The sequence below is a fragment of the Pseudoxanthomonas putridarboris genome (genome assembly GCF_038321125.1).
GTDB classification, from domain to species: Bacteria; Pseudomonadota; Gammaproteobacteria; order Xanthomonadales; family Xanthomonadaceae; genus Pseudoxanthomonas_A; species Pseudoxanthomonas_A putridarboris.
In genome coordinates this window covers 1-54,566 of record NZ_JBBWWT010000006.1, presented here as the reverse complement: position 1 = coordinate 54,566, position 54,566 = coordinate 1, and the positions used below count along the sequence as shown (strand labels likewise).

Annotated in this window: 61 protein-coding genes, 2 tRNA genes and 1 pseudogene (1 of these 64 running past the window's edge); 28 read left to right on the top strand and 36 right to left on the bottom strand. The window is 68.0% G+C overall.

The annotated features are described in order from the left end of the window. From AAD027_RS13495 to AAD027_RS13485, 3 genes are all read right to left on the bottom strand, one after another. Positions 1–1,249, bottom strand: the start of a protein-coding gene (locus AAD027_RS13495) for a TonB-dependent receptor (RefSeq protein WP_341726546.1). It extends 1,265 nt beyond the left edge of the window; the window shows 1,249 of its 2,514 coding nt (coding positions 1–1,249); the start codon lies at positions 1,247–1,249; its stop codon lies beyond the left edge, outside the window. A 68-nt stretch (positions 1,250–1,317) separates the two neighbouring features. Then, on the bottom strand, positions 1,318–4,326 hold the full coding sequence (gene pgmB / locus AAD027_RS13490; protein WP_341726545.1) for a beta-phosphoglucomutase: 3,009 nt from the start codon (positions 4,324–4,326) through the stop codon (positions 1,318–1,320). Positions 4,327–4,594: 268 nt separating this feature from the next. Then, complete coding sequence (locus tag AAD027_RS13485; protein WP_341726544.1) at positions 4,595–5,554, bottom strand: LacI family DNA-binding transcriptional regulator; 960 nt, start codon at positions 5,552–5,554, stop codon at positions 4,595–4,597. A gap of 162 nt (positions 5,555–5,716) precedes the next feature. On the opposite strand from AAD027_RS13485, the gene AAD027_RS13480 reads away from it, so the two are divergent. From AAD027_RS13480 to AAD027_RS13470, 3 genes are all read left to right on the top strand, one after another. Beyond that, on the top strand, positions 5,717–5,935 hold the full coding sequence (locus tag AAD027_RS13480) for a hypothetical protein (RefSeq protein WP_341726543.1): 219 nt from the start codon (positions 5,717–5,719) through the stop codon (positions 5,933–5,935). Between the two features lie 421 nt (positions 5,936–6,356). After that, positions 6,357–7,400, top strand: a complete 1,044-nt coding sequence (locus AAD027_RS13475; RefSeq protein ID WP_341726542.1) for a glycerophosphodiester phosphodiesterase family protein — start codon at positions 6,357–6,359, stop codon at positions 7,398–7,400. Next, positions 7,397–8,866 (top strand): sulfatase family protein, encoded by a 1,470-nt coding sequence (locus tag AAD027_RS13470; protein ID WP_341726541.1) that lies wholly within the window; start codon positions 7,397–7,399, stop codon positions 8,864–8,866. The genes AAD027_RS13475 and AAD027_RS13470 overlap by 4 nt, the downstream gene beginning before the upstream one ends. 74 nt (positions 8,867–8,940) lie before the next feature. On the opposite strand, the gene AAD027_RS13465 is transcribed toward AAD027_RS13470, so the two are convergent. Beyond that, positions 8,941–9,390 carry a DUF1801 domain-containing protein gene (locus AAD027_RS13465; protein ID WP_341726540.1) on the bottom strand — a complete coding sequence of 150 codons (450 nt, stop codon included), beginning with the start codon at positions 9,388–9,390 and terminating at the stop codon, positions 8,941–8,943. 32 nt (positions 9,391–9,422) lie between these two features. Further along, positions 9,423–9,644 (bottom strand): hypothetical protein, encoded by a 222-nt coding sequence (locus AAD027_RS13460; protein WP_341726539.1) that lies wholly within the window; start codon positions 9,642–9,644, stop codon positions 9,423–9,425. 142 nt (positions 9,645–9,786) lie between these two features. Here AAD027_RS13460 and AAD027_RS13455 point away from each other — a divergent pair, with 142 nt between their 5' ends. Continuing rightward, the gene (locus AAD027_RS13455; protein ID WP_341726538.1) at positions 9,787–10,416 is read left to right on the top strand and encodes an OmpW/AlkL family protein; all 630 of its coding nucleotides are present in this window, start codon (positions 9,787–9,789) and stop codon (positions 10,414–10,416) included. Between the two features lie 55 nt (positions 10,417–10,471). On the opposite strand, the gene AAD027_RS13450 is transcribed toward AAD027_RS13455, so the two are convergent. Then, complete coding sequence (locus AAD027_RS13450; RefSeq protein ID WP_341726537.1) at positions 10,472–11,020, bottom strand: DUF1453 domain-containing protein; 549 nt, start codon at positions 11,018–11,020, stop codon at positions 10,472–10,474. Between the two features lie 58 nt (positions 11,021–11,078). Beyond that, on the bottom strand, positions 11,079–11,960 hold the full coding sequence (locus AAD027_RS13445) for a DMT family transporter (RefSeq protein ID WP_341726536.1): 882 nt from the start codon (positions 11,958–11,960) through the stop codon (positions 11,079–11,081). 77 nt (positions 11,961–12,037) lie between these two features. On the opposite strand from AAD027_RS13445, the gene AAD027_RS13440 reads away from it, so the two are divergent. The 3 genes from AAD027_RS13440 to AAD027_RS13430 all read left to right on the top strand — a co-directional run bounded on the left by AAD027_RS13440 (position 12,038) and on the right by AAD027_RS13430 (position 13,942). Next, complete coding sequence (locus AAD027_RS13440; protein ID WP_341726535.1) at positions 12,038–12,520, top strand: YajQ family cyclic di-GMP-binding protein; 483 nt, start codon at positions 12,038–12,040, stop codon at positions 12,518–12,520. After that, a complete protein-coding gene (locus AAD027_RS13435; protein WP_341726534.1) occupies positions 12,513–13,076 on the top strand; it encodes a DUF1415 domain-containing protein in 564 nt (187 codons plus the stop codon). Before AAD027_RS13440 ends, AAD027_RS13435 begins: the two co-directional genes overlap by 8 nt. A 65-nt stretch (positions 13,077–13,141) precedes the next feature. Further along, positions 13,142–13,942, top strand: coding sequence for an SDR family oxidoreductase (locus AAD027_RS13430; protein ID WP_341726533.1), 801 nt, complete (start codon positions 13,142–13,144; stop codon positions 13,940–13,942). A gap of 127 nt (positions 13,943–14,069) precedes the next feature. On the opposite strand, the gene AAD027_RS13425 is transcribed toward AAD027_RS13430, so the two are convergent. The 3 genes from AAD027_RS13425 to AAD027_RS13415 all read right to left on the bottom strand — a co-directional run bounded on the left by AAD027_RS13425 (position 14,070) and on the right by AAD027_RS13415 (position 16,419). After that, positions 14,070–14,546: an REP-associated tyrosine transposase gene (locus tag AAD027_RS13425; RefSeq protein WP_341726532.1), complete on the bottom strand. Its 477-nt coding sequence runs from the start codon at positions 14,544–14,546 to the stop codon at positions 14,070–14,072. 144 nt (positions 14,547–14,690) lie between these two features. Further along, positions 14,691–15,395, bottom strand: coding sequence for a pseudouridine synthase (locus tag AAD027_RS13420; protein ID WP_341726531.1), 705 nt, complete (start codon positions 15,393–15,395; stop codon positions 14,691–14,693). A 4-nt stretch (positions 15,396–15,399) separates the two neighbouring features. Next, positions 15,400–16,419 carry a class I SAM-dependent methyltransferase gene (locus AAD027_RS13415; protein WP_341726684.1) on the bottom strand — a complete coding sequence of 340 codons (1,020 nt, stop codon included), beginning with the start codon at positions 16,417–16,419 and terminating at the stop codon, positions 15,400–15,402. A gap of 63 nt (positions 16,420–16,482) precedes the next feature. On the opposite strand from AAD027_RS13415, the gene AAD027_RS13410 reads away from it, so the two are divergent. The 5 genes from AAD027_RS13410 to AAD027_RS13390 all read left to right on the top strand — a co-directional run bounded on the left by AAD027_RS13410 (position 16,483) and on the right by AAD027_RS13390 (position 20,296). Beyond that, complete coding sequence (locus AAD027_RS13410; protein ID WP_341726530.1) at positions 16,483–16,782, top strand: hypothetical protein; 300 nt, start codon at positions 16,483–16,485, stop codon at positions 16,780–16,782. A 430-nt stretch (positions 16,783–17,212) separates the two neighbouring features. Beyond that, positions 17,213–17,282: transfer RNA gene (locus tag AAD027_RS13405), tRNA-OTHER, on the top strand. A 3-nt stretch (positions 17,283–17,285) separates the two neighbouring features. Next, positions 17,286–17,352, top strand: a tRNA-Cys gene (locus tag AAD027_RS13400). Between the two features lie 402 nt (positions 17,353–17,754). Further along, positions 17,755–18,876: a slipin family protein gene (locus AAD027_RS13395; protein ID WP_341726529.1), complete on the top strand. Its 1,122-nt coding sequence runs from the start codon at positions 17,755–17,757 to the stop codon at positions 18,874–18,876. A gap of 202 nt (positions 18,877–19,078) precedes the next feature. Continuing rightward, complete coding sequence (locus tag AAD027_RS13390; RefSeq protein ID WP_341726528.1) at positions 19,079–20,296, top strand: RtcB family protein; 1,218 nt, start codon at positions 19,079–19,081, stop codon at positions 20,294–20,296. Positions 20,297–20,332: 36 nt separating this feature from the next. On the opposite strand, the gene AAD027_RS13385 is transcribed toward AAD027_RS13390, so the two are convergent. The 6 genes from AAD027_RS13385 to AAD027_RS13360 form a co-directional block, all read right to left on the bottom strand. Then, on the bottom strand, positions 20,333–21,319 hold the full coding sequence (locus tag AAD027_RS13385) for a saccharopine dehydrogenase family protein (RefSeq protein WP_341726527.1): 987 nt from the start codon (positions 21,317–21,319) through the stop codon (positions 20,333–20,335). Between the two features lie 2 nt (positions 21,320–21,321). Beyond that, positions 21,322–22,221, bottom strand: a complete 900-nt coding sequence (locus tag AAD027_RS13380; protein WP_341726526.1) for an alpha/beta fold hydrolase — start codon at positions 22,219–22,221, stop codon at positions 21,322–21,324. Further along, positions 22,221–22,358 carry a hypothetical protein gene (locus tag AAD027_RS13375; protein WP_341726525.1) on the bottom strand — a complete coding sequence of 46 codons (138 nt, stop codon included), beginning with the start codon at positions 22,356–22,358 and terminating at the stop codon, positions 22,221–22,223. Before AAD027_RS13375 ends, AAD027_RS13380 begins: the two co-directional genes overlap by 1 nt. 95 nt (positions 22,359–22,453) lie before the next feature. Beyond that, on the bottom strand, positions 22,454–23,290 hold the full coding sequence (locus AAD027_RS13370; RefSeq protein ID WP_341726524.1) for a helix-turn-helix transcriptional regulator: 837 nt from the start codon (positions 23,288–23,290) through the stop codon (positions 22,454–22,456). A gap of 246 nt (positions 23,291–23,536) precedes the next feature. Beyond that, entirely contained in the window at positions 23,537–26,038 is a 2,502-nt protein-coding gene (locus tag AAD027_RS13365) for an ABC transporter permease (protein WP_341726523.1), read from the bottom strand. Beyond that, entirely contained in the window at positions 26,035–26,766 is a 732-nt protein-coding gene (locus AAD027_RS13360) for an ABC transporter ATP-binding protein (RefSeq protein WP_341726522.1), read from the bottom strand. Before AAD027_RS13360 ends, AAD027_RS13365 begins: the two co-directional genes overlap by 4 nt. Positions 26,767–26,881: 115 nt before the next feature. Between AAD027_RS13360 and AAD027_RS13355 the strand changes: the two genes are divergently transcribed. The 3 genes from AAD027_RS13355 to AAD027_RS13345 all read left to right on the top strand — a co-directional run bounded on the left by AAD027_RS13355 (position 26,882) and on the right by AAD027_RS13345 (position 28,439). Further along, entirely contained in the window at positions 26,882–27,499 is a 618-nt protein-coding gene (locus AAD027_RS13355) for an arylesterase (protein ID WP_425605466.1), read from the top strand. Between the two features lie 137 nt (positions 27,500–27,636). Then, positions 27,637–27,849 (top strand): hypothetical protein, encoded by a 213-nt coding sequence (locus tag AAD027_RS13350; RefSeq protein WP_341726520.1) that lies wholly within the window; start codon positions 27,637–27,639, stop codon positions 27,847–27,849. A gap of 92 nt (positions 27,850–27,941) precedes the next feature. Then, complete coding sequence (locus tag AAD027_RS13345) at positions 27,942–28,439, top strand: DUF1579 domain-containing protein (protein WP_341726519.1); 498 nt, start codon at positions 27,942–27,944, stop codon at positions 28,437–28,439. A 175-nt stretch (positions 28,440–28,614) separates the two neighbouring features. Here the strand turns inward: AAD027_RS13345 and AAD027_RS13340 are convergent, their stop codons facing one another. From AAD027_RS13340 to AAD027_RS13325, 4 genes are all read right to left on the bottom strand, one after another. Continuing rightward, positions 28,615–29,271 carry a DsbA family oxidoreductase gene (locus AAD027_RS13340; protein WP_341726518.1) on the bottom strand — a complete coding sequence of 219 codons (657 nt, stop codon included), beginning with the start codon at positions 29,269–29,271 and terminating at the stop codon, positions 28,615–28,617. A 67-nt stretch (positions 29,272–29,338) separates the two neighbouring features. Continuing rightward, positions 29,339–30,619, bottom strand: coding sequence for a Xaa-Pro dipeptidase (locus AAD027_RS13335; RefSeq protein WP_341726517.1), 1,281 nt, complete (start codon positions 30,617–30,619; stop codon positions 29,339–29,341). 139 nt (positions 30,620–30,758) lie between these two features. Further along, positions 30,759–31,793 carry an aldo/keto reductase gene (locus tag AAD027_RS13330; protein WP_341726516.1) on the bottom strand — a complete coding sequence of 345 codons (1,035 nt, stop codon included), beginning with the start codon at positions 31,791–31,793 and terminating at the stop codon, positions 30,759–30,761. A 121-nt stretch (positions 31,794–31,914) separates the two neighbouring features. Further along, a complete protein-coding gene (locus AAD027_RS13325; RefSeq protein ID WP_341726515.1) occupies positions 31,915–32,649 on the bottom strand; it encodes an SDR family oxidoreductase in 735 nt (244 codons plus the stop codon). Between the two features lie 210 nt (positions 32,650–32,859). On the opposite strand from AAD027_RS13325, the gene AAD027_RS13320 reads away from it, so the two are divergent. The 7 genes from AAD027_RS13320 (at position 32,860) to AAD027_RS13290 (ending at position 37,769) form a co-directional block, all read left to right on the top strand. After that, positions 32,860–33,765, top strand: a complete 906-nt coding sequence (locus AAD027_RS13320; RefSeq protein ID WP_341726514.1) for an AraC family transcriptional regulator — start codon at positions 32,860–32,862, stop codon at positions 33,763–33,765. 125 nt (positions 33,766–33,890) lie between these two features. After that, complete coding sequence (locus AAD027_RS13315; RefSeq protein ID WP_341726513.1) at positions 33,891–34,463, top strand: DUF3016 domain-containing protein; 573 nt, start codon at positions 33,891–33,893, stop codon at positions 34,461–34,463. A gap of 146 nt (positions 34,464–34,609) precedes the next feature. After that, on the top strand, positions 34,610–35,077 hold the full coding sequence (msrB, locus tag AAD027_RS13310) for a peptide-methionine (R)-S-oxide reductase MsrB (RefSeq protein WP_341726512.1): 468 nt from the start codon (positions 34,610–34,612) through the stop codon (positions 35,075–35,077). 93 nt (positions 35,078–35,170) lie between these two features. Then, positions 35,171–36,226, top strand: a complete 1,056-nt coding sequence (locus tag AAD027_RS13305) for a CorA family divalent cation transporter (protein WP_341726511.1) — start codon at positions 35,171–35,173, stop codon at positions 36,224–36,226. A 64-nt stretch (positions 36,227–36,290) separates the two neighbouring features. Next, positions 36,291–37,064, top strand: a complete 774-nt coding sequence (locus tag AAD027_RS13300) for a HipA family kinase (protein ID WP_341726510.1) — start codon at positions 36,291–36,293, stop codon at positions 37,062–37,064. After that, on the top strand, positions 37,051–37,458 hold the full coding sequence (locus tag AAD027_RS13295; protein ID WP_341726509.1) for a DUF3037 domain-containing protein: 408 nt from the start codon (positions 37,051–37,053) through the stop codon (positions 37,456–37,458). The genes AAD027_RS13300 and AAD027_RS13295 overlap by 14 nt, the downstream gene beginning before the upstream one ends. After that, positions 37,455–37,769: a DUF4031 domain-containing protein gene (locus AAD027_RS13290; protein WP_341726508.1), complete on the top strand. Its 315-nt coding sequence runs from the start codon at positions 37,455–37,457 to the stop codon at positions 37,767–37,769. Before AAD027_RS13295 ends, AAD027_RS13290 begins: the two co-directional genes overlap by 4 nt. 30 nt (positions 37,770–37,799) lie before the next feature. On the opposite strand, the gene AAD027_RS13285 is transcribed toward AAD027_RS13290, so the two are convergent. Together AAD027_RS13285 and AAD027_RS13280 are read right to left on the bottom strand one after the other, a co-directional pair. Then, on the bottom strand, positions 37,800–39,671 hold the full coding sequence (locus AAD027_RS13285; RefSeq protein WP_341726507.1) for a M56 family metallopeptidase: 1,872 nt from the start codon (positions 39,669–39,671) through the stop codon (positions 37,800–37,802). Between the two features lies 1 nt (position 39,672). After that, positions 39,673–40,068, bottom strand: a complete 396-nt coding sequence (locus AAD027_RS13280; RefSeq protein ID WP_341726506.1) for a BlaI/MecI/CopY family transcriptional regulator — start codon at positions 40,066–40,068, stop codon at positions 39,673–39,675. Positions 40,069–40,352: 284 nt separating this feature from the next. Between AAD027_RS13280 and motA the strand changes: the two genes are divergently transcribed. Further along, on the top strand, positions 40,353–41,207 hold the full coding sequence (motA, locus tag AAD027_RS13275) for a flagellar motor stator protein MotA (RefSeq protein ID WP_341726505.1): 855 nt from the start codon (positions 40,353–40,355) through the stop codon (positions 41,205–41,207). 9 nt (positions 41,208–41,216) lie between these two features. Further along, the gene (gene motB / locus AAD027_RS13270; protein ID WP_341726504.1) at positions 41,217–42,218 is read left to right on the top strand and encodes a flagellar motor protein MotB; all 1,002 of its coding nucleotides are present in this window, start codon (positions 41,217–41,219) and stop codon (positions 42,216–42,218) included. Between the two features lie 84 nt (positions 42,219–42,302). Here motB and AAD027_RS13265 read toward each other — a convergent pair whose 3' ends face one another. The 8 genes and pseudogenes from AAD027_RS13265 to AAD027_RS13230 all read right to left on the bottom strand — a co-directional run bounded on the left by AAD027_RS13265 (position 42,303) and on the right by AAD027_RS13230 (position 46,885). Next, positions 42,303–42,719 (bottom strand): VOC family protein, encoded by a 417-nt coding sequence (locus tag AAD027_RS13265; RefSeq protein WP_341726503.1) that lies wholly within the window; start codon positions 42,717–42,719, stop codon positions 42,303–42,305. 119 nt (positions 42,720–42,838) lie between these two features. Beyond that, a pseudogene (locus AAD027_RS13260) lies at positions 42,839–43,212 on the bottom strand (GNAT family N-acetyltransferase); the annotation flags it as partial. A gap of 130 nt (positions 43,213–43,342) precedes the next feature. Beyond that, a complete protein-coding gene (locus AAD027_RS13255) occupies positions 43,343–43,615 on the bottom strand; it encodes a hypothetical protein (RefSeq protein WP_341726502.1) in 273 nt (90 codons plus the stop codon). Positions 43,616–43,687: 72 nt separating this feature from the next. Then, positions 43,688–44,083, bottom strand: a complete 396-nt coding sequence (locus AAD027_RS13250; RefSeq protein ID WP_341726501.1) for a hypothetical protein — start codon at positions 44,081–44,083, stop codon at positions 43,688–43,690. Positions 44,084–44,575: 492 nt separating this feature from the next. Next, positions 44,576–44,788, bottom strand: a complete 213-nt coding sequence (locus tag AAD027_RS13245) for a hypothetical protein (RefSeq protein WP_341726500.1) — start codon at positions 44,786–44,788, stop codon at positions 44,576–44,578. A gap of 154 nt (positions 44,789–44,942) precedes the next feature. After that, positions 44,943–45,275 carry a nucleotidyltransferase family protein gene (locus AAD027_RS13240; protein WP_341726499.1) on the bottom strand — a complete coding sequence of 111 codons (333 nt, stop codon included), beginning with the start codon at positions 45,273–45,275 and terminating at the stop codon, positions 44,943–44,945. Between the two features lie 354 nt (positions 45,276–45,629). Then, entirely contained in the window at positions 45,630–46,376 is a 747-nt protein-coding gene (locus tag AAD027_RS13235) for an anti-sigma factor family protein (RefSeq protein ID WP_341726498.1), read from the bottom strand. Continuing rightward, positions 46,373–46,885: an RNA polymerase sigma factor gene (locus tag AAD027_RS13230; RefSeq protein ID WP_341726497.1), complete on the bottom strand. Its 513-nt coding sequence runs from the start codon at positions 46,883–46,885 to the stop codon at positions 46,373–46,375. Before AAD027_RS13230 ends, AAD027_RS13235 begins: the two co-directional genes overlap by 4 nt. A 165-nt stretch (positions 46,886–47,050) precedes the next feature. Here AAD027_RS13230 and AAD027_RS13225 point away from each other — a divergent pair, with 165 nt between their 5' ends. After that, entirely contained in the window at positions 47,051–48,181 is a 1,131-nt protein-coding gene (locus AAD027_RS13225) for a catalase family peroxidase (RefSeq protein WP_341726496.1), read from the top strand. Beyond that, a complete protein-coding gene (locus AAD027_RS13220) occupies positions 48,178–48,741 on the top strand; it encodes a cytochrome b (protein WP_341726495.1) in 564 nt (187 codons plus the stop codon). Before AAD027_RS13225 ends, AAD027_RS13220 begins: the two co-directional genes overlap by 4 nt. A gap of 69 nt (positions 48,742–48,810) precedes the next feature. Here AAD027_RS13220 and AAD027_RS13215 read toward each other — a convergent pair whose 3' ends face one another. Further along, entirely contained in the window at positions 48,811–49,365 is a 555-nt protein-coding gene (locus tag AAD027_RS13215; protein WP_341726494.1) for a DUF6630 family protein, read from the bottom strand. Positions 49,366–49,586: 221 nt separating this feature from the next. Between AAD027_RS13215 and AAD027_RS13210 the strand changes: the two genes are divergently transcribed. Further along, a complete protein-coding gene (locus tag AAD027_RS13210; RefSeq protein WP_341726493.1) occupies positions 49,587–49,832 on the top strand; it encodes a DUF3297 family protein in 246 nt (81 codons plus the stop codon). 93 nt (positions 49,833–49,925) lie between these two features. Further along, a complete protein-coding gene (locus AAD027_RS13205) occupies positions 49,926–50,300 on the top strand; it encodes a YciI family protein (protein ID WP_341726492.1) in 375 nt (124 codons plus the stop codon). Between the two features lie 2 nt (positions 50,301–50,302). Here the strand turns inward: AAD027_RS13205 and AAD027_RS13200 are convergent, their stop codons facing one another. The 5 genes from AAD027_RS13200 to AAD027_RS13180 form a co-directional block, all read right to left on the bottom strand. Beyond that, positions 50,303–52,222 carry an alpha/beta hydrolase family protein gene (locus AAD027_RS13200; protein ID WP_341726491.1) on the bottom strand — a complete coding sequence of 640 codons (1,920 nt, stop codon included), beginning with the start codon at positions 52,220–52,222 and terminating at the stop codon, positions 50,303–50,305. A 115-nt stretch (positions 52,223–52,337) separates the two neighbouring features. Further along, entirely contained in the window at positions 52,338–52,745 is a 408-nt protein-coding gene (locus tag AAD027_RS13195) for a VOC family protein (protein ID WP_341726490.1), read from the bottom strand. A 24-nt stretch (positions 52,746–52,769) separates the two neighbouring features. Continuing rightward, a complete protein-coding gene (locus tag AAD027_RS13190; RefSeq protein WP_341726489.1) occupies positions 52,770–53,198 on the bottom strand; it encodes a YciI family protein in 429 nt (142 codons plus the stop codon). A gap of 177 nt (positions 53,199–53,375) precedes the next feature. After that, entirely contained in the window at positions 53,376–54,410 is a 1,035-nt protein-coding gene (locus tag AAD027_RS13185; RefSeq protein WP_341726488.1) for a hypothetical protein, read from the bottom strand. Between the two features lie 63 nt (positions 54,411–54,473). Further along, a partial coding sequence (locus AAD027_RS13180; RefSeq protein WP_341726185.1) for an IS3 family transposase occupies positions 54,474–54,566 on the bottom strand: 93 nt, incomplete at its 5' end.

The following is a 54,566-nucleotide window of genomic DNA, read 5'->3' as shown; positions in this document are numbered from 1 at the left end:
GCTTGTGGATGTGCCACCAGCCCTGCTGGATCACGCTCTGGTCCAGCGGCACCGCGCCGCCGCCGACGTAGTTGGCGGTCGCCGAACCGGCCGGCAACTGGAACCCGCCCGGCGTGCCGCTGGTGTAGAGCATGTCCTGCAGCGTCGCCGGGTTGTTGCCGGAGAACAGCGCGCTGGTGTCCATGTCCCCTTCGGTGTACAGGAAACGGTCGCTGATCGACCAGCCGCTGTCGAAGGCGTAGTCGAAGTTTCCGCCGACGAAGACCACGTCGGCGCCGCGGCCGTCCGCCAGGTCCGCGTCCTTGCCGCCGTTCGGATAGCTCGGCAGGTGCACGCGCCGGATCGCGTTGCTGTAGTAGGTGTCCTTCAGCGGATCGAACCCGGGATAGGCGCTGAAGCTGTCCCTGCCGCGCTGGATGACCGGGATCGGCGTGATGAACTGGTTCTTGTCGTTGAGGTAGCGCGCGTACAGCGTCAGGTTGCCGCGGTCGAAATCGTGCGCCAGCGTGGCGGTCAGCTGGCCGCCCTTGTCGGCCTTGAACTGCGGGTCGCGCACGCCGTCGGACTCGCGCCAGAAACCGCCGATGCTGCCGTACCAGCCCTCGGCCACCTTGAAGCCGGCGAAGCCGTCCAGCCGCCACAGCCCTTCGTTGCCGTAGGTCAGGCCGACGCTGCCGCTGGGCTCCTCGGTGCCGGTCTTGAGGAAGAAGTTGGCGCTGGCGCCCATCTGGCCGTCGGCGAACACCACGGACGGACCGCCCTGCAGGATTTCCACCGCTTCGACGGTGTCGTCCAGGCGGAACATCGAGGTGGTCTCGAAGAACGACAGCGTGGGCATGCCGTACAGCGGCGAGCCCATCAGCAGGGTGGAGAAGTACGGCGCATCGCCGCCGCCGGGGAAGCCGGCGATCTCGATGTTGGCGCCGGTCTGGCCGCCGGTCGATTCCGGCCACATGCCGGGCGAGATCTTCAGCAGGTCGGCCGTGCTCTTGGGATTGGCCTGTTTGATCTGCTCGGCGTTGGCGGTGACGATGTTGAAGCTGGCCTCCAGCTTGCGCACGCCGCCGGCGGCGGTACCGGACACCACGACGGTGTCCAGCGTGGAGGGCTCGGTTTGGCGCTCGGCCGGTGCGGTCTGCGCCGGCGGCTGCGCGGGCGCGTCCTGCGCCGCCGCGATGGCGGGGGCCAACGCGGTGGCGATGGCTGCGGACAGGGCATAACGGATCAATCGTGGTTTACGGTATTGCATGGTCTCCCTCCACTTGCATGTTGTGTTGTCTGCGGACTGTCCGCCGCGGCTTCTGTGGCCGCGTGCGGTCAAGGCGAAACGAAGTCCCTCAGGATGAAATCGGCGATGCGCGGGACCACCGCATCGGCGTGGCGCAGCGTGCGTGCATCGCCGATGCCGACCGCCGCCATGCCGGCGGCATGGATGGCGTCGATGCCGGCGGCGGCGTCTTCCACGCCGATGCACAGGTGGGCCGGCACGCCCAGCGCGGCCGCCACGTCCAGGAAAATCCCCGGGTCCGGTTTGGCGCGCACGATGCGGCCGGCGTCGGCGATGTAGTCGAAGCGGTCGGCGATGCCCAGCTTCTGCAGCAGCGTCGGCGCGTTGCGGCTGGCCGAGGCCAGCCCCAGCTTCAGGCCGGCCGCGCGCGCGGCATCCAGCACCCCGGTCACGCCGGCGAACAGGTCCTGCGGGCCGAAGCGTTCGATCTCCTGCACGTAGTAGCCGTTCTTGGTGTCGGCCAGCGCGCGCTTCTCCTCCGCGCCGTAGGCGCGCGTGGCGCGCTCCAGGATGATCTCCAGCGAGGCCATGCGGTCCACGCCCTTCAGGCGTTCGTTGACCTGCTGGTCGAACGGCACGCCGATCTCGTCGGCCAGCCGCTTCCATGCGCGGTAGTGCGTGTGCGCGGTGTCGGTCAGCACGCCGTCCAGGTCGAAGATCAGCGCGCGGCAGGCGCGCGGGAAGGCCGCCTTCGGTACGTCCGGCGCCTGCCGTGCGCGCACCTGCGTTTCACCGTGGCGCAACGCCACCTCGGCGCCGTCGTGCAAAAAGGTCAGTGCGTCGCCCTCGTCCAGCCGGTAACGGGCGCCGTGCGCGTCCACGTCCACGCGCAGGGCGCAACCGCGCCAGCGGAGATTGAAGCCGTAGCCCCGCCATTTCGCCGGCAGCGTCGGCGCGAAATGCAGCCGGCCGCCATGCACGCGCAGACCGCCGAAGCCCTGCGCCAGTCCCAGCCAGCTGCCGGCCATCGCCGCCATGTGCACGCCGTGGTCGGTGTTGCCGTGCAGGTCGTCCAGGTCCACCCGCAGGCTGGCGTCGAAGTAGCGCCAGGCCTTCTCGTCCTGCCCGACCTCGCTGGCGAGGATGCCGTACACCGGCGCCGACAGCGTGGAATCGTGCGTGGTCACCGCTTCGTAGTAATCGAAGTCGCGGCGCTTGGCGCCAAGGTCGACGCCGTCCCCGGCCAGCACCAGCGCCATCGCCACGTCGGCCTGCTTGCATATCTGGTGCCGGTACAGCGTGACCGGGTGGTAGTCGAGCAGCAGCGGACGGTGCGGTCCTTCCCGCTTCGGGAAGGGCCAGCGCGGCTTGTCGAGGAAACCGTCGTCCTGCGGGTGGATGCCCAGCGCTTCGTCGTACGGCAGGTACATCGCTTCGGCCGCGCGCTTCCACAGCGCGACCTCGTCATCGTCCAGGCCGATGCGCGCGGCCAGCGCCTGCAGGGCCTGCGGACGTTCCGCGCGCAGCCGTTCCCACGCCGCCGCCGCGCGCAGCAGGTGCCGCTGCGCCATGCGGTTGGTGTACCAGTTGTTGTTGACCAGCGCGGTGTACTCGTCCGGGCCGGTCACCTCGTGGATGCAGAACGCGCCGCCGCGGTGCGGATCGAAATGGCCGGCCTGCGGCCAGATGCGCGCGGTCTCGAAAAGAATCTCGGCGCCAGCCTCGCTGAGGAAGTCGAGATCGTCGCTGGCGTCGAGATAGAGGCCGATGCCGTGGGCGATGTCGGCGTTGATGTGGTACGCGGCCGAGCCGGTGGGGTAATGCGCGGAGCACTCGCCGCCGGCGATGGTGCGCCACGGGTAGAGCGCGCCGCGCGGATGGTTCATCGCCCGCGCCTGCGCGCGCGCGGCGTCCAGCGTGCGGTAACGGAACATCAGCATGGCGCGCGCCACGTCCGGCGCGGTGAACGCCATCACCGGCAGCACGAAGGCCTCGGTATCCCAGAAGCAATGCCCTTCGTAGCCTTCGCCGGTGATGCCCTTGGCGGCGGTGCCGTTGACGCCGTCGCGGCCGGCCGACTGCAGCAGGTGGAACAGGTTGAAGCGCAGTGCCAGCTCCGCGTCCGGATCGCCGTCCACCGAGATCCCGGCACGCTGCCAGAACGCCCGCATGGCGTCGGCCTGCGTCGCGGCGATGGCGGCGAAGCCCTGCCCGGCCGCGCGCGCCAGCACGGCCTGCACTTCGGCGTCGTGGTCGCCGCCCTCGGCATAGGCGACGAATTTCTCCAGCACCACCGACTGCCCGGGCCGCAGCGTGGCGCGATAGCGCTGCTCCACGCGTCCCGCCTGCGACGAAGCGCCGGCGAATGCCAGCCCATCGCCGGCCAGCCGATGCTTCTGCGCGCACGTCAGCGCGATGTCGCTGTGGTGCGTGCGCTGCGAGAGTTGCGCCGACGGTTCGCCCGCCTGCTCGCCGTATACCCGCATGTCTTCGCCGCCGGTCACGCCGATGCGCGGATCGTCGCCCTGCGCCACGGCCTGGCGGCCGGTCTCGATGGACGAGGCCAACGTCAACGGCCCGGTGTAGTCGATGGAGGCGACGCGGAACCGGATGGCCAGCAGCGCGCGCTCGGCCAGCGGCACGACGCGCTGCGCCCGGATCTCCAGCGTGTGGCCCTGCGCGGTCTTCAGCCGCAGAAGGCGATCGAGCGAGCCATTGGCGAGATCCAGCGTGCGCTCGAACTCCTGCCATTCGCTGCGGTCCAGCCGCAGCGGTTCATCGCCCAGCAGCAGGCGGATGTGCTTGCCTTCGGCCACCGGCACGCGCGTGTCGGTGCTGCGCGGAAAACCGGTGAAGCGTTCGTGGTAATGGATCGGGTTCTGCTCGAACACGCTGGACAGGAAGCTGCCGTCGCTGGGACTGTCGCCTTCCTCCAGCCCGCCGCGCACGCCCAGCGTGCCGTTGGCCAGCGCGAACAGGGTCTCGTCGCGCGCCGCGCGGTCGGGGTCGAAGCCGTGCTGGGTCAGCCGCCACGGGTCCACCTCCGGCGCCGCGCCCACCGATTCGACAAGCTGTTCCGTTACCTGTTCCCGATCCACCGATGTCCCCGTATCGATCCTGTTCCCGCACCCGGGCAGGCACGGCGGGACGGACGCTAGGAGCCGTTGTTATCGATGTCAAGTTATCGATGTCAATTCGCCATGAATGTGACTCCCACCCTCTTGCGCGACCTTCAAGGCGGCGCGGAGGTAGCGAAGAAAATCATTCCGGATCAACGGCTTGCCGGGCGGGAGCGGCAGCCTGCAGGCGACCGGACACGGGCCGGCGCCTGCCTCTCATCCGCTGCATCGCAGCAGTGGTTTGCGCTCAGGTGGCGCGCAGTACCAGGTGGGTGGGCAGGGTCTCGGACGTGGCGGGCTCGCCCTCGATCAGCGCCCGCACCTTGCGCGCCAGCAGCACGCCGGCATCGATGAAGTTCTGGTGCACCGAGCTGAGCGGTGGCACGTAGGTCGCGCCCAGCGGGGTGTCGTCGTAGCCGATCACCGAGATGTCCTCCGGCACGCGGCGGCCGCGCTCGATCAGCGCGCGGATCGCGCCGATCGCCAGCAGGTCGCTGGCGGCGAACAAGGCATCGACCTGCGGGTGCTTCTGCAACAGCGCATGCACGGCCTCGGCCCCGGCGCCGACGGTGAAGCTGGACACCATGGGCGTGAGTGGGGCGATGCCGTGCCGGGACAGCGCCTGGCTGAAGCCTTCCAGGCGTTCGGCGAACTCGCCGTGGGCGGGATCGCCCAGGAAGACGGGACGACTGCGGCCCAGCGCGATGAAGCGTTCGGCCGCCAGCGCGCCGCCACGGCGGTTGTCGCTGCCCACCACCACCTGCGTTTCGTGCCGGCTGACCGCGCCCCACACCACCATCGGACGGCCCCAGTTCTGCACTTCGTGCATGGCGTCCTCGTGCGCGCCCTGGCCCAGCAGGATCACGCCGTCGGCCGCCTGTACGTTGGGCAGCGCACCGCCCTGCAGGGACGTCAGCAGCACGCTGTAGCCGGTGGAGGTGAGCTCCTGGGTGATGCCGCCCAGCAGGTCCAGCGGATACGGGCCGGACATCTGCCGTTCGACCGTAGGCTTCATCTCCACCACCACCGCCACGGTCATGCTGCGGCGAAGGCGCAGGTTGCGCGCGCTGACGTTGAAGGCGTAGCCGTGCTGCTGCGCCACCTGCTTGATCCGGGCCGCTGTGTCGGGGTTCACCAGCGGACTGCCGGCAAGCGCGCGCGAAATGGTGATCGCGGAAACGCCGGCGATGCGGGCGAGATCCGCCATGGTGAGTCCCGCCCCGGACGATTGCTTGCCTTTTGTCGTCTGCTTCCGCGATGGCATCTTGGCGTGGGACATCGGCTCCGGGGTACGACCGCATCTTAGCGCAACGCCTATCCACCCGGATTCGGCTGCGTTCTGGCGCGGGCACCCGGATGTTCCCGCACCATGGCGACGTGGTCGAACGTGCGGCGGACGAAGCGCGGCAGCCGCTGGAAGAACTTCACGATGGCGCCGCGGGCGGCCTGCGATTCCAGTGGTTCCGGATCGCAAAGGAAGGCATGCGCTCTGGCCTTCGTGGACACGCGGCTCGACAAGCACTCCCGCTTCGACCGGCAGCACGTGGCGGCGCATGGGCGCGCTCACCGGGAAGTCACGTGCCATTGATCGGCGCATCCGCGGCACACACCAGTCCGGCCACGCCGGCAAGCACGCCATCGCAGAACCGCCGGCCCGTCACGACCGGCCCGTGCTTGCGAAGACCTTCGACGCGGCTGCGCCTCCCGCGCAGGAAGCTTGCTGCGATGCAATGCGGGCCATGTCGTTTCCCTGCGCCGACGTGACGAAGGGAACCATCCGCCGGGAAAGCCGTCGATGTCCTGCATTCGCGGGATACGCACGCGTTTCCAATGCCCCGACGATTTTTCCGGGGAGTCATGAACCGTATCCGGCATCGATGCGTCGTCGCCCGCCACTTGACACTTCCCGCACGCGATTGATATCGGTGGCGCCCACGATGACATCGATACCAACCGCGCGCCCGGCAGGACTGCCATCGACAGTGCGTGATCCCCCGGGAGGGGAACCCATGAAGCCGAATGCACCACCCCGCACGCTCACGGCACCGCTATCGGCACTGTCCTTTCTGCCCATCCTGGCGGCTGTCCTGGCGGCTCTCCTGGCCGGGTGCGCGGCCTATCCGGGCCTGGATCGCCCGTCGATGCATGAAGACAGGGCGGCTGTCCTTCGCGAACGTCTTCTCGATGGGCGATCCGGAGACGTCATGATCGTGGCCCACCGTGCCTGCTGGGCGGAAGGGCCGCCGGAGAACTCGCTGGACGCCATCGCCAGCTGCATCCGGATGGGTGTCGAAATGGTCGAGATCGATGTCGCCATCACCCGGGATGGCGTACCGGTATTGATGCACGATCCGACCCTCGACCGCACGACCGACGGTGCCGGCAGGGTCGAGGATCGCACCCTGGCGGAGATCAAGGCCCTCCGCCTGCGGCGCGCCGCAGGCGGGACGGCGGCGCCGCTGACGGAAGAGCGGATTCCCACGCTGGAGCAAGCGCTTCGCATCGCCAAGGGAAAGATCCTGATCAACCTCGATGTCAAAGGCGAACTGTTCGGCCAGGCGTTCGCCGTGGTCGAGCGCGTGGGCGTCGCCGACCAGATCCTCATGAAGATGGATGCCTTTCCCGAGGACAGCGAACTGCTGCAGGCGGCCTTTCTCCACAAGACGATGTTCATGCCCATCATCCGGGAGTGCGGGATCCATCCGGTGCCCGCGAAATGCTCGCCGCGCCTGAGCGACATCGTGCCGCGCTACGACGCGCTCGCCCCTGTCGCCTACGAACTCGTCTTCGCCGACCTGGCATGGCTGGGCGAAGGCCGCGAGGCGATGCGGGAAGGGGCCGGGCGCATCTGGGTCAACACGCTCAATCCCTATCTGGCGGCGGGCGTGACGGACGAGAAGGCGTTGCAGGATCCCGATGCGAACTGGGGCAAGGTGCTCGACATGGGAGCGAACATGATCCAGACCGACCAGCCGAGAACGCTGATCGCCTATCTCGAATCCAGGAAAGGCTTGCCGGCGCGCCAGCCTGCCGAGCGGGGAGACGGACGATGACATTTTCGCGACGGCGTTTTCTTTCCGGCAGCGTGCTGTCGTCGATCGCGGCGTTGACCGGCGCGGGCGTGGCAAGCGCTGTAGCGGAGGAACGCAAACCGGCCGTGGCCGCACCTGCGGCGCGCGGACCGCGCAACGTACTGCTGATCGTCGCCGACGACCAGGGCCTTGACGCGGGCGTCTACGGCGGACCGGTCCGCACGCCGGCGATCGACGCGCTCGCCGCGGAGGGCTGCCTGTTCGAGCAGGCCTATGCGACGGTGTCCTCGTGCAGCCCGAGCCGTTCGGTGCTGTACACCGGGCTGTATTCGCATACCAACGGCATGTACGGCCTGGCGCACGGCGCCCACAACCAGTCGTTGCTGGCGGGTGTGCGGACCTTGCCGTGGCGCTTCAGGCAGGCCGGCCATGCCACGGCGCTGGTCGGCAAGCACCACGTGACGCCGGAATCCGCGCTTCCCTACGACGCCTGGCTGGCGCCGGAACAGCCGGGCAACCGCGATGTCGCCTTCATGGCGCGCGAGGCGGGCCGTTTCATCCGCGCGCAGGGCGGGCGCCCGTTCTTCCTGACCGTGGGCTACAGCGATCCGCATCGCGCCGAACGCGATTTCGCCAACGCGGACTGGCCGCAGGTCGAACGCATGCGCTATTCGCCGGTCGATGTCGTGGTGCCGGACCACCTGCCCGACCTGCCGGACGTGCGTACCGATCTGGCGCAGTACTACGAATCGGTCAGCCGGCTCGACGCCGGCATCGGCCTGCTGCTGGCGCAACTGCACGAGGCCGGCCACGGCGACGACACCCTGGTGGTCTATCTCAGCGACAACGGGCGCGCCTTCCCCGGCGCCAAGACCACCCTGTACGACGCCGGCATCCACCTGCCGCTGGTGATCCGCGCGCCGGGACGCGGCGTCGCCGGCCTGCGCAGCGATGCGATGGTCAGCTGGATCGACATCGCGCCGACGCTGCTGGACTGGGCCGGGATCGCGGTGCCGGAAGACGAACCGCACGGCGCCTTGCCCGGCCGTTCGCTGCTGCCGCTGCTGGCCGGCGGCGCGACCACCGGCCGGGATGCCATCTACGGCTCGCACGGCTTCCACGAGATCGACCAGTACTACCCGATGCGCACGGTGCGCAACAGGCGCCACCAGTACATCCTCAACCTCGCGCCGGAGCTGCCGTATCCGATCGCCGGCGATGTGGCCTCGTCGCCGAGCTGGGCCGCGATCCGCGCCGAGCCGGGCGCGCGGTTGGGCAGGCGCACGCTGGAGGCGTTCCTGCACCGGCCCGCCGAGGAACTCTACGACCTGCAAGCCGATCCCGCACAGGTGGACAATCTCGCCGCCGATCCGGCCCATGGCGAAGTCCTCGCCACGCTCCGCCGGCAACTGACCGACTGGCGTGCCCGCACCCGCGACCCGTGGCTCAGCGGGCAGACCTCGCCGTTCGGGCACGCGGGGCATTGACCGGAACCCGGGAAAACCATGCTACGGAATCGGTATCAGCCGAGGATGGGAACGCCGCGTGACCGGCCACCGCCTCAGCCGCGCGCGCGGCTGGCTTCGTAACGGGCGATATGGGCATCGACCGGCGTGGCGGCGATGATCCGGCCAATTTCCGGCATCAACAGATCGTCGAGCTTCTTGAAGCGCAGGCAGCTCTTGCCCATGTCCAGTTTCCTGCCCGCCTTGGCGTAGGCGGCCCGCAATGCCTCTTCGTGCCCGGAGTCGGCGTGCACGCACATCAGGTACAGCGCGTAGTGGTTCTTCTGCGCCGCCAGTGCCACGTAGCTCAGCGGCTGCTTGTTGTAGGTGACCGGGTAGCGCGACAGCGGGACTTCCCAGCTGATCATCCCCCAGTTCATGGTCTCCACATAGCCATCCGGAAGGTGTCGGTTGACCAGGTCGCGCACGGAGGACACCACCGCGCGCCGGTCCTCCGGCAACTCGGCCAGGTAGGCCTCCACCGTTTTCGCCTTGCTGCCGGCCATTGTCGTCCTCCCTGTCCCGCGCTGGGCGGACCTTAACGCAGCGGCATGCCGGCGTCACCCACGCGCCGTCGGTCTCGCGGCGGCGGCTTGCTCCCTTCGCCAATGGAGGCGAAGCACGCTGCGCGATGGATGTCGAAGCGGCCTTCGATGAAGGATCGAACGCCGCCGTCGATCGCATGCGATGCGAACGGATGAACCGCTTCATCAAGATCGCTGTGCAGTGAAAACATCATGAACCTGCGCTGGATTCTCATGTGAGTTGCGATCAATTCATGTCGGGCGGTGGCGCGCGTTCATGCGCGGATGGTTACGGTGCGCACGCCCTGATCCAGTGCGAATGCCCGAACGCGCATCGATGGAACAGGGCGACATAAGAACACAACAGGAGAACCCCACATGACTTCGTTCCGTATTTCGACGCTTGCGCTTGCCTCGCTGATCGCCGTTTCCCCGGCCGCCTTCGCACAGGACGGCACCGACGCTTCCACCGGCAAGCGCTTTGCCGTGGTCGGCGGCGCCGCCATCCTGCATCCCGATTCAGACCCGCTGCCGGGCGCCCGCATCGACATCGACGGCGACGTCGCGCCGGTGATCAGCGCCAGCTGGTACGCCACCGACAACATCGCGGTGGAACTGTGGGGCGCGGCCGACAAGTTCAACCACCGCGTGCGCGGCGACGCCGGCAAGATCGGCACCGTCGAGCAGCAGCCGGTGGCGCTGAGCGGCCAGTATCATTTCGGCGCGCCCGACAAGGTGATCCGCCCGTTCGTGGGCCTGGGCTACTACGAGTCTAACTTCAGCAGCGAGGACATCGCCGGCGGCGGCGACCACGTGGGCCTGGAAACGGCCAAGGGCGCCATGGCCACGGCCGGCGTGGACTTCAACATCAACCAGCGCTGGTTCGCCCGCGCCGACGCCCGCTACCTGAAGGGCGATTCGGAAATGCGCGTGGCCGGCCAGGGCACCGGCGATGAATTGACACTGGACCCATGGGTGGTGGGTGTGGGTATCGGCGCGCGCTTCTGATCATTCCTTCGCGCCGATGCCGGCGGCGGGTCCTTCGGGGCCCGCCGTTTCTGTTTCAGGTGCGGCCCATCAACCGGCTCAACCGCGCCACCCGCCATTTCACACCCCAGGCATAGGCCAGGTAATACCCCAGCAGCAGGCCCGCCACCGCCACCAGGCCGCCGTGGCCACTCCACAACGTGGCTGCCTGCACGACGGCATCGGCCTGCCAATAGCGCGCCAGCTGGAAGAACCCCAACGCGATGCGTGCGGCCACGACCACCAGCAGCGCCAGCACCAGCCAGGCATTCGGCTGGTAGAACACGCCCTGCGGCGCGACCTCCCAGCGCGTCAGCCAGACACCGACGATGCCCAGCAACGCGCCGACAGCCAGTCCCAGGGCGGCATGGAACAGGCTGTCCGGCCACCAGACCAGGCTCACCGCGGTGGCCGCCAGGAAGATCGCCACCGACAGCAGCAGTCCCCACGCGTTGATCGCCAGCACCCAGCCCCGCGCGAGGCGGCGGGCACGGCCGTAGCGATAGCGCTGCCACAGCGACAGCGGCAGCAGCACGACCCAGAGCAGGGGCAACAGCAGCAGAAGGAGCAGCAGCAGGAAGGGCATGGCCGGCATGATGCCGCAAAGTAGGTGAGGATCGCCGCGACCGATGCGACCGATGCGCTCAGGGATGTTCGGCTTCCGCGTGCACCTTCTCGCGCCGCAGCAGGTAGAGACCGCTGGCCACGATGATGGCCGCGCCGATCCAGGTGATGCCGTCGGGCAGCACGCCCCACAGCGCCAGGTCCAGCGTCACGCCCCAGACCAGCGCGGTGTATTCCAGCGGCGCGATCAGCGAGGCTTCGCCACGACGGAAGGCTTCGGTCAATGCCACCTGCGCCAGCGACCCGGCGATGCCGACGCCGGCGACGATCCACAGGTGATCGGTCCGCAATGGCGTCCATCCCGGCAGCGCCAGCAACCACGCGCCCAGCGACAGCAGCGCCATGAACCAGAACACCATCGCCTGCGTGCTCTCGCGGCGGGCCAGCATGCGCACGGTGATGGCGCCTGCCGCATAGCAGATGGTCGCGACCAGGATGGCCAGGCCGCCGCCGGTCAACATGCCTTCGCCAGTGGGCCGCAGGATCACCAGCACGCCGACCAGGCCGATCACGATGGCGGTCCAGCGGCCCGCGCCGACCTTCTCGCCCAGCAGCGGCCCCGCCATCGCCGTGACCAGCAGCGGGGCGACGAAGGTGATGGCGTACGCCGTGGACAGCGGCAGCGTACGCAGGCCATAGACGAACCCGTATATCATCGCGATGCCCAGCAGCCCGCGCAGCAGATGCAGCGGCCAATGCACGCGCAGCAGCGTGGCGGGTTTCACCGTGGCCAGCACCCACAGCGTCACCAGCGGCAGCGACGACAGCCCGCGCAGCGCGGCCACCTGCAGCGGCGGATAGTGCGGCGACAGCAGCTTCAGCCCCGCATCCATCAGCGCGAACATCAGGACGGCCAGCAGCATCAGGACGATGGCGGCGACGTGGGGGTGGCGGGACTCCATGCGCCATTATCCCCCGGCCGCGACGCCGTTGCGGCCGGCGGGCTAAAATCCGCGGGCATCCGCAAGGAAACCCGACCATGCCCTCTTTCGACGTCGTCTCCGAAGTCAACCTGCACGAACTGACCAACGCGGTCGACCAGGCCAACCGCGAGCTGTCCACCCGCTTCGACTTCAAGGGCGTGGACGCCAAGTTCGTGCTGGAGGACAAGCTGATCACCCAGTCCGCGCCCAGCGACTTCCAGCTCAAGCAGATGACCGACATTTTGCGCGCGCGCCTGATCGCGCGGCAGATCGATGCGCGCTGCCTGGAGTTCGACGACGTGGAGACCAACCTGGCCGGCGCGCGCCAGAAGATCACCGTCAAGCAGGGCATCGAGCAGAAGCTGGGCAAGAAGATCGTCGCCGCCATCAAGGACGCCAGGCTGAAGGTGGAAGCGCAGATCAACGGCGACAAGCTGCGCGTGACCGGCAAGAAGCGCGACGACCTACAGGACGTCATCGCCCTGCTGAAGAAGACCGAGTTCGAACTCCCCCTGCAATTCGACAATTTCCGTGACTGACGCACCACCGGATGCCGGCGACGGCGCCGATCCGATCGCCGCGACGCGCCGCTGGCTGGAGCGCGCGGTGATCGGGCTGAACCTGTGCCCGTTCGCCAAGGCGGTGTACGTGAAGCAGCAGGTGCGCTTCGTGCTGAGCGACGCGACCACGCCGGAGGCGTTGCTGGAACAACTGGCCGAAGAACTGGTGCTGCTGCGCGACGCCGACCCGGCGGAGGTGGACACCACCCTGATCGTGCACCCGGACGTGCTGGCCGACTTCCTGGACTACAACGACTTCCTGGAGAACGCCGACGCCGCGATCGAGGCGCTGGACCTGCAGGGCGAACTGCAGGTGGCCAGCTTCCATCCGGACTACCAGTTCGCCGGCACCGCACCGAACGACATCGGCAACTACACCAACCGCTCGCCCTACCCCACTCTGCACCTGCTGCGCGAAGCCAGCATCGACCGCGCGGTGGAGGCCTACCCCGACCCGTATGTCATCGTCGAACGGAATCTGGAAACGATGGACAGGCTGGGACACGAAGGCTGGCGGAAGCTGTTCGCCGACTGACGCTCACACGCTTTCCGGCCAGGGTGGATTAGGCTGGCGCCATCGTCCGCCGCCCCGGAGCCGCCATGTCGATCGTGCCGCCGCCCACCGCCTGGAACCCTCAGCCGCTCGCCGATCGCGTGGTGTTGGTGACCGGAGGCGCCCAGGGGATCGGACGGGGCATTGCGCAGGCGGTGCTCGGCGCGGGTGGACGCGTGGTCATCGGCGACCTGGACGCGGACGCCGGCAAGGCCTGCTTGCGCGAATGGGAGCGGCCTGGGCACGCCGCGTTCTTCCGGCTGGATGTCGCCAGCGAAGGCAGCGTCGCGCGTTTCGTCGGGAAGGCGTTATCGCGTTTCGGCCACATCGATGGGCTGGTGAACAACGCCGGCATTGCCGACCCGCACGTGCCGCCGTTGCCCGAACTGGACTGGAAGGAATGGAACCACCGGCTGTCCAGCCTGCACGGCGCCTTCCTGTGCAGCAAGCATGTACTGCCCGCGTTGGGCGAGCAGGGCGGCGCCATCGTCAACATCGCCTCCACTCGCGCGCACCAGTCCGAACCGCATAGCGAGGCCTATGCCGCCGCCAAGGGCGGATTGGTCGCCTTCACCCATGCACTGGCGATCAGCGCGGGCCCGAAGGTGCGGGTGAACTGCATCAGCCCCGGCTGGATCGCCACCGACGCCTGGCAGTCGCCCGCCAGCAGGCGCCGGCCGAAACTATCGCGCAAGGATCACGCACAGCACCCCGCCGGCCGCGTGGGCGTGCCGGAAGACATCGGCGCGCTGGCGGTTTACCTGCTCTCGGAAGCGCTGTCCGGCTTCATCACCGGCCAGGATTTCATCGTCGATGGCGGCATGACCCGGAAAATGCAGTACGCCTGATCTCGCCGCCTCCTTCCGTAGGAGCGACGTCAGTCGCGACCGCAGGCTCTGACCGCCATCAGCCATCGAAGTTCTCCTCATCCTGGGAGCGGTCGCGATGGACATCGCCCCGCCATGGATGAAGAAGTCAAAGCCATACGGCATTCCAGTAGGGATAACAGCGGACGCTTTGCGTCAATCCCGCCCTGAGCGGGTTGGCGATGACGTACCGCGCAGCCGCCAGCAGATTCTCGTCCGAGCGCAACGCGCGATCATGGAAGCTTGGCGCCCATACATCCGGAAATCCGGGCATTTTCGAACGCAGCACTCTGGCCGTGTTCGATTTCAACTTCTGGACACAGACCGACAGACTGTCCATCGGCCCCAGCTCCACCAGGCCATGCCAGTGATCGGGCATCAGAACCCAGGCCAGCAAGCGTGAGCGATACCAGAGCCGCGCATCGGTGATGGCACGCGCCATGATGCATGCCGCCTCGTGGTCGGCGAAAAGACAAGCACGATCTTTCGTCGTGAAAGTCACCAGATATACCTGGCCGGTCAGGGAAACCCGCCCTGTCCGCAATGCGGCGTGTCCTGGTGATTTCATTCGTGAATCAGTCGCCATGGCAGGAGGCTAGTCCGGCCCTCGGCACACCGATATAGGAGTACTCCTGATTGCAGTGTCGGACTATGCCGTGCGGTCGCGGCTGACGTCGCTCCTACAATAGGGTTGCGCACCGTAGCAGCGACGTCAGTCGCGACCATGGACCTAAAGAGGTCCGAACAATACCCGCAGGTCCACCTCGCCCAGTATCCGCCACTGCCCCGCCGGAAGATCGTCCAGCGTCAGGCCACCGATGCGGCTGCGGTGAAGCGCTTCGACGTGGTTGCCCACGGCGGCGAACATGCGGCGCACCTGGTGGTAACGACCCTCGGTGAGCGTCAGCCGCGCATGGCGCGGATCGATCGTTTCCAGTCCGGCCGGCGCCAACGGCGTCTGCTCGGATTCCAGCATCAGCGTGCCGCTCGCGAAGAGGTCGGCTTCGTCGCCGCGCAGATCCTGTGCCAATGTCGCCTCGTACACCTTCGGCAGGTTCGACCTGGGCGAGATGATCCGGTGCAGCAGCGCGCCGTCGTCGGTCAGCAGCAGCAGGCCGCTGGTATCGCGGTCCAGCCGCCCCACCGTGGACAACGCGGGCGAACGGGCGCGGAAGCGCGATGGGAACAGGTCGTGGACGATGCGCCCCGGGTCCTTGGTGGAGCAGGTGTAGCCCACCGGCTTGTGCAGCAGGATCGCCAGGCCCGGCGCCGGGTCCAGCGGTTCGCCATCGACGCGGATGTTGCCGTGGTCCACCGGATCGTCGGCATACAGCACCTCGCCGTCGGCATCGGTGATGCGGCCCTCTCGGAACATCATCTGCACCTGCTTGCGGCTGCCATAGCCCAGGTTGGCGATGTGCTTGACGATCTTCATGCGCTCACCGACGCGCCTTGACCGCGGCGATGACCTTGAAGCCATCGCGCTCGCCGGCCACGCGCACCTCGCCGAAGCTTTCGTTGAGGGTCTGCTCGTACGGCAGGTGGCGGTTGGCGACCAGCCACAGGCGGCCACCGGTCTTCAGCGCCTCGGCGGCGACGCCGATGAAACGCTGGCCGATGTCGGGCCGGTCGGCGCGGCTCTGGGTGTGGAACGGCGGGTTGCTGACGATGAAGTCGTAGCGCTTCGGCAGGCCACGGGTGACGTCGTGCCAGAGGAACTCGCGGATGGCCGTGGACGTGGATTCCGACAGGTTGGCCTTCGCCAGTTCCAGCGCGCGCGCTTCGGCTTCGTACAGATCGAGCGCGGTGATCTTCGGACAGCGCGCCAGCAGTTCGGTGGACAGGTAGCCATAGCCTGCGCCAAGGTCGGCGCCATGGCCGGCGATATCGGCCGGCAGGTGCTCGACCAGCAGCGCGGACGCCGGATCGATGCGATTCCATGCGAACACACCGGGACGGCTGAGGAAACGCTCACCCTCGATGCGGCGCGGCGCGTCCAGCGCCGACCACTTTTCCAGCAATCCGTTGTCGATGCCCTCGTCCAACGGCCGCGTCCAGAACGCACGGCAATGGAACTTGGTCAGCGTGCCGGCGAGGCCGGCGAGTTGTTTCAGGTCCGCCTCGCCCGACCTGGCGCCTTCGTTGTTGGTCATGCTGGCGACCACGACGCCGCCGGGCGACGCCAGCCTCACGGCACGCGCCAGCAGCGCGCGCGCTTCCTCGCGCTGGCGCGGCGGCAGGACCAGCACCAGCGGATAGCGCGTGGCGGAATCGGCGGGCGAGGCTTCGGCGATCGTCTCCAGGCCGGCGCGCTGCAACTCCTCGGCATCCGGACGGAAGCTCTGCTCGCACAGCAGTCGCGACAACGGGAACTGGCGCAGCGCAGCGCCATCGCGCGCGCGCAGGAACAGCACCGGGCCATCGGGCCAGGCCAACTGGCCCTGCGCGAAGGGCAGCATCAGCGCATCCAGCGCGGGATCGGAATATCGGGAAGCCAAGGAACACCACCGGCAGGAAAACAGGTGGCGATTCTAACCGGCCGCGTGCACGTGCCCGCACGCATCGCCCATCGCGCACGACACACCGCTTGTCGGTATCGCGATCGCGTGGTTAAAAAAGTGTTGCGCATCGAAAACAACCGGCGTATCGTGCGCGGCCTTCGGCCCCTGCGGCCGTTTTTCACCCGAACGATTTCCATGAAGCCCGCATACCACTTCGCCCACATGCTCGACCTGCAGCCATCGCGCTGCGGCCTGCGCGTGCGTGCGTATGCCTTCGTCGCCAAGCATGGCGGCGAACCCGCTCGGCGCCTGGACACCTGACATCCGGCTGACTCCCTGGGAGATCGGCCACCCCGATCTCCCGAGGAACGCGAACGCCCTCGGGTCGCAATACCCGGGGGCGTTTTGTTTTCGGCGTTCGCGGAGGATGCGCATGCATCGACCTGTTTCATCCATTCCATCACGGAATTGTTTCCGCCCTGGAGCATCCGGGTAGCGCGCCTGCGCGCCCCGAGGCAGGGGCGCGGCTGCGACCGGCGCAGGTGCGCTGCGTTGTGATGCTTCGACGCGAGCGGCGCACGGAATGGACACCACATGGGCGCATGGCGCCCACATGGATTGCCGGTTGGCGACAGCCGGCAATGCGGAGCATCGAACGAACACGCTTCAGCGGTACGGGCTTGGGTCCCGTCCGGTGCGCGCGGCGCTGCCGTGGCGTATGCCGAAGCGTGGGAGAAGGTGCTCCTCGAGCGGACGATAGCTCAGAGGAAGAGCAGCGGCGCAAGCCGTTGGCCGCCGGTTCGAATCCGGTTCGTCCACCACTGGATAGCTCAGTCGGGTAGAGCGGCAGATTGCAAATCTGTTTGTCGCGGGTTCGAGTCCCGCTCCGGAACATGACCTGTCACGTCATGACATCGGGACGAAAGTCCCTCCCAGGAAACGCCCCGTGCGGGGTGCCGGATCCACGCGATGGAACGCGTGGGGCGGCGCACCGCAGCGCAGGCAAGACCGGAACCGTGCCCTCGACGCGGACGGTCCACCGCTGAATCGCCTTCCGCGCATGTCATCGCCGGAAGGCCACGAGGCGATGGATCCTCCGCCGACAGCGACGGCCTCCCGCCCTGTCTGCGTGCAGGGGCGTTTCCACCTTCCATGCGAGTCCCTCGCAAGCGCCCGCACATCCCTGTGCGGACTTTCCACGAAAAGCCGGCGCGGCAACCGATCCTCCGCGCATGCGCTGTACCTCACGGATCGGACCACCAGAGCCAACCACACAACAAGGAGACAAGTGCCATGTTCTGGACCAAGAGGGTCGTGATCGGTGACGGCGAGCGCGGCCTGGTGTATCGCAACCGTCGGTTCGAGCGCGTGCTCGGACCGGGCGTCTACAAGCTGTTCGATCCGCTGAACCGCCTGGCAGTCAACGTGCACGCGATCGTGCGCCCGGAATACGCGGGCAACGACGGCGATGTGCTGATCGCCAGGCTGGACGCCGGCCTGGCCGAACACTTCACCCTCGCCGATATCGGCGAGCAGCAGGTCGGCCTGGTGTCCAGGAACGGCAAGCTGGAGGACGTGCTGCCGCCCGGTACGCGCAAGCTGTACTGGAAGGGCCTGGTGAAGGTCGAGGTGCGCAACGTATCGCTGGCGGGAACGCTGGAGGTCGATGCCGCCGTCGCCAGGCGCCTGCGCCAGTTGGGCATGTTGTCCAGGCTGGCGGTGGTGGCCGACGTGCCGGCGGAGTTCGCCGGCCTGGTCTTCATCGACGGCAAGCTGGACCGCACGCTGGACCCGGGCGCCTACGCCTTCTGGAATTTCCAGAAGAACGTGGTCGTGGACATCGTCGACCTGCGCGTGCAGTCGGTCGAGGTCTCGGGCCAGGAACTGCTGACCAGGGACAAGGTCTCGCTGCGCGTCAACCTGGCGGCCAGCACCCGCGTCACCGACGTGGTGGCCGCGCGCACGAAGGTCGCGAAGATCGGCGACTTCGTGTACCGCGAGCTGCAGTACGGCCTGCGCAGGGTGATCGCCGCCCGGACGCTGGACGAACTGCTGGGCGACAAGGCGTCGCTGGACGCCGACATCTTCGCCTACGTGCGCGGCCAGTTGACCGGCCTGGGCGTGGAGGTGCTGGGCGTGGGCGTGAAGGACGTGATCCTGCCGGGCGAGATGAAGGACATCCTCAACGGCGTGGTGCAGGCGGAGAAGACGGCCCAGGCCAACGTGATCCGCCGTCGCGAGGAGGCGAACGCCACGCGTTCCCTGCTCAACACCGCGAAGTTGATCGATGAAAGCCCGGTGCTGATGCGCCTGAAGGAGTTGGAGGCCTTGGAGAAGGTCACCGAGAAGATCGACAAGCTGACCGTGTTCGGCGGCCTGGATGGCGTGCTGAAGCAGTTGGTGACGTTGAAGTAACACGTCAACCGCCCCTTCCCCCGCCTGCGGGGGAAGGCTGGGATGGGGGCGAACGGAGTCGTGCCTGCATGGCATCTGGCGCAAGAACAACGCACGGGATGTCTTCATGACAATGGATTGTCCATGGCGCCGGCCTGCCCCCACCCCAACCCTCCCCCGTGAACGGGGGAGGGGGCTTTATCCTTTCAATGGAGTGAAGACCATGAACATGAACTACGAACTGCTGCACGCCGAAGGCAGCACCACGCCGATCAAGGGCTGGGTGCGCGGCGTGCCGCTGGAAGACCAGGCGCACGAGCAGTTGCGCAACATCGCCTCCATCCCGTTCGTCGGGCCGTGGGTCGCGGTGATGCCGGACGTGCACCTGGGCAAGGGCGCGACGGTGGGTTCGGTCATTCCGACCCGCGGCGCGATCATCCCGGCCGCGGTCGGCGTGGACATCGGCTGCGGCATGGCCGCGGTGCGCACCACGCTGCGCGCGAAGGACCTGCCGGACAGCCTGGCGCAACTGCGCGGTTCCATCGAGCGCAGCGTGCCGGTCGGCAACGGCCTCGGCGGCGAGCACCGTAAGCTGCCGGACAGCATCGAAACGCGCATCGCGCAATCGGGGCTGGTGCAGCGCCTGGACGCGATCAAGGCCAGGCACCGTCGCATCCGCACCGACAAGCTGGACTGCCAGATCGGCACGCTGGGCGGCGGCAACCACTTCATCGAGATCTGCCTGGATGAAAGCGATGCGGTGTGGGTGATGCTGCACAGCGGTTCGCGCGGCACCGGCAACCTGATCGGCACCTACTTCATCGAGCGGGCGCGCGAGCAACTGGCGCACCGCGTGCTGGGCTTCCACCTGCCGGACAAGGACCTGGCGTTCTTCATGGAAGGCGAGCCGTTGTTCGACGACTACGTGGAAGCCGTCTCGTGGGCGCAGGACTACGCCCGCGAGAACCGCGAGGCGATGATGGCGCGGGTGCTGGCGGAGATGCGCCACCGCCTGCCGAAGTTCCAGTTGGAGAAGATGGCGGTCAACTGCCACCACAACTACGTGCAGAAGGAAACGCACGGCGGCGAGGAACTGCTGGTGACCCGCAAGGGCGCGGTGAGCGCACGCGCGGGCGAGCTGGGGATCATCCCCGGCAGCATGGGCGCCAAAAGCTTCATCGTGCGAGGCAAGGGCAACGCGGACAGCTTCCACAGCTGCAGCCATGGCGCCGGCCGCGTGATGAGCCGTACCGCCGCACGCCAGAACATCACGCTGCAACAGCACCGCGAGGCCACGGCCCACGTGGAATGCCGCAAGGACGCGGCGGTCATCGACGAGTCGCCGGCCGCCTACAAGCCGATCGACGCGGTGATGGCCGCGCAGGGCGATCTGGTGGAAGTGGTGCACACGCTGCGCCAGGTGGTATGCATCAAGGGGTGAGCTTCGGCTCGCCCCTCTTTTTTAGCCGCTTTTCCGTCAACTCTCCACGACGACGGACAGGGGATCGGGCGACAGCGCGCCCAGGAAATCGAATGGATCGAAGACCTGCCCGGCGGAATACGCGCCGGGTCCCGGGACCTGCCCGGCCCATACGCGCTCCAGCGTCTCCACGATCAACGGCGCCGTGACCGCGTAGATGTCCCGTCCCTGGGCGGTGGCGCGCCGCGTGTTTCCATTCCTCGTCGCCTGGACGTCGAGGACGAAGACCTGGGCGGAACGTCCGCGCTCATCGCTCGCGACGGGCGGTGGCGTATCGGGGTCGCGGATGTCGTTCAGCGGCGCCAGGTTCATGTACGAGCGCACTTCCGGGCAACGGAGATGGCGGGAAACCGCGACGATCTCGGACAAGGTGAGGAGCACGGCGTCCTGCGTTCCCAGCGGCGGCGGATCCGGCAGCACGCGCAGCGCACCGCCTTCGATCATCCAGCGGGGCCCGTGGTTGCGCTCCCCGGTCGCCCGCGTGCCCCGGGTCGGATGCCAGCTATCCAGTCCCACCGCGATGTCGATGGCATCGGCGTCCGGCCAGTCGCCGAGGGCCGCGGTGGCGAGGAGATCGGCGAGCGCGCCGTAGAAGGCCACCGACGGCATGGCCACGATGCCGGCCTCTCGCGCCCGGTCGCCGAAGCGTTCGTACACCGCGAACGCGGCACGCTGCTCCGCGCTGGTGTCCAGGTAGTGGATGCGCGCCCGCAACGCGGCCTCGATCACCGGCGCCGCCGTGTCCAGGAACGGACCGGAGGCATTGATGACGGCGCCGGCGCCGTCCAGGGCGCGGTCCATCGAAGCCGCATCTGCCAGCGCCGCTTCGCGCCACACCAGACCAGGGAACCTTTCCGCCAGCGCTTCCAGCCTGGCGGCGTCGCGGCCGCACAGGATCGGCGTCCAGCCGCGCCGCAGCAGTTCGGCGACGATGAAGCGCCCGGTATGCCCGTAGGCGCCGTAGACGGCAACGGTGCGCTCCATGCCTAGCCTTCCTGCGCGAGCGCTGCGCTGGCGGGTTCCGCCGCCGCGCTTTCGATCCAGTGCGCGCGCAGCTCGCGGTTGAAGTCCTGCCAGCGCTCCTCGGGGAAGAAGATACGCGCGCCTTCGAACTCGGTGCGACGCGTCGTGCCGGGAATGGTCTGCTGCAACCACTTCGACCATTCCAGCGGGAAGTAGACGTCGTCCGTGCCCCATGCGATCAGGGTGGGCGCCTGCAGCCGCCGCAGTTCGTCCTCGACGGCAAGGGTGTGGCGGCAGTCGAATGCGTTCACGAAGCGCTCGAGTTCGCGCAGGCGCTTGGGCGAGTCCAGGAACGGGCGCAGGTAGGCTTCGATGGTCTCGTCCGTCACCGCGCCGGGCCGCTCGTACGCGGGCGCCAGCGCCGTGCGGTACACCGCCTTGTCGGCCAGCATGGCCTTGAGCGTGTCTTCAAGCCCGCCCGCGGCGACCATCTTCACGAACGGCTGGAACGCTTCCGGCGGCCAGTTGTCGTGGGTGTCGCAGTTGGTCAGCGTCAGGCTGCGGATGCGCCGCGGGTACAGCGCCGCGAAGATCTGGCAGATGCCGCCTCCGCTGTCGTTGCCGACCAGATCCACCTGTTCGATGCCCAGCGCGTCGAGGAACTGCGCCAGCATGTGCGCGTTGGCGGTGACCGAGACGTCCTGCCCCTCCGCCGCTTCGGTGCGGCCGTGCGCCAGCAGATCGACGGCGATGCATCGCCGCAGGCCGCCCAGCGCCTCCAGTTGGTGCCGCCAGAGGTAGCCGTTGAGCAGGACGCCGTGGACGAACAACGCGGCCGGGCCGCTGCCGCGTTCGACGTAGCCGATGGCGCCGGACGGTGTCGCCACCGTCCGGGCCGGCTCGAAGTACCGGCGCGCGTCCATCACGGGCTCGCCTCGGCTTCGCGTAGCTTCAGCGCGCATTCCTCGCAGCACACTTCGACGACGCGACCGCCGATCGTCACCTTGATGGCATCCCCGTCCAGCGGGTAATCGCAAGCAGCACATGTTTTCTCAGCCATGACACTCACCGGTTGACGCCCGTCGTTCGGGCCCGTCCATTGGACCGGCGGTACGGCCTTGCCGCTGTCGGAAACTTTAGCGATCCGCGGGACCGCTACGCTCTCTTGGCCAGTGCGGACTGCCGGAATGCGGACGGCGTGCGGCCATGGACCTGCTTGAACGCCGCCGCGAAATGGCTGTGGCTGGAGAAGCCCAGGTCCAGTGCCAGCGCCGACATGTCCGCGCAATGCACGACGAGGTCGAGCGCACGCGCCAGCCGCAGGCGCAGGTGGTAGCGGTGCAACGGCATGCCTTCGACCTGCTGGAAGGCCTGGGTCAGGTATACCGGCGATCCGCCGATCTCGGCCGCGATCTCGGCCAGGCTCCAGCGCCGTCCCAGATCGCTGGCCAGCAGCACCTTGACCCGGTCCACCAGCCGCCGTCGCGCATGCGTGGCGCCGGTCGCGTGCGTGGTGCGCGGGCCCAGGCTGCGGCAGGCCAGCGTCAGCGCGAGGCTCTCCGCCTCCAGCGATTCGATGCCGCCGCTCTGCAGGCTGTGGCGAAGCAGCGCCACCAGGGCCTGCGCGCGCGGGTCGATGCGCAGGGACTGCATGCGGAATCCCGGTTCATCGCGTTTGTGGAACAGTCCGGCGGGCACGATCTCGCGCAGCAACGGCGGTGAGACTTCCAGCACCAGGCTGGCGTCGCCGCCGGCCACGGGATGGCTGACCTGGTAGCTCTCGCCCGCATTGAAGAACAGCACGTGGTTGGCGTCGGCCACCGACTGATCGCTGCCTACATGGCGCAGATAGATGCCGCGGTAGGGAAACACCAGGTGCGTCGAGGAAGCGCATTCCTCTGCGCTGCGATGGCGGCAGTCGCCCGGGCACAGCACGTTCCTGACCGTGACGGTGCCGGTATCGAGCAGCCGGTGGACCTTGAAATCGGACATCGGTGCAGGTGTCGTCGGGTTGCGCATGCGCAGTCTATCGCGACGGAGACGACAGGCGCGGCCCTGCGCCGATGGAGGAGAATTCGCGCCTGTTCACTTCGCTCGCCTTCGCCTTGTTGTCGTTGGCGGAAGGAAACCGGCCGGCGCGCGCGACCGCTATCGAAATCTTTAGAGGGCTCGCGGCCGGGCCCGGGGGAAGGACCGGCGCAGGGAACCTCCGCCGCGCCCATGTCCGGCGCGGGCGCGTCAGTTCTGGAGTTCGCGCAGCGTCACCGACGGCGGCGCGTCCAGCACCTTGCGGGTGGCGAACAGGCCGGCCGCCAGCGCGGCCAGCATGCCCAGCCCGCCACCGATGGCCGCCAGCTGCCAGTTCACCTTCCACGGCAGGTCGAACACCTGCGTGGCGATCACGCCGGACAGCACCGAGGCGGCGATGGCGGCGACCAATCCCGCCAGCAGGCCGATGGCCGCGAACTCCGAAGCCTGCGCCAGCCGCAGTTGCCGGCGGCTGCCGCCCAGCACGCGCATCACGCCGCCTTCCAGCAGGCGCTCGTCCTGGCTGGCGCTCACCGCCGCCATCAGCACCAGCAGGCCGGCGGCCAGCGAGAACCAGAACACCACCTGCACCACCAGCGACACCTGTTCGGCCGTGCTGCGCACCTGCTTGAGCACCGCCTCCACGTCGATCACCGACAGGTTGGGGAACCGGTTCACCAGGTCGCGGGTGAAGGTGGTGGAACCGGCCGGCACGCTGACCGCGGTGATGTAGCTGGCCGCGTAGCCGTCCAGCGCACCCGGCGAGGCGACCACGAAGAAGTTGGGGCGGAAGCTTTCCCAGTCCACGCTGCGCAGGCTGGTGATGCGGCCCTCGAAGCGCTGCCCGGCGATGTCGAAGGCGACGCGGTCGCCGATCTTCCAGCCCAGCGACTTGGCGAAATCCTCTTCCACCGACAACTCGGGCGAGGCCGGCGTGCGGCCGGCCCAGAACTCGCCCGCGACGACCTTGTTGTCGTCGCGCAGCGTCGCGGCCATCGACAGGTTGAATTCGCGATCGGCGCGGCGCTGCGTGCGTTCGTCCTGTTCCGCGTAGTCCTCGCCGCGCGTGGGCTTGCCGTTGAGTTCGACCAGCCGCCCGCGGATCATCGGGTACAGGTCCGGCGCGTCGAGTCCGTGCGTATCCATGAAATCGCGCACGGGTTCCAGCTGGTCGGGCTGCACGTTGATGACGAAACGGTTCGGCGCATCGGCGGCCAGCGCCAGTTGCCAGCGGTCCAGCAGATCGGTGCGGACGAACGTCAGCAGCAGCAGCGCCATCAGCCCCAGGCCCAGCGCCGACACCTGGGCGATGCTGGTACCGGCGCGGCGGCTGACGTTGGCCAGCCCGTAGCGCAGGCTGCCGCGCAGGCGCGAACGCAGCCTGCGCACCAGCGCGATCAACACCCAGGCCAGCGACGCCAGCACCGCCAGCGTGCCGGCGATGCCGACCAGCATCGCGGTGCCCAACGTGGCCGAACCCGCTTTCCACCACAGCAAGGCGCCCAGGCCGACGAAGCCGGCCAACGCCACCAGCCACGCGCTGGGTTCGGTGCTGTCCAGGTCGCGGCGCAGCACGCGCAGCGCCGGCACGCGGCGCAGCGCCAGCACCGGCGGAGCGCCGAAGGCGAGCAGCACCACCATGCCCACGCCGTAGCCCTGCAGGGCCGGCACGATGCCGGCCGGCGGGATGGAAATCTTCAGCGCCTGCGCCAGCCAGCCGCCGATGCCCCATTGCAGTCCGAATGCGATCAGCACACCCACGGTACAGGCGGCCAACCCCAGCAGGATCAGTTCGCCGACGTGGATGCCAACCAGCGTGCGCTGCTGCGCGCCCAGGCAGCGCATCACCGCCGTGCCGGACAGATGGCGCTCGCTGTGCCGGCGCGCGGCCATCGCCACCGCCACCGCCGCAAGCACCACCGACACCAGCGCGGCCAGGCCGAGGAAGCGGCCGGCGCGGTCCAGCGCGGAACGCACTTCCGGGCGCGCATCGCGGATGGTTTCCATCCGCTGGCCGCGCGCCAGTTGCGGTTCGACCGCGGCGGTGAAGCGCTCCACCGCCGCCGGTTCGCCGGCGACGACCAGGCGGTAGCGCAGGCGACTGCCTTCCTGCACCAGTCCGGTGGACGGCAGGTCGGCGAGATTGAGGAAGACCTTCGGCGCCACGTTGAAGTAGTCCAGCGCCGCATCCGGTTCCTGCACCACCAGCGCGGCGAGCTTCAGCGTGCGCGTGCCGATGCCGATGTCGTCGCCCGGCCTGGCGCCCAGCGTCTCGGCGCCGGCCTGGCTGATCCACAGCGTGCCCGGCGCGGGGATGTCGGTGGCATCGCGCTCGACGCCGCCCGTCCGTTCGACGACGCGGAAGCTGCCGCGCAGCGGGAAGCCTTCGCCCAGCGCGCGCAGTTCGCCCAGCGACAGCGAATCGCCGGCGCGGATCATGCTCTGCAATTCCTGCGTCTCGGTCGCGCGCAGGCCGGGCGCCTGCGCCAGCGCGCGCAGCGCGTCCGACGGCGGCGAGTCGCCGCGCACCACCACGTCGCCGCCGAGCAGGCGGTTGGCTTCGATGGCCAGCGCGCGTTCGGCGCGGTCGGTGACGAAACCCACCGACGTCACCGCCACCACCGCCAGCACCAGCGCGGCGAACAGGATGCGGATGTCGCCCGCCGCCAGGTCGCGGCGCAGCTGGCGCCACGCCAGCAGCAGCGTCCTCATGCGGGCACGCCCTCGCCGGCCAGCAGACGGCCGGCGTCCAGCCGCAGCCGGCGCGTGCAGCGCTCGGCCAGGTGCTCGTCGTGGGTGACCAGCACCAGCGTGGTGCCGGCCTCGGCATTGAGCGAGAACAGCAGTTCGATGATCGCCTGGCCGGTATGCGTGTCGAGGTTGCCGGTGGGTTCGTCGGCGAACAGCAGCGACGGCCGGGTGACGAACGCGCGGGCCAGCGCCACGCGCTGCTGCTCGCCGCCGGACAGCTGGCGCGGATAGTGGTCCAGGCGCTGGCCCAGCCCCACCTTCTCCAGGATCTGCCGCGCCGGGGTCTGCACGTCGGCGTCGCCGCGCAGTTCGAGCGGCAGCATGACGTTTTCCAGCGCGGTCAGCGACGGCAGCAGCTGGAAACTCTGGAACACGAAACCGACCTTCTCGCCGCGCACCCGCGCGCGGCCGTCCTCGTCCAACGCGGACAGCAGCTCGCCATCCAGCGTCACGCTGCCCGCGCTGGGCACGTCCAGCCCCGCCAGCAGGGACAGCAGCGTGCTCTTGCCGGAGCCGGAGGCGCCGACGATGGCCACGGTGTCGCCGTGCTCGATGCGGAACCCGATGTCCTCCAGGATGGTCAGTTCGCCGGCGGGCAGCGGCACGTGCTTGCCCAGGCCGGCCACCAGCAGGACGGGGTGCGCGGTCGGGACAGGGGCTTCAGTGTGCAGTCTGCTGGAATCGGCCATGATCGCCTCGTCTGTCATTTCGTGGATCATCGGGAGAATGGATTAAATGTTCTTTAATTCCTTCAGGTATGGGGCCGGCCGCGTGCGCGTGCAATGGGCCATAAGTCTTGCCGCGATGCTGTTGGTCGCATTATCCGCACGGCCGGCCGCAGCGCAGACCGCGCAGGCGGCGCCGGCACAGGCCACGCGCACCATCCTGGTGATGGGCGATTCGCTCTCGGCCGCCTACGGCCTGTCGCCGGCGCAAGGCTGGGTAGCCCTGACCGCCGACCGCATCGGCAGCAGCAAGCCCGGCTGGCGCGTGGTCAATGCCAGCGTCAGCGGCGAAACCACGGCCGGCGGGGCGGCACGCATCGCCGCGGAACTGCAGCGCCACCGGCCCGCCGTGGTGGTGATCGAACTGGGCGCCAACGACGGCCTGCGCGGCCTGCCGCTGGCGCAGACGCGCGCCAACCTGGAGAAGATGATCCAGGCCGCCCAGGCGAACAAGGCGAAGGTGCTGCTGATCGGCATGCGCATGCCGCCGAACTACGGGCCGGAGTACACGCAGGGTTTCGAGCAGAACTACACCGCGTTGGCCAGCCAGTACAAGACCGCGCTGCTGCCCTTCCTGCTGGAACCGATCGCCCTGGACCGCGACGCCTACCAGGCCGACAACCTGCATCCCGTCGCCAGCGCGCAACCCAGGCTGCGCGACCATGTATGGAAGGCGCTGGAGCCGCTGCTGAAGTAGGCGGACGACTTCTCCGACGTCGCAGTAGGATTTTTCCTACATCGATTCGCGGCATCCACCTAATGTGATGACTGGCACATTCGCGCACTCTAGCCATGCCGGCCCCTGCCCGGCGATCGCTACCGCTGGAGAGCCCCATGCCCCGTCTTCTGTTCACCATCGTCGCCGCCGCCAGTGGATGGCAACTCTATGAAGGCGAATACGGCCGCAACTGGTTCGACAACCTGGGCGACGCACGCGAGAACGCCAAGCTGCTGGCCGCCACCCTGCACCAGCACCACGGCATCCCTACCGCCGTGGTCATCGAGATGACCGGCAGCGAAGCCGTGCTGCTGGCCCGGCACGGCTGAGTCGCGCCTCCCCCGGTCGATGCCGACCGTCGGCGGCGTCGGCCGCGCCGCCGCATGGCATGATCCACGCCCACCCGCCGAAGGCGCATTGCATGGGCAAGCAGGCATTCGAGGCATCGCTGGCGGAAGGCCGGCACCGGCAGCTGGCGCGGATGGCCGGCGAATGGGAAGGCCGTTTCCGCCTGTGGTTCACCCCGGACGAGCTGGCCTGCGAAGCCGCCCAGCGCGGCACCCTCCGCAGCGTGCTGGGCGGCCGTTTCCTGCTGCACGAGTACGAGAGCCGATTCAACGACGAACCGATAGAAGGCATCGCGCTGTACGGCTTCCACCTGGACGACAACGAATGGCAGGCGGCCTGGGCCGAGAGCTTCGGCACCGGCACGCAGCTGATGTCGTGCGTGGGCCCGGGCGACGATCCCCGGCTGGACGTGCTGGGCAGCTATGGCGACGGCCAGGGCGGCCCGCGCTGGGGCTGGCGCACGCGGCTGGAGCAGCCGGACGACGACACCCTGGTCATCACCATGTCCAACATCACCCCGCAGGGCGAGGAAATGCTGGCGGTGGAGACGCGCTATACGCGCAGCAAATAGTCACAAGGTGTAGGAGCGACGTGAGTCGCGACCGCAACCGACGGAGCCAAGGTAAAGCCACTCGTCACATGGCCGATCAGGCGGAAGATCGCTTTGTCCGTCGCATCCTGTGCAGACCATCGCTGCTGGCATCCTTCACATCACGGTCGCGACTCACGTCGCTCCTACATCGGGATCAGGCAGCGATACCCGACAACTGCCGCAGCGCCTGCTCGAACACCTCCACCGGCTGGCCGCCCTGCACCAGGTGGCGGTCGTTGAAGATCACCGACGGCACCGCCTGGATGCCGTGCTGCCGGTAGAACTCTTCGCGTTCGCGCACCTGCGCGGCGAAGTCGTCCGAGGCCAGGATCCGGCGCGCCTCGGCGCCATCGAGTCCCGCGGATTCCGCGATGGCGATCAGCGTGTCGGCGTCGGCGATGTTGCGGCCTTCGCCATGGTAGGCACGCAGCAGGGCATGCTTGAGCGCTAGCTGCCGCGACGGGTCGAGTCCACCGGCCCAATGCAGCAGGCGATGCGCGTCGAAGCTGTTGTAGATGCGGTCCCGCTTCTCCATGTCGAAGACGAAGCCCAGCGCCGCGCCGCGCTGCCGGATCGCTTCGCTGTTCTGCCGCAACTGGTCGATGGCCATCCCGTACTTGCGCCCGAGATGATCGGCGATGGATTCGCCTTCCGGCGCCATGTCCGGGTTCAACTCGAACGGCTGGAAATGCAGTTCCACCCGCAGGCCATCGCCGACACGCGCGATGGCCTGTTCCAGCGCGGCCAGGCCGATGGCGCACCACGGGCACACGACATCGGAAACGAAATCGATCTTGACGGGGTTGGGCATCTGATTCTCTTCCAATGTCGGTCTTCGTGGCCCGGGCAAGCGGAGCGCGCCGGGTCGGGGCTCTGGCTCATTCGTCCTTGTAAACGCGTCCCTGCTTCATCACGAACTTCACGTCCTCCAGCAGCGAGACATCCTGCAAGGGATCGCCATCGACGGCGATGAGGTCGGCGTAGTAGCCGGGCTTCAACGCGCCGGCTTCCTGCTCGATCCCGAACAGTCGCGCATTCACCAGCGTGGCCGAACGGATCGCCTGCAGCGGGGTCATGCCGAATTGCACCATGCGCGAGAACTGGCGGCCGTTCTGCCCGTGCGGGTAGACGCCGCCATCGGTGCCGAAACCGATGATGGCGCCGGCCTGGTGCGCGCGGCGGAAGTTCTCGCGCTGGGTGGCGCCTACGCGGCGTTCCTTCTCCAGCGATTCGGGCAGGAAGCCGGCCTTCTCGCCTTCGCCCAGGATGTACTCGGTGTTGTAGATGTCCATCACCAGCACGGTGCCGTTCTGCCTGGCCAGGCGGATGCCTTCGTCGTCGATGAAGCTGGCGTGTTCGATGGAATCCACCCCGGCCAGCAGCGCGTTGCGGATGCCGGTGGCGCCGTGCGCGTGCGAGGCGACCTTGCGGCCCAGGCTGTGGGCTTCGTCGACCAAGGCCTTGAGTTCTTCCGGCGAATACTGCGGCGCGCCGACTTCGGTGCCCTTGGACAGCACGCCGCCGGTGGAGCAGGTCTTGATGAAGTCGGCGCCGAACTTGACGTTCTGCCGCACCTTCTGCCTTGCGGCCCACGGGCCGTCGGCCACGCCTTCGCCCACCGCCCCGTACTCGGCCGGCAACAGGTTGTTGTCGCTGCAATGCCCGCCGGTGATGCCGATGGACACGCCGCCGGCCAGGATGCGCGGGCCGTCCACTTCACCGGCGGCGATGGCGTCGCGCAGCGCGACGTCGGCATAGCCTGGCGAACCCGGCACGCGCACGGTGGTGAAGCCGGCGAGCAGGGTGACGCGCGCGTTCTTCGCGCCCTTGATGGCCGCGGCCGGCAGCGAAACGGCCAGAGCGCGGTAACCCTGCAGGTCGGCGTCGCCGTGCAGGTGGGTGTGCGCGTCCATCAACCCCGGCAGTACGGTCTTCGCGGAGAGATCGTGCACCGTGGCGCCAGCCGGTATCGGCGTGGTGCCGGCCGGCCCGATGCCGACGATGCGGGCGTCCTCGATGACGATGGCCTGGTCCGCCAGCAAGCGGCCGGACTCCACGTCCAGCAGGCGGCCCGCCTTGATGTAGGTGGTGCCCGCGGATACGGGCGCGCAGGCCACCGCGAGGAAAACAGCAAGGATTCGCAGGCGCGATGGACGCATCGGAACTCCGGAAGGAAAGGGACGCGTGACTCTACCAAGGTCTCCACACCTCCGTAGGAGCGCGCCATGCGCGCGATGCTCCTGCGCGATGCCAGCGAAAGGCATCGCGCGCATGGCGCGCTCCTACGGGTTCATGGTGTCAGACCGGCGTCGGGTTGCGGTACTTGAAGCCGGCCTGGTGCCAGTACGGGTACGGCTTGGGCCGTTCGCTGGCGGCATCCAGCCTGGCCACCTGTTCCGGCGTCAGGTTCCAGCCGACCGCGCCGAGGTTCTGCCGCAACTGTTCCTCGTTGCGCGCGCCCACCACCACGGTGCTCACGGTGGGGCGCTGCAGCAGCCAGTTCAGCGCGACCTGCGGGATGGTCTTGCCGGTTTCCTTCGCTATCGCATCCAGCGCATCGACGACGTCGTAGAGGTATTCCAGATCCACCTGCGGACCGGATTCGACGGCGGTCTGCGACTGCAGGCGGCTGTTTTCCGGCAGCGGCTGGCCGCGACGGATCTTGCCGGTCAGGCGGCCCCAGCCCAGCGGGCTCCACACCACCGCGCCGACGCCCTGGTCGGCGGCCAGCGGCATCAGTTCCCATTCGTAGTCGCGGCCGACCAGCGAGTAGTAGGCCTGGTGCGCGACGTAGCGCGACCAGCCGTAGCGTTCGGACACGGCCAGCGACTTCATCAGGTGCCAGCCGGAGAAGTTCGACACGCCCAGGTAGCGGATCTTGCCGGCGCGCACCAGATCGTCGAGGGTGGACAGCACTTCCTCGGCCGGGGTGCGCGCATCGAAGCCGTGCAGCTGGAACAGGTCGATGTAGTCGGTGCCCAGGCGCTCCAGCGCGCCATTCACGGCGTTGATCAGGTGGTAGCGTGAGGAACCCACCTGGTTCTCGCCGTCGCCGAAGCGGAACGTCGCCTTGGTGGAGATGATCAGCGAATCGCGCGGGCGGCCCTTGATGGCTTCGCCCAGGATCGATTCGGCCGCGCCCTTGGAATAGACGTCGGCGCTGTCGAACATGTTGAGGCCGGCATCCATGCAGACGTCGACCAGCCGCCGCGCCTCGGCGACATCGGTGCTGCCCCACGCGCTGAACAGCGCGCCTTCGCCGCCGAAGGTGCCGGTGCCGAAGCTGAGGGCGGGAACGCGGAAGCCGGAGGCGCCGAGATAGCGGTATTCCATGGAATGAGGTTCCGATGCGGGGGGAGTGCGCTATTGCACTCCTCCCGGCATACCGCCGGCAAGCCCCGCGATGGAAAGCTTCGTTGCCGGCGATCGGGACACCGTGCGGTCCGGGCTCGGCTCAGTACGCGCTGGCGGTCGGCCGCACGATCACCTCACTGACGTCCACGTCGTCGGGCTGTTCGATCGCGTAGGCGATGGCGCGCGCGATGGCCTCGGCGGGAATGGCGATCTGGCGGAACTCGTCCATGCCGGCCCTGGCGACCGGGTCGCTGATCGTCTCGGCCAGTTCGCTGGTGGTGACGCCCGGCGAGATCACGGTGACGCGGATGTCCTGGTGCTCCTGCCGCAGGCCTTCGGAGATGGCCAGCACCGCGTACTTGGTGGCGCAATAGACGGCGGCGGTGGGATACACCGCATGGCCGCCGATCGAGGACAGATTGACGAACTGGCCACCGCCCTGCGCCTTCATCAGCGGCAGGCCGGCGGCGATGCCGTGCAACACGCCGCGGATGTTGACGTCGATCATCCGGTTCCACTCGTCGATCTTCAGCGAAGCCAGCGGCGACAGCGGCATGACGCCGGCATTGTTGACGATCACGTCGACGCGGCCGAACTGTTCGCGGGCGAAATCGACGAAGGACTGCACATCGTCCAGGCGGGCGACGTCCAGCGCGCGGTAGCGGGCGGTGCCGCCCTGGCTTTCGATGTCGGCGGCCAGGCGCGCCAGGCGGTCGGTCCGGCGCGCGCCCAGCACGACACGGGCGCCGCGGCGGGCGAGTTCGCGGGCGGCGGCCTCGCCGATGCCGCTGCTGGCGCCGGTGATGACGATGACTTTTGCTTCGATTCCGGACATGACGTTGCTCTCGTGGTGGGGCCGCACGCGATCTGCGGCGGGGTGCGGGAAGTCTGGGCAGGCGGCCCCTGGCGCCGATATCCGGTTCCTCCGCGATTCTTGCCTGATCCTGCCGGGCCCTCCGTGGAAGCGGTTCGCACGTGGATACCGGGGCGTAGACTCGTTCCACTCCCCCACCACGCCAATACGCCTGCCCGCAGGCGCTCGCCGATGACCATTCCCGCCCCCAGCCTCAATGCCTCGCAAGCCGAACTGGCGTCGCTGATTGAACGATTCAGCCCGGGCGATGGCGTCCACGCCACCGCCATCCCGTCGTTGATGCTGGCGCGCATGAGCGCGCCCAACGCGCCCATGCGCGGCCTGCAGGAGGCCGCGCTGTGCCTGATCGCGCAAGGCCGCAAGCAGGTGATGCTGGGCGACGAGGTGTACGAATACGATGCCACCCGCTACCTGGTCGCCTCGGTGGACCTGCCGGTCACCGGCCACGTCACCGCCGCCACGCCCGAATCGCCCTACCTGTGCTTCGTGCTGAAGCTGTCGCCTTCCGCCGTGGCGGAACTGGTCACCCAGGCAGAAAGCGCGCGGACGCCGTTGCCGCCGCCCTCGCGCGGCGTGTTCCTGGAGCCCAGCAGCCCGGAGATGCTGGAGGCCGCCATCCGCATGCTGAAACTGCTGGAGCGCCCGCAGGACATCCCGCTGCTGGCGCCGCTGATCGAGCGCGAGATCCTGTACCGCGTGCTGTGCAGCCCGCAGGGCGGCATGCTGCGCCACATCGGCATCGCCGACAGCCAGGGCCAGCGCGTGGCCAAGGCGATCCACTGGCTGCGCCGGCACTACGACCAGCCGCTGCGCATCGACCACATCGCGCGCGAAGTGCACATGAGCGCCTCCGCCCTGCACCACCACTTCAAGGCCGTCACCGCGATGAGCCCGCTGCAGTACCAGAAGCAGCTGCGGCTGCAGGAAGCGCGCCGGCTGATGCTCAGCGAAGTGATGGACGCCGCCAGCGCCGGCCATCGCGTCGGCTACGAGAGTCCCTCGCAGTTCAGCCGCGAATACAGCCGCATGTTCGGTGCGCCGCCGCTGCGCGATGTCGAACGGCTGCGCGCTTCCTGAACCACGCCGGATCGGCGGATGAACGCCCTCTGACGACAGGACGCGATGGCACCCGCCGCGCGTTGCGGGTGCGATTGCGCGGGCGCAGAATCACATTACGTACTTAGTCACCGCAGGAGTCCGCCATGAAGCTTCCGACCCTACTGCTGACGGCGGCCATGGGTCTGGCCGTCGCCCTGCCCGCCACCGCCCGCCCGGCGAACGTCACCGATCCGGAAATCCCGCGCAGCCTGCCCGACAACGGCGGCGCGGTCAGCGTCGGCTGGACCGATCCCGCGCAGTTCAGCGAGATCAAGTACAGCGGCAACCGCTGGGAAGCCCAGCGCGGCCGCTGGGTCGTCGACCTTGCCGAATACCTGCAGGAGAAATCCGCGCACAGGCTCGCGCGCGGGCAGACCCTGGACGTGACCATCACCGACATCGATCGCGCGGGCCGCTACGAGCCGACCGTGCGCCCCGGCATGAACGACATCCGCATCGTCAAGGACATCTACCCGCCGCGGATGACGTTGAACTTCACCCTGAAGGGCCCGGAGGGCCAGGTGCTGGCCGAGGGCGAGCGCAAGCTGGTGGACCACGGCTTCCTGATGAGCAGCAGCGTGAACAACAACGATCAGCTGCGTTTCGAGAAGCGCATGATCGACGACTGGCTGCGCCGTGAATTCAAGGACAGCCCGGCGCTGACGTCCGTGCCGTAGGCCCGTAGGCCCGCACGCGGCAACCCGGGTTTCCACGAGCCGCCGGCGGATGCACTGCCGGCGGCTTTTTATTGCCCTTGCACGCGGCCGCGTCCACCACCATCTTGGACGCATCCGGGCCTCGCGCCCCGCCACCGGAACCCGCCATGAGCGCCTTCGACCTGACTCCGCCCACCGATGCCCAGCGCCAGGCGCTGGCCGCGCAGCTCAGCGAGGAAGAGCGCCGCGTGCTGCTGCACCACGGCACCGAGGCGCCGTTCTGCGGGGTGTTCCTGGACAACAAGCTGGAGGGCGTCTACACCTGCCGGCTGTGCGGGCTGCCGCTGTTCCGTTCCAGCGCCAAGTTCGATTCCGGCACCGGCTGGCCCAGCTTCTTCCAGCCCTACGATGCGGCGCACATCCGCTACGTGCGCGACACCAGCCACGGCATGGTCCGGGTCGAGGAAGTCTGCGCCCGCTGCGGCAGCCACCTGGGCCATGTCTTCCCGGACGGTCCGCCGCCGACCGGCGAACGCCATTGCCTCAACTCGGTGTCGATGGGCTTCACCCCGGACGGCGAGGCATTGCCCGACCCGTTGCAACGCGGCGGCGCGGAGGCGCAACCGGCCGGCTGAGGACCGCCCGTGCCGGACTGTCATATGACCGGCATGCGGGAATGGTAGCCTGACCGTCATCGGACGGTCTTCCCGCTGTCCCATGGTCGAAACATGCCCCTGCTGGTCGATACCCACGAGACGCCGTCCTTTTCGGGCATGCCCGGCGTACTCTGGGCGTATCGCTTCGACGCCACCGGCCATGCCGAGGCCGTGGACGCGGAATCCATCGCCTTCGACCCCCTGCTGGCATCCTGCCCTTCGCCCGGTTGGCTCTGGCTGCACCTCAACCTGAGCGATGCGCGCAGTGCACAGCTGGTCGCGCGGCTTCCGCTGGACGAGGACGCGCGCGGCACGCTGCTGTCGCACGATACCCACGTGAGCCTGCAACTGGACGACGAGGCGGCGCATGGCGTGCTGGTCGACTGGCCGCACCAGCGCGGCGTCGACCTGGGCATGGAAACCGGGTTGCGCGGCGATGACGGCCTGGGCTGGGTGCATTTCGCGCTGACGCCGCGGCTGCTGGTCACCGCGCGGCGGCAGGCCCTGCGTTCGGTCGAAACCACGCGCCGCCAGGTCGGCGCCGGCACGCGCATGGCCTCGCCGGTGCGCCTGCTGGAAGCCGTCGTCGACCACTTCGCCGACGTGGTGGAACGCACCACCGACGGACTGGCCGAGCGGCTGGACCGCATCGAGGACCGCGTGCTGGCCGACAGCATCGGCGAGGAGCGGCGCGACCTGGCGCTGCTGCGCCACCAGGCCGTGCGCCTGCACCGGCCGCTGACCGCGATGCGGCGCGTGCTCAAGCAGTTCGAGCAACGCCACCCGGCCGACGAGCACGAACTGCTGCCGGCGGTTTCGCGGCTGACCCAGCGCTTCGACGACCTGGATGGCGATGTCTCCACCCTGCAGGAGCGCGCGCGCCTGTTGCAGGACGAAGTGGCCGCCAAGCTGGCCGAACGCACCAACCGCCATCTCTACGTGCTGTCGATGATCACCGCATTGCTGCTGCCGCCCAGCCTGGTGGTCGGTGTGTTCGGGATGAACCTGCAGGGCCTGCCCTTCGAGCGCAGCGCGCATGGCGTGGCGCTGGCGCTCATGCTCGGCGGCGCATCCAGCCTGGCGGTGTACCTGGTACTGCGGCGCATGGGCGTGGCGCGTTCCACCTAGCCGAAGAGCCCAACTACCGGAACCGCCCGACCGGGCATGGGTCCCGCGCTATCCTAGCGGCCTGATGACGCTTCCCCTCCGCGCCGCCACCCGCTACGTCACCCCGCTGCGCGAAGGCGGCTCGATGCCCGCCGTGGTCGAGGCCGACGACGACGGCCTGTACGTGTTGAAGTTCCGCGGCGCCGGCCAGGGGCCCAAGGCGCTGGTGGCCGAACTGATCGCAGGCGGCCTGGCGCAGGCGCTGCAACTGCCGATGCCCGAGATCGTGCTGATGGAACTGGACCCCGACCTGGCGCGGACCGAGGGCGACCCGGAGATCCAGGACCTGATCCGCGCCAGCGCCGGATTGAACCTGGCGATGGACTACCTGCCCGGCGCGGTCAACTTCGATCCCGTCGCCGAGCAGCCCGATGCCGAGCTGGCCTCGCGCATCGTCTGGTTCGACGCCTTCATCAGCAACGTGGACCGCACCGCGCGCAACACCAACCTGCTGGTGTGGCACCGCCAGTTGGAACTGATCGACCATGGCGCCGCGCTGTATTTCCACCATGGCTGGGATGGCGACACCACGAACGCCGCGCGCCCCTTCGCGCTGATCCGCGACCACGTGCTGCTGCGCTGGGCCACGCGGCTGGCCGACGTGGATGCGGAGATGGCGGCCCTGCTGGGCGACGACGTGATCGGCGGGATCGTGGCGCAGGTGCCCGATACCTGGCTGGAAGGACCCGACAGTTTCGGCGATCCCGCCGCGCAGCGCGCAGCGTACGTGTCTTACCTGACGCAGCGGCTGGCACGGCGCGAGGGTTTCGTGCAGGAGGCGATCCGTGCGCGCGCATGATACCTACGACTACGCGGTGATCCGCGTGGTCCCGCGCGTGGAGCGCGAGGAGTTCGTCAACGTCGGCATCATCCTGTCGTGCGAAAGGACCGCCTTCCTGGAAGCGCGCATCGAACTGGACGAGACGCGCCTGCGCGCGCTCGACCCCGCCCTGGACATCGAATTGCTGCGCCGCCACCTGGACACCATTCCCGCCATCTGCCGTGGCGGCGAGGCGGCCGCGCCGATCGGCCTGCTGCCGCAGCGCGCGCGCTTCCACTGGCTGACCGCCAAGCGCAGTTCCATCATCCAGACCTCGCCGGTGCACATGGGCAAGTGCGGCGACCTGCCGGCCACGCTGGAGCGCCTGATGGACCGCATGGTGCGGGTGAAGCCCGCGGCGCCCGCGCCATGAGCGTCTACGTGGACGATGCGATCACGCTGTGGCGTGGCCGCCGCTGGGCCCACATGATGGCCGACACGCTGGGCGAACTGCATGCGATGGCCAAGCGCCTGGGCATTCCAAGGCGTGCGTTCCAGGACAAGGCCAGCGGCGCGCACTACGACCTGACGGTGGAACTGCGCGAGGAGGCGTTGCGCCTGGGCGCGATCGCCATCTCCCGCCACCGCGACCGCGACCAGGTCCGCGCCGTCATCCGCAACGCGCGGGCGCAATGGAGCGGCGCGGGGCGCGGCGAATCCCGGGAACCGGCCACCCCATCGTAGAGCGGAGCCTGCTCCGCCCCGGACTGTCCGTCAGAGCCGCTCCGCCGTACCGGTGCGGATCGCCTCGTCGATGACGCGATCCACTTCGCGCTGCATCGCCTTGGAGGCGGCTTCCTGCTTGCGCGCCAGGGCTTCCTGTTGGCGCGCCAGCGGCTCCTGCTGCCGGGCGAGGGCTTCCTGTTGCTTCGCCAGGACTTCCTGCTCCCTGGACAGCGCTTCCGTCCGGCGCGCGAATTCCTCTTCCTGCGCAGCACGGCCATCGCGCCGCTGGCCCATGGTCGCTTCGGCGCGCTGCACGGACAGCGCCGCGATCTTCATGCCCAGTTCGCCCTGGCGCACGCCCAGTTCGCCCTGCTGCTTGCCCAATGCGCCCTGCTGTTCGCCCAGCGCACCTTGCTCCTGGCCCAGGGCTTCGATCGGCGCGTGCGCGGCCTTCAGGCGTTGCAGGGTCGCGGCATCGCGCACGACGTACTGCTGGCCGTCCTTGCGTATCCACAGCAAAGGCTCACCGCCGCGCTGCAGCTGCTTGACGGTGCGGATGTCGTCGCTGTCGCCGTGCATGGTGACATGCTCTCCGTTGATCAGGATGTAGGAGTCGTCGCCGCGCGAGCTGCTCATGCTCCACATCGCCACGCTGCCTGCGCTCGACAGCGCGAGCGGCGACGGAGGCACGGGCGGGGGAGCAGGCGCGACGGCGGGTGGGACCGGAATGCCCGAGGCCGGCGGCACGGGCGGGATGGGCATGTCGCTGGCGCTGGTCACGCGGATGGGGCCAGGCGCCACGACCGGCGTCGGTGCGACGACGGGATTGGCCTGCGGCGCAACCGCGGGGCGCGCGACCACGGCGGGACGGGCGACCGGCGCCGGTGCGGCGGGCGCGCTGCTGGCCGTCACTCGGTAGGGCAGCGCGCCCAGCAACACGACGCCGATGGTCAGGGTGAGTGCGCTGGCGCGCAGGGGGGAAGCGGTGTGCTGCAACATCAGCAGTCTCCTCTTGAGGATGCGGAAGGTGGGAGAGGCGCCGGCCAGGGCCGGCGCAGGGGTTGGCGCCACGCCCAGCTTCACCAGCAGGCGTCCGTAGTCGTGCGGCGCATGGCGCGGATCGGCCATCACCGCGGCATCGCAGGCGGCTTCGCGGGCGAAGGCGTATTCGCGCACCGCCAGGTGGGCCAGCGGATGGAAGAAGAACAGGTGCTGCGCCAGCGCCGGCAACCAGCCCCACCATAGATCGCGACGCTTGAAGTGGGTCAGTTCGTGGTGCAGGGCCATCCGCAGGTCGCCACCGCTCATGCGCGCCAGTTGCCGCGCCGGCAGCAGCAGCACCGGCCGCCACGGACCCGCCAACTGCGGCGAGTCGATCGCATCGCTGATGCGCAGCGCCGGCAGCCGCACGATGCCGAGTTCCGCGCCCAGGGCCAGGTAGGCCGCTTCCACCGCGGGGATCCGGCAGGCCCGCGACAGCGCGATGGCGCGCCGCAGCCGCATGAAGTCGCGCACGCTGCGCGCCAGCAACAGGCCGACGCCCAGGCACCACGCCAACGCCAGGGTCAATTGCCATGAAACGCCGCTCCACGACGAAACCGCGGCAGGATCGGTCGGCGACGCGATCACGCCGTTGCCTGCGACGGCGGACTGGACCTCGGGTGTCGCCGCGGCCACCTGCGCCATCTGCACGACCGGTGCGGGATCGGCCGGCAACAGCGGCAGGCCGACCGGCGACGGCCACAGCAGACCGATCACCATCTGCGTGGCCACCAGCCACCACAGCCAGCAACGCGTGCCGGCATCCAGCCGCGGCAGATAACGGCACAGCGCCCACACCAGCGCGCCCAGCACCAGCGCCTGCGCGCTGGCGGCCAGCAGTCGCGACAACAGCAGATCAGCCCATGCGAACACGTCCATGTCAGCTCTCCTTCCGCTTGGACTGCAGGTTGGCGACCAGCGCTTCCAGTTCGGCCAGTTCGTCGTCGCTGACCTCGGTGCGCTCGGACATCCACGCCACGAACGGCGACAGCGAGCCTTGCAGAGTCTTCTCGACGAAGCTGCCCACCGCATGCCGCATCACGTCGCCGGACTGCGCCACCGGCGCGTAGCGGTAGACGCCACCCACCTGCCGGCGGCGCAGGTAGGCCTTGGCGCGCAACCGTTCCATCATGGTCAGCACGGTGGAGCGCGCCAGCCCGCGCGGCTCGCCGAAGGCGGCGGCGACTTCGCCCACGCTGGCGTCGCCGTGTTCGGACAGGTGCTGCAGCAGCGCCAGTTCCTGGTCACCGATGGACTTGCGGGGTTTTTCGGCCATGGACCATCTCGGGTTGCCTACACATGTAGTCAACATGCCCGTGACGACAGTTGTAGTCAAGCCTGCCGGAAGTCATTCCCCGCGCCATTCCGACGAACGGCGCCCCATGCCGTCGGCGGCCAGTCCCTCGCCGGGCCGGCCGGTACGGCTGGCCGCGATGCAGCACCCGCATCAATGCGCAGCCGAGGGCGCAGGGCGGCTGGCCGAATGGCGCCAGCCGCGCCGCTCAAGTAACCGGCCGCCGGGCCGATGCTGTGGAGACCCCACTGCCTGTCCGCGCCACCATGCTCATCATCGTTGGTTTCATCGTCGTGATCCTCAGCGTGCTGGGCGGCTACCTGGGCTCGCACGGCAAGCTGGGCGCGCTGTGGCAGCCGTTCGAGCTGGTCATCATCGGCGGCGCCGCGCTGGGCGCGTTCCTGACCAGCAATCCGATGAAGGTGGTGAAGGGCACGCTTTCCGCCACGCTGTCCGTCTTCAAGGGCGCCAAGTACAAGTCGTCCGACTACCTGGACGTGCTGACGCTGATCCACGAGATGCTCAACAAGGCGCGCCGCGACGGCTTCATGTCGCTGGAAGAACACATCGAGAACCCGGCCAACAGCGCGCTGTTCGCCAAGTATCCCAAGGTGCTGGCCGACCACCACCTGCTCGACTTCCTGACCGAATGCCTGCGCCTGATGGTGGGCAGCAACATCGAGCCGCACGAGCTGGAACCGCTGCTGGAACTGGAGCTGGAGAAGCACCACCACGAAGCGATGGCGCCGGCGCATGCGCTGGCCAAGGTGTCCGACGGCCTGCCCGGCTTCGGCATCGTCGCCGCGGTGCTGGGCATCATCGTCACCATGGGCTCGATCGGCGGCGATATCGCCGCGGTCGGCGCGCACGTGGCCGCCGCGCTGGTAGGCACCTTCCTGGGCATCCTGCTGGCGTACGGTTTCGTCTCGCCGCTGGCCGCCGCCATCGAGGCGCAGGTGGAGCAGGACAGCCGCATGTACGAATCGGTGAAGACCGCGCTGCTGGCCTGCCTGCGCGGCTACAACCCGGCGGTGGCGCTGGAGTTCGCGCGCAAGACCCTGCCTTCCGACGTGCGCCCGCCGTTCGCCCAGTTCGAGGCGCACCTCAAGGCCAACAAGTAAGCCACGGCGATGAGCGAACAGCGCCCCACCATCATCGTCCGCCGGGTCAAGAAGGTCGCCCGAGGCGGCCACCATGGCGGCTCGTGGAAAGTGGCCTACGCCGACTTCGTCACCGCGATGATGGCGTTCTTCCTGGTGATGTGGCTGATGGGCGCCACCACCAACAAGGAACGCGCGGCGATCTCGGAATACTTCCGCAATCCCAGCCCGCTGACCGGCAAGAGCTTCTCGCCCGCGCCCGGACCCGCCGGGCCCGGCGGCGCCAGCACGTCGATGATCAAGCTGGGCGGCACGATGGACATCCCGCGCGGCGATGCCAACGATCCGTTCGCCAGGCCGCCGGCCGATGCGCAGGCATTGTCGGAGCAGCAACAGAAGGCGCAGGAGAAGCAGCGGCTGGAAACGCTGATGCAGGCGCTGGAGGAAGCCATCGGCAAGAGCCAGGCGCTGGAACCGTTCAAGGACCAGCTGCTGCTGGACCTGACGCCCGAAGGCCTGCGCATCCAGATCGTCGACCAGCAGAACCGGCCGATGTTCGATCTCGGTAGCACCACGCTGAAGCCCTACACCCAGGCCATCCTGGCCGAGCTGGCGGGCTTCATCAACCAGGTTCCCAACCGCGTCAGCATCACCGGCCACACCGACATCACCGCCTACGCCGGCAACCGCGGCTACACCAACTGGGAACTCAGCGCCGAACGCGCCAACGCCGCGCGCCGCGCCCTGGTCGCCGGCGGCATGCACGAGGACAAGGTCTCGCGCGTCGTGGGATTGTCGTCGTCGGTGCTGTTCGACAAGCAGAATCCGCAGAACCCCATCAACCGCCGCATCAGCATCGTGGTAATGACCCGCGCCGCCGAGGCCGAGGCCGCGGGCGAAGGCAGCCTGCTGGCCCTGGGCAAGCCACGGGCGGATGCGGATGCCGCGCTGCCGTCGCCGGAAGCGCCGGCCACCGCCGCGGTCGTACCGGCGGCGCCGTCGATCCAGCCGGTCGTCTCGCCTCCCCGATGACCGATGTCGCCCGGCCTTTCCCTGTCGGCGAACGGGGGCGGCCGGAATCGACATCGCGCGCCCCATCCATGACGCGCGGATGCGTCAGGCGCTCGACCCCTTCAGCTCGATGGTGTTGCCGTCGGGATCATGCAAGTACAGCGACAGGCCGTCCCCTTCCGCGCCGAAGTTGACCTCCGCCGGCCCGGTCGGCGCGATGCCGAACCGCGCCAGATGCGCGACCAGCGCCGCTTCGTCGAACGGCTCCACGCGCAGGCACACATGATCGACGTTGCGCCCTTCGCTGCCCGCGGGCGCACCGCCGCGCGCACCCAGCCTCCCGTCCACGCCGACCAGGTCGATCATCGACGCGCCGGCCCGCAGATGCACCAGGCCCAGGTGGTCGCGGCGCCGCTCCACGGGGCAACCCAGCACGTCGCCATAGAATGCGATGCTGCGTTCCAGCTCGCGCACGCGCAGGACGAGATGGTCGATGCGCTGGATGTCGAATGGCCGTGTCATTTCCCGGTTCCTCGATGGGGGTATCTATCCCCTGCGACGAATGGCCACTGCCGGATTCGACATGCATCGCAGCCCGTTCCCGAATGATCCACCGACCTGCAGCCGCCGATGCGGCGGATTCACGTGATGTCGATGTCGAAATGCATGACGTCCTCGCACGTGCCGAGCCTGGCATACAGCGCGATGGCCGGATCGTCGCCATGGTCGGCCTGCACGCAGATCACGCAGGCGCTCCGTCCGACGCCGATCTTCCGGAGTTGCTCGATCATCTCGGTCGCGATTCCCTTCCGGTGATGCGCTTCGGCCACGGCCAGGTCGTAGATGTAGATCCCGCTGCGCGCCTGCTCGAACTTGGGCAGCACGTAGGCGACGATGCCCCCGACCACGTCGCCGCCGTCCAGCGCCACCAGCGCGATGAAGGTGTCGCTGTCCAGCAGACGCTGGAATACACCTCGTCCGGCTGCGCGCGGATGTAGGCATCCACCTGGTCGAAGGCGGCGCGAACATCGTCAGCATGTCGCGCATCAGCGCGATGTCGCGGGAGCGAGAGCATGCGCGGTGATCATCGGGCGATATAAGGCTGGTCCAGCGCACAGCCGGCACCGCAGTGGCCTACGCCCGGATCAGGCCGGAAATTTCATCCACTTGGCCGCAGCCAGCATGACGGCTATCAGCGCAATGCGGCTGGCGAGAGCAAACCTGGCCCACTGGTCGTCCGGTGTCCTTGCGAAGGACAAGAATACGAACATCAAAGGTGCAAGCAGGTCCATGGCCAGTTCCAACGGGTGCCATGGCACCCAAGCCTGGCCGACGATCGCGCAGATGGCGGCGCAGGCGAGGAATGCAAGGCGTGCCCAAGCGGGGAATGCCTTTACGGGTTTCAAGGTTTCGCTCATGGGGCAAACACCTTTATCAAGCTGACCGGCGAAGCGGCTTCGGCTTGAATGAATTGTTGGGCCCCGTGGCCACTAGTCTTTCTCAGCCTTCCGCATTGCTGCCGCCACAAGACGAAGGCTGAGCAAGAACGCCATCGAAGCAGCAGCGAGTGCCACGCCAATAATGACAATCACAAACAGTGGAGCTTCGCCCTGAAGATACACTTGAAGGTGGGCGAAGAATGCAACGTATGCGAGGCATGCGGCAAACCCCCAGGCGCCGCAGAGCAGGCCAGAAGCCGACGATGGCCGGACTCGGAGTGAGACCGTTCCCGAGTAGACCAAGAGCCCCACGGTCACGTAATCGACAAGGAGCAACGGAAGAAACTGACCAAACTGGATGTGATAGAGCGTTTCCAGCAAGAAGTGCACGCCTGCCCCGACAAGCGAGAACCACGCGAGAGCAGTTTCCAGCCTTCTCGTATCCATGATGTCCACCTCAGGGGCCTAACGCCTGAATCAGGCCGCGCCGCGAAGCGGCGTCGCATCGATACGTCGTGCGACATAACTGACTCCGATATTCGCGAGCGCAATTCCCTACCAAGCTAATCTTACGCCTGAACTAAGTCGCGCCTCAAAGCGACGTCGGCTTGAATGAATTGTCAGGTGTCATTGTCACGAGACTTTATGGCTTTGAGCCTGCGGCGACGCACTATCCAAATGACTATTGCAAGCGAGAGCAATCCAACGTATGGCCCAAACCGGCTTATGAGCAGGCCAACGGAAGAACCAAGCCTGTGGCCCAAGCTATAGCCGGCCTCATAGGAGCCTGAACTAGCGATTGCCAGAACAGGAGCAAGGAGTGCAGTGGCAAGAAGTGCCAGTACGGCTATTTTTCTCATGGGCATCCCTCACTCTCCATATGATGTCTAACGCCTGAATCGAACCGCGCCGCGAAGCGACGTCAGCTTGAATGAACTGTCAGGCGGCACCTGACTTGCTACCACCCGCAATGTGCCAGATGACTCCTATAACCAAACCAATGATACCTATGCCGAATGCGACCGCAGCGGAGGTGGGTGTCTTTCCGCTGAGGTAGTAGATGCCAATGCCGATAGCTGCAGCAACTCCCAGAGGAATCACGATCCTACGAACAAAAAACAGCTCTAAGAAGTCAGCGAGATCTAAAGCCACTATGGGTTCTCCTGCCGCCCAAAGCCTGAATTAAGCCGACCGGCGAAGCCGGTTCGGCTTGAATGAATTGTTAGGCCTCTCGCTTGGTATAGACGAGTTGACTAGACCGAGCAAGTGCCTGATGAATTGTAGGAGTTTCCTCGCCACGATATTGCTAAAGATCGATGGTGAACGGCAGAAGAGCGGCTAGTTCCTCCTCCCAACCGTCGGCATCAAACATCCAGGTTGCGAGGCCGCCGCTCTCGTCCATGCCGTTGGCAGCGGTCAAGTCCAGTTGAATCGCAATGTCTAGATCGCTATCGGCGCGGTGATCTCCACGGGCGCGGCTGCCAAAAATCCACAACCGGGCGACTAGCGGCTTGTTTGCTGCCCAGTCTGAAAGAGATTGGCGAACATCCGTAATGTCCATGAGAGGCCTAACTACTTCATAGACCCCGAATCCGGGGCGTTGCACCGTATGGTTGAGCGAGGCAAGGAGGTGCGTCAAGGAAAAACCCTTCCTGTACCAAGCCCTTGCACGACCCTCAAGGGAGAGCGATACGGATGGGCCAGCTTGCAATTCGTCGTGGTCGAGGGCTTATGAGTCACCCCCAGGGATATGGGTGTAATGGAGGCGGCGGGCAGCGCCTGACAGGCCGGTTGATGGGTGGTTTTCCCACACATCCCAGAACTTCCGGGGACACGACCCGCTGCATTTCAACCATCGGTCTTGCGGGACACGCGCTGACGTCAAGAAGAAGGACCACTGCTCACGCGGGACACAGCGCCCCGGGCAACAAATGCTCTACTGCTGCTGACTACCGTCTTCGGGCCAAAGGAGGGGAACGGAAGAGTCTCGCGGTCAACCGCCCGAGCGCACCAAGGGTGCGACGCCGCGCGCACGGGGATCGAAGCGGGAGCCGACCACGGCGATGGCGGTGTCGCCCTGAGCCCAGTACTGCGCCAGCAGTCCGCCGTCGTTGCGCGCGCCTTCGCGCATGCGCTGCGTGCGCGGCCTGAGGTAGACGCCCAGCGTTCCGCCCTGCCCATCCACATAGACCAGCATCGCCGCCGCGCCTTCGGGCGTGGAGAGCACGCGGGCGCCGTACAGTGCGTAGCCTTGCGCGCTCAGGTCAGGAATCCGCCCGGCCTCGTCGAAGTGACGCGACAGCCAGTCCTGCAGTCCGCCGATGCGATCGCCCTCGAAATCCATCGACACCGGCTGGCTCGCGAACATGCGATACGCCGTCACCGCGTCGGCCATCGGCAGGTTGTCGCCGGCCGTTTGCGTACCCCGCAGTTGCCAGCCGCCCAGTCCGCCCAGCCCCAGCGCGAGTACCAGCACTGCGGCCTGCGCCAGACGGGTGCGCCGTTGCGCACGCAGTCGCTGCCGTATCCGGACCGGATCCAGCCACGGCGCGTCGGGCAGCGCAGCGGTATGGCCCCAGGTCGAGCGCAACTGATCGGCATCGCGCTTCCACGCCCGCACCTTCGCGCCCTCGTCGGGATGGGCGGCCAGCCAAGCGTCCACGGCCGCGCGCTCCGCGTCGGGCAATTGGCCGTCCACATAGGCATGCAGGCGATCCGGATCCATCGGGGAATGACTCATTTCAGTATCCGCAGGCGGGGAGTGGCCGCGTGGCCGTCGGTGTGCTGGCGCAGCTTCTCGCGGGCGCGTGCCAACCGCGACATCACGGTGCCGATGGGCACGCCCAGCGTGTCGGCGGCTTCGCGGTAGCTGAAGCCTTCCACACCGACCAGCATCAGCAGCGCGCGCTGTTCGTCGGGCAGGTGGGCGAACGCGGCCAGCGCGTCGCGTCCTTCGTTGACCCGCTCGGCCGAGGGTGCATGCGCCTCCTGCGCCAGCCCCACCCGCTCCAGCAGGTGCGTCCAGCGCCTGGCGCGGCGCCGCTCGTCGATGAACTGCCGGTACAGGATGGAGAACAGCCAGGGTTGCAGCGCCTGCTGCGTATGCCGCGACGGCCACCCGCGCAGCGCGCGTTCCAGCGTGGCCTGCACCAGATCGTCCGCCGCGCTGCCGTCGCCGCACAGCGAGCGCGCGAACTGGCGCAGACGCGGGATGAGCGCGCGCAGGCGGTCTTCGTCCTGGTCATCCATGGCGCAGGCTCGGCGAGGGAACGGGAAACGGGTTCATGCGGGTGGGACGTCCGGGAGCGGGGATTATTCCCCTGTCGGCGCCAGCGCGGCGTTATCGCCGGCACGGCACGGGAATAATGCGCCGGTCCGTTCGTCTTACGGGGGTTCCTGCCCACACGAGCCACGATGAACGCCTCCGACCCACGCCCCGCGCCGACGCCGGCCGATCCGCCCCCGGCGCCGCCTGCTCCGCATCGCCCCCGCCCCTGGCTGGCCTTGGCCGGCATCGGCGCCATCGCCTGCACGGCGGCCGCCGCCTTCGCCTGGACCGCCGGCTGGCTGGGCGGCGACCGCCTGACCGCGCAGGGTATGACCAACGCGATCGAAGCCACGGGCGCGGACCATCCTGGCTTCCGCCGCGCGCACGCCAAGGGCGTGTGCGTCAGCGGCACGTTCCAGGCCAGCGCGCAGGCCGAGGCGCTGTCCAGCGCACCGACGTTCTCGGGCGCGGCGCTGCCGGTGCTGGGCCGGCTGTCCATCGGCGGCGGCGATCCCCACGGCGCGGACAACAGCGCGCGCGTGCGCAGCCTGGCGCTGCGGATCGGCGACAACGACGGGCCGCAGTGGCGGATGGCGATGAACAGCTTCCCGTTCCTGGCCGTGGCCACACCCGAGGCGTTCCAGCAACAGAGCCTGGCCGCGCGCCCGGACCCGGCCACCGGCAAGCCGGACCCGGCGGCGATGGACGCGTTCCTGGCGACACATCCGCGCGCGCAGGCATTCCAGCAATGGGCCAAGCAGGCGCCCTGGTCCGACAGCTGGGCGAACACGCACTACAACAGCGTCAACGCCTTCCGTTTCACCGATGCCCACGGCACGACGCGACTGGTGCGCTGGACGATGCGCCCGCAGACACCGTTCCACGCGATGGATTCCGCGCAACGGCAGCGGGCCGATGCGGATTTCCTGGCAGAGGACCTGCGGGCGCGGCTGGCGCAGGGTCCGCTGCGCTGGGACATGGTGGTGACGGTGGCCGGACCGGGCGATGCGGTCGACGATCCCTCGCTGCCCTGGCCCGAATCGCGCGAGCAGGTCGTCGTGGGCACCCTGACGCTGGCGCAAGCCGAGCCGCAGGCCACCGGCGCCTGCCGCGACGTCAACTTCGACCCGCTGATCCTGCCGCCGGGCGTGGCGGCGTCGGACGATCCGATCCTGGCGGCGCGTTCGGCCGTCTATTCGCAGTCGTTCAATCGCCGCCAGCGCGAGATCGCGCTGAGACGCGCCGACGACGCCACCGGCAAGGAGCAGGCCCCATGAACACATCCACCCGCTTCAACGCCACCGCGCGCTTGCTGCACTGGCTGATGGCCGTGCTGATCGTGGCGATGCTGTTCATCGGCGTCGGCATGGTGACGTCGGTATCGCTGCGCCCATGGCTGATCGACCTGCACCGCCCGCTGGGCATCGCCCTGCTGGTGCTGGCGATGCTGCGCCTGGTCAACCGCCTGCGCCACCGTCCACCCGCCCTGCCCGCCTCGCTGCCCCGCTGGCAACAGGTCGCCGCCCACGCGTCGCACTGGCTGCTGTATGCGTTGATGCTGGCGATGCCGCTGATCGGCTGGGCGATGCTGTCAGCGGGCGGCTATCCGGTACAGATGACCGCCTCGTGGGTGCTGCCGCCGCTGGTCGGCCCCGACCCCACGCTGTACGCCCTGCTGCGCACCGCCCATGGCGCCCTGGCCTACCTGCTGTTCGCCACCGTGCTGCTGCATGTTTGCGCTGCCCTAATGCACGCCTGGGTGCATCGCGACGGCGTGTTCGCGTCGATGGCGCGGGGAGCGGGGCGTCTTCCCGAACAGGAGCAACCTGAGCAGTGATTTCGCCATCACCCCAAAAAACCGCGGACGCGAGGCACCGCCTGCGGATAAGGGCCATGCTGCCTGCCGTCAGAACGCGTCGCTGCCCGGCCGGATCTCCACGCCCATCACCGCGGCCAGCTGCTGCATGCCTTCGTCGTCGCGGCTGAGCGCCATCCAGCCCGCGTAGGCATCGCCGTCGGTGTTCCAGTTCCACAGGCTGTAGCCGTGCTCGCGCAGGCGGTCGTAGGCGGTGGCCATCAGCGCGGGCACGTCGGTGCCGTCGAGGAAATCCTCGTCGCTGGTGTCGCCGCCCCAGTCGATCTCGATGGCATAGCGCGCGGCCAGCTGGTTGATGCAGTCGATGAAGGATTCGGTGTCCTTCCAATCCACATGGAAGCCGGAGGTCCAGTCGATGGCGTCCTTCAGCGTCCACAGCACCTGGTCGGGTTCGATGCCGTCCTCGCCGCCCGCCTCGCGATAGGCGGCGAACTGGCGCAGCGCGGTTTCCTCGTCGCCGGGATTGATCAATACCAGCAGGTTCCACACCAGCGCCTCGGTGTCGTCCAGGTCCATCTCGTCCTCATCGTCGAAGGCCTGGCGGAAGTTGTCGTCGGGGTCGAATTCGTGGTCGGGACTGGACATGGCGTTCAAGCATCCAACGGGAGTGGCGCACATGGTGACGCCTGTGGCGGCAGGATGGAAAGCGCGCCCGTCGGCACGGCACCACCACGGCCGCGCGATGCCTGCGGTAGACGGTCGGCTCCATGCGCCGGCAAGCGGCCTGGCGAACCTCGCCGCATGACCGTGGACGCGCATCGGTTTATCCTTTGCCCCCTCGCCACCCGCCTGACCCGCAAACCGCCATGACCGATACGCCCCCCGACCACCTGGCCTCCGATCCGCGCAGCCCGTTCCACGATGCCGAGGCGCTGGACCGCGGCGTGGGCATCCGCTTCAACGGGGTGGAGCGCGACAACGTCGAGGAATACTGCGTCAGCGAAGGCTGGATCCGCGTGCCGGTGGGCAAGTCCAAGGATCGCCGCGGCAACCCGATGACGATGAAGGTCAAGGGCACGGTGGAAGCCTATTTCCGTTCGCCCGCCCCCTGACGGGCCGGCCGCCGCGAATGCACGCGGCCTGAACATCGCCGGCCGCCCGCGCGTGGCACAATCGCGGCCTGCACGGGCATGCCGGGAGGACGCATGAAGTTCCTGCTGATGGTCTACACCGACGACGAACTGCTGGAGGCGCTGCCTGCCGGGGCGTTCGACCAGATGATGCACGGCTGCATCACCCACGCCGACGAGCTGAAGGCGCAGGGCACGCTGCTGGGATCGGAGCAGTTGGAACACGGCAGTACCGCGCGCACCGTGCGCGTGCGCAACGGCCGCACCACCGTGGTCGACGGTCCGTTCGCCGAGACCAAGGAAATCCTGGGCGGCTTCAACCTGATCGAGGCCGACAGCATGGAGGACGCCGTGCGCATCGCGCAGGAATTCCCTTGGATCGGCACCGGCAGCATCGAGGTACGGCCTGTGCGCGACTTCGAGGCCGTGCGGCGGCGGGTGGGGGCGTAGCCCTACTTCGCCTTCGCGCCACCCAGGTGGCGGGAGAGGAAGTCGAGCAGCTTCGTGTAGTACTCGCGACGATGCGGCTCGGTATAGAAACCGTGACCCTCGGTGGGGAAGTACAGCGTTTCCACCGGCACACCCGCGGACTTCAATGCTTTCTCCATCCGCTCGCTGTGCGCGATGGGCGCGATGTCGTCCTTGCCACCGGCCGCCAGGAAGACCGGCACGCGGATGCGCGGCGCCAGCGCGGTGGGCGAGACACCGGCCAGGCTCGCGCGGTCCTCGCTGACCCATTCCCCTATCCAGTTGCGCACCGACTTGCTGCTGCGCGAATCCCGCTTGTGCATCAGCGCCAGATCGTACACGCCGACGTAGCCGGCCGCGCAGCGGTACAGGTCCGGCTCCTTGGCCACGCCCATCAACGCGGCATAGCCGCCATAGCTGGCGCCGTACAGGCAGATGCGTTGCGGGTCGGCGATCCCCTGCCCGATGGCCCAGCGGGTGGCGTCGGTGATGTCGTCCTGCATCGCCTTGCCCCACTCGCGCGCGCCCACCTGCAGGAAAGCGCGACCGTAGTTGCCGGAGCCGCGGAAGTTGATGCGCAGCACGGCATAGCCGGCGCGCGCCAGCATCTGCGCTTCGTCGCTGAATTCCCACTCGTCGAATACCCCGTACGGCCCGCCGTGCGGCATCACCACCAGCGGCAGCGGCATGCCTTGCCGATCGCGGGGCCGCGTCAGGTAGCCATGCAGAAGGGTGCCGTCGCGCGCGCGCAGCGAGACCGATTCGCTGGGCGACTGCATGGCCGGGTCCAGCCAGCTGCGGCGGCTGAAGATCAGGTCGGCATTGTGGCTGGCAGTGTCGAACAGGAAGAAATCGCCGGGACTGGTGTCGCTCCAGGTGTGGACGACCTTCAGGCGGCCATCCCGCGTGCCCGACGTGACCGCCACCGACTGCCCGGGGAAGGCGCGCTCGAGCTTGCGGTACAGCCGCGCCGTGTCGGAGGTGTCGTCGAAGAAGGCGGTGCGCAGCCCTTCGTGCATGAAGAAGCTTCCCTCCGGCGTGCGGCTGCCCGGTGCGTAGATGATGGAATACGGATCCACCACCGCATCGCGCAGTCGTTCCAGGCGTTCCCCGGTAGCGATATCCCAGGCCACCAGTGCGTCCGGTCCCTGGGCCTGCTCCACCTGCAGGTAGGCGGTGTGGCCATCGGCGGACAGGCCCAGCGGCCATTCCACGCGCTGGCTTTCCGCCTCGTCGTTGACGAGCTGCCACGGACTGCCGTTGTCGGCGCGGTGGTACAACTTGCTGACATTGTCGTCGCCAGAACCGACGGCAAAGCGGACGTGTCCCATCGCGTCGGTGACGAAGCTGGCGCGCCGCACCGGCGCGGTGGCGACGGCTTCGCGCCGCCCGTTGTGGATGTCCAGCTTTTCCACTCGGGTATTGGGTGTGGCGGTATCCAGCGCGAACACGCTGACCAGCACCTTGCGCGCTTCGCTGGGCAGCGTGTCGATCAGGTAGGCCGCCCGCGGCTGCGCCTCCCTGGCGTTGATGCCGTAGCGCGCGAATATCTGCCGCCGCTCGCTGCCGTCGGCGTTCACCGCATACAGTTCGCCCGTGGCGTAAGGCCGATCGCGCGAACCGAATTTCTCCGCCTTGGAGACCACGATGCGCTCGTCGCCGGCCCACCAGAAGTCGTCGATCACCGAGTCCCGCCCGGCGCCGATCTTGGTCGTCACCGCACCGTCCGAACGACGCATCACCGCCAGCACCGTCTCGTTCTCCAGTGGCACCGTCATCGCGTAGTACGCGCCGGTCGGCGAGATCTTCAGCGTTTCCAGCACGTCCTGCTTCAGGAACGGCGCCAGATCGACCTGCGCATGCGCCAGCGGCGCCAGCAGGCATCCCAGCAGGATGCCCGCCATCCTTCCTCCCCTTTCCCATGCCATGCCCGCCTCCTGTGGCATGCCCCCATGCCGTCGCGATTAAAGCGCATGCCGGCGCGGCTTTCCATGGCCGGGTTTCGCGAAGCCGGTCGTCTCAACCCGCCGGCATCGCGCCTTCGTCCATGTGGACGATTTCCCACAGGTGGCCGTCAAGGTCCTGGAAACCGCGCTGGTACATGAAACCGTAGTCCTTGGCCTCGATGGGTTCGCTGGCACCCGCGGCCAGCGCCTTGGCCAGCAGCGCATCGACGTCGGCGCGACTGTCGGCCGACAGGCAGACGATCACTTCCGTATGCGTGCGCGCGTCGCAGATCGCCTTGCGGGTGAAGCCCTGGAAGAACGGTTCCACCAGCAACATCACGTGGATGGTGTCGCTGATGACCAGGCACGCGGCCTGGTGGTCGGTGAATTGCGGATGGGTGTCGTAACCGAGCTGCCTGAAGAACGCCATGGAGGCGTCCAGGTCGCGGACGGGCAGGTTGACGAAGATCTGGGTGGTCATGCGGAATGCTCCGGAAGGAAGGGATCAGCGGTCCTGCGACTTGGCGTGCAGCCGCGAGGCCAGGCGCGCTTCCTGCTCGCGCAGATCGGGCGTCAGCGCCTCGCCGAAGTCGTCGGCCTCGAACACCGGGCGCAATTCGATCTCGGCGCCGCCATCGAACGGCGCGCGCTTGATCCACTCGATCGCTTCGTCCAGGCTGCGTACCTGCCACAGCCAGAAACCGGCGACCAATTCCTTGGTTCCGGGAAACGGTCCATCCACGACGGTGCGCCGCTTGCCTTCGAAACGGACGCGTGCGCCGCGGCGGCTGGGGTGCAGGCCCTCGCCGGCCAGCATGACGCCGGCCTTCACCAGGGCTTCGTTGAAGCGGCCCATCTCGGCCAGCAGTTCGGTAGCGGGCATCTCGCCGGCCTCGGATTCCGGGCTGGCCTTCACGATCACCATGACTTTCATCGTGTATCTCCTGTGTGGATGGCGGCCGGGTAATCCGGCGGCTTTCACTGGAGGCGACGAATGGAGATGGCGGGGATCGACATGGCCACGCGACCGTACTGGCCGGCGCATCCCTCACGATGGCTTTTCCGGCCGGGCGCCCCGCTTCGCCAAGATGATCCCTGTCCGGCCAGGCTGTCACTGATCCACTTCCAACTTCTTCTTGAGCGCCGTCGCGAGAACACCGGAAACATCGCCCTTGCTGTTCTCGAGAAAATCCGCGAACAGCTTCAGGTATCGCGGCGGCGTTCCGGTTTCCGCAACGGAGACCTTGAATGCCAACAGGGCCTGCGATGGTGCCACCGCCTCTCCGGCTGCCCGCTTCATCCGTGCCGACCGATGCCGGCGGGCCCCCTCGAATCCGGGAGGCAACGGCACTACCCGAGCCTGGCTCCAGTCCAGAGACATTACCTTGTCCGACTGGCAAGAACCTATCACTTGGTGAGTCTTCCGGTCGGCATCGCATCGGCCCGTTATCAGTGCATCCTGTTGAGGCGCGTTCATTCCTGACCGCCAGTGCCTCCCCCCCTGCTTGTCGTGGCTGATCCCATAAAGCTCGATATCGGCTGCCAGATCGATACGCTCCCCCGTTTCCTTTGGAGCGAACGCACCGACGTGGTAGCCCAATGGCAGGATACGCATCTCGCGCGCTCCCGCCTGCAGGATGAACGCCGTGGACGAAAGGACCGTGCATTCCGTGCCTACGCCCGACGATGGCTTCGGACATGCGAGGCGTTGTGCCAGGACGCAGGAAACCGGTTGCTCTTGACTCCCTCCCCACAGGCCGACCTCTCTCTGGTCTTGATAGGCCAATGGATTGCTGTAGATGGATGTGTGAGCCTCGATGCGTCGCTTGGCTCGCTCACTCATCCTTCCGATCCAACGCCCCACGAGCCAGTCGATGAAGATGCCGACGAACGCCGTACCAACTGAACGGGTTTCCAGTGGACTTTCCCCTTGCGTCCATCCGCACCTTGATTGGAGAGTGGAAGTCAGGTTTCCCATTTCCTGGATGTTCTTGTCGAGTGCGGAATTCTCCTTCACTCCATAGAACTGAATGACCCGCATTCCGGCAACTTGATTGGAATCGGCCTGGTGGGCGGCAAAACCGGGGGCGCCCATAGTCATCAGTACCAGCACAAGCAGCACTGCACCCAACTGCGACATTTTCATGTTGCCCTCCGGTCATCATGGGAAGTTGCGGATTGGCCTGCTGCCGGTTCCGTGGACACCCTCCTAATGTAGTCCCGCCTGTTTCTCGAACTCGATGGGGCTGACATAACCGATCGTCGAGTGCCGCCGCAGCGGGTTGTAGAACCGCTCGATGTA

Coding starts and splice junctions, on each gene's coding strand:
- AAD027_RS13485 (WP_341726544.1), bottom strand. CDS start 5,554: ATGGCGGATCTCGCCCGCATCGCCGGCGTTTCCGCGATCACCATTTCG.
- AAD027_RS13480 (WP_341726543.1), top strand. CDS start 5,717: ATGGCGACGTGGTCGAACGTGCGGCGGACGAAGCGCGGCAGCCGCTGG.
- AAD027_RS13475 (WP_341726542.1), top strand. CDS start 6,357: ATGAAGCCGAATGCACCACCCCGCACGCTCACGGCACCGCTATCGGCA.
- AAD027_RS13470 (WP_341726541.1), top strand. CDS start 7,397: ATGACATTTTCGCGACGGCGTTTTCTTTCCGGCAGCGTGCTGTCGTCG.
- AAD027_RS13465 (WP_341726540.1), bottom strand. CDS start 9,390: ATGGCCGGCAGCAAGGCGAAAACGGTGGAGGCCTACCTGGCCGAGTTG.
- AAD027_RS13460 (WP_341726539.1), bottom strand. CDS start 9,644: ATGAGAATCCAGCGCAGGTTCATGATGTTTTCACTGCACAGCGATCTT.
- AAD027_RS13455 (WP_341726538.1), top strand. CDS start 9,787: ATGACTTCGTTCCGTATTTCGACGCTTGCGCTTGCCTCGCTGATCGCC.
- AAD027_RS13450 (WP_341726537.1), bottom strand. CDS start 11,020: ATGCCCTTCCTGCTGCTGCTCCTTCTGCTGCTGTTGCCCCTGCTCTGG.
- AAD027_RS13445 (WP_341726536.1), bottom strand. CDS start 11,960: ATGGAGTCCCGCCACCCCCACGTCGCCGCCATCGTCCTGATGCTGCTG.
- AAD027_RS13440 (WP_341726535.1), top strand. CDS start 12,038: ATGCCCTCTTTCGACGTCGTCTCCGAAGTCAACCTGCACGAACTGACC.
- AAD027_RS13430 (WP_341726533.1), top strand. CDS start 13,142: ATGTCGATCGTGCCGCCGCCCACCGCCTGGAACCCTCAGCCGCTCGCC.
- AAD027_RS13425 (WP_341726532.1), bottom strand. CDS start 14,546: ATGGCGACTGATTCACGAATGAAATCACCAGGACACGCCGCATTGCGG.
- AAD027_RS13420 (WP_341726531.1), bottom strand. CDS start 15,395: ATGAAGATCGTCAAGCACATCGCCAACCTGGGCTATGGCAGCCGCAAG.
- AAD027_RS13415 (WP_341726684.1), bottom strand. CDS start 16,419: ATGCTGCCCTTCGCGCAGGGCCAGTTGGCCTGGCCCGATGGCCCGGTG.
- AAD027_RS13395 (WP_341726529.1), top strand. CDS start 17,755: ATGTTCTGGACCAAGAGGGTCGTGATCGGTGACGGCGAGCGCGGCCTG.
- AAD027_RS13390 (WP_341726528.1), top strand. CDS start 19,079: ATGAACATGAACTACGAACTGCTGCACGCCGAAGGCAGCACCACGCCG.
- AAD027_RS13385 (WP_341726527.1), bottom strand. CDS start 21,319: ATGGAGCGCACCGTTGCCGTCTACGGCGCCTACGGGCATACCGGGCGC.
- AAD027_RS13380 (WP_341726526.1), bottom strand. CDS start 22,221: ATGGACGCGCGCCGGTACTTCGAGCCGGCCCGGACGGTGGCGACACCG.
- AAD027_RS13375 (WP_341726525.1), bottom strand. CDS start 22,358: ATGGCTGAGAAAACATGTGCTGCTTGCGATTACCCGCTGGACGGGGAT.
- AAD027_RS13370 (WP_341726524.1), bottom strand. CDS start 23,290: ATGTCCGATTTCAAGGTCCACCGGCTGCTCGATACCGGCACCGTCACG.
- AAD027_RS13365 (WP_341726523.1), bottom strand. CDS start 26,038: ATGAGGACGCTGCTGCTGGCGTGGCGCCAGCTGCGCCGCGACCTGGCG.
- AAD027_RS13360 (WP_341726522.1), bottom strand. CDS start 26,766: ATGGCCGATTCCAGCAGACTGCACACTGAAGCCCCTGTCCCGACCGCG.
- AAD027_RS13355 (WP_425605466.1), top strand. CDS start 26,882: ATGCTGTTGGTCGCATTATCCGCACGGCCGGCCGCAGCGCAGACCGCG.
- AAD027_RS13350 (WP_341726520.1), top strand. CDS start 27,637: ATGCCCCGTCTTCTGTTCACCATCGTCGCCGCCGCCAGTGGATGGCAA.
- AAD027_RS13345 (WP_341726519.1), top strand. CDS start 27,942: ATGGGCAAGCAGGCATTCGAGGCATCGCTGGCGGAAGGCCGGCACCGG.
- AAD027_RS13340 (WP_341726518.1), bottom strand. CDS start 29,271: ATGCCCAACCCCGTCAAGATCGATTTCGTTTCCGATGTCGTGTGCCCG.
- AAD027_RS13335 (WP_341726517.1), bottom strand. CDS start 30,619: ATGCGTCCATCGCGCCTGCGAATCCTTGCTGTTTTCCTCGCGGTGGCC.
- AAD027_RS13330 (WP_341726516.1), bottom strand. CDS start 31,793: ATGGAATACCGCTATCTCGGCGCCTCCGGCTTCCGCGTTCCCGCCCTC.
- AAD027_RS13325 (WP_341726515.1), bottom strand. CDS start 32,649: ATGTCCGGAATCGAAGCAAAAGTCATCGTCATCACCGGCGCCAGCAGC.
- AAD027_RS13320 (WP_341726514.1), top strand. CDS start 32,860: ATGACCATTCCCGCCCCCAGCCTCAATGCCTCGCAAGCCGAACTGGCG.
- AAD027_RS13315 (WP_341726513.1), top strand. CDS start 33,891: ATGAAGCTTCCGACCCTACTGCTGACGGCGGCCATGGGTCTGGCCGTC.
- msrB (WP_341726512.1), top strand. CDS start 34,610: ATGAGCGCCTTCGACCTGACTCCGCCCACCGATGCCCAGCGCCAGGCG.
- AAD027_RS13305 (WP_341726511.1), top strand. CDS start 35,171: ATGCCCCTGCTGGTCGATACCCACGAGACGCCGTCCTTTTCGGGCATG.
- AAD027_RS13300 (WP_341726510.1), top strand. CDS start 36,291: ATGACGCTTCCCCTCCGCGCCGCCACCCGCTACGTCACCCCGCTGCGC.
- AAD027_RS13290 (WP_341726508.1), top strand. CDS start 37,455: ATGAGCGTCTACGTGGACGATGCGATCACGCTGTGGCGTGGCCGCCGC.
- AAD027_RS13285 (WP_341726507.1), bottom strand. CDS start 39,671: ATGGACGTGTTCGCATGGGCTGATCTGCTGTTGTCGCGACTGCTGGCC.
- AAD027_RS13280 (WP_341726506.1), bottom strand. CDS start 40,068: ATGGCCGAAAAACCCCGCAAGTCCATCGGTGACCAGGAACTGGCGCTG.
- motA (WP_341726505.1), top strand. CDS start 40,353: ATGCTCATCATCGTTGGTTTCATCGTCGTGATCCTCAGCGTGCTGGGC.
- motB (WP_341726504.1), top strand. CDS start 41,217: ATGAGCGAACAGCGCCCCACCATCATCGTCCGCCGGGTCAAGAAGGTC.
- AAD027_RS13265 (WP_341726503.1), bottom strand. CDS start 42,719: ATGACACGGCCATTCGACATCCAGCGCATCGACCATCTCGTCCTGCGC.
- AAD027_RS13255 (WP_341726502.1), bottom strand. CDS start 43,615: ATGAGCGAAACCTTGAAACCCGTAAAGGCATTCCCCGCTTGGGCACGC.
- AAD027_RS13250 (WP_341726501.1), bottom strand. CDS start 44,083: ATGGATACGAGAAGGCTGGAAACTGCTCTCGCGTGGTTCTCGCTTGTC.
- AAD027_RS13235 (WP_341726498.1), bottom strand. CDS start 46,376: ATGAGTCATTCCCCGATGGATCCGGATCGCCTGCATGCCTATGTGGAC.
- AAD027_RS13230 (WP_341726497.1), bottom strand. CDS start 46,885: ATGGATGACCAGGACGAAGACCGCCTGCGCGCGCTCATCCCGCGTCTG.
- AAD027_RS13225 (WP_341726496.1), top strand. CDS start 47,051: ATGAACGCCTCCGACCCACGCCCCGCGCCGACGCCGGCCGATCCGCCC.
- AAD027_RS13220 (WP_341726495.1), top strand. CDS start 48,178: ATGAACACATCCACCCGCTTCAACGCCACCGCGCGCTTGCTGCACTGG.
- AAD027_RS13215 (WP_341726494.1), bottom strand. CDS start 49,365: ATGTCCAGTCCCGACCACGAATTCGACCCCGACGACAACTTCCGCCAG.
- AAD027_RS13210 (WP_341726493.1), top strand. CDS start 49,587: ATGACCGATACGCCCCCCGACCACCTGGCCTCCGATCCGCGCAGCCCG.
- AAD027_RS13205 (WP_341726492.1), top strand. CDS start 49,926: ATGAAGTTCCTGCTGATGGTCTACACCGACGACGAACTGCTGGAGGCG.
- AAD027_RS13200 (WP_341726491.1), bottom strand. CDS start 52,222: ATGGCGGGCATCCTGCTGGGATGCCTGCTGGCGCCGCTGGCGCATGCG.
- AAD027_RS13195 (WP_341726490.1), bottom strand. CDS start 52,745: ATGACCACCCAGATCTTCGTCAACCTGCCCGTCCGCGACCTGGACGCC.
- AAD027_RS13190 (WP_341726489.1), bottom strand. CDS start 53,198: ATGAAAGTCATGGTGATCGTGAAGGCCAGCCCGGAATCCGAGGCCGGC.
- AAD027_RS13185 (WP_341726488.1), bottom strand. CDS start 54,410: ATGAAAATGTCGCAGTTGGGTGCAGTGCTGCTTGTGCTGGTACTGATG.